General features: G+C 66.5%; 54 protein-coding genes (1 of these 54 cut by a window edge). 20 read left to right on the plus strand and 34 right to left on the minus strand.

Translation table 11 applies throughout. The annotated features are described in order from the left end of the window. Window positions 1-50 precede the first annotated feature (50 nt). From AC1RDS_RS12735 to AC1RDS_RS12775, 9 genes are all read right to left on the minus strand, one after another. Window positions 51-605, minus strand: coding sequence for a restriction endonuclease subunit S domain-containing protein (locus AC1RDS_RS12735; RefSeq protein ID WP_492227070.1), 555 nt, complete (start codon window positions 603-605; stop codon window positions 51-53). An 11-nt stretch (window positions 606-616) separates the two neighbouring features. Then, entirely contained in the window at window positions 617-1,075 is a 459-nt protein-coding gene (locus tag AC1RDS_RS12740) for a hypothetical protein (protein ID WP_287877531.1), read from the minus strand. Beyond that, window positions 1,068-1,655 (minus strand): nucleotidyltransferase domain-containing protein, encoded by a 588-nt coding sequence (locus tag AC1RDS_RS12745; RefSeq protein ID WP_287877533.1) that lies wholly within the window; start codon window positions 1,653-1,655, stop codon window positions 1,068-1,070. The genes AC1RDS_RS12740 and AC1RDS_RS12745 overlap by 8 nt, the downstream gene beginning before the upstream one ends. 129 nt (window positions 1,656-1,784) lie before the next feature. Then, window positions 1,785-3,269: a type I restriction-modification system subunit M gene (locus tag AC1RDS_RS12750; protein WP_492227071.1), complete on the minus strand. Its 1,485-nt coding sequence runs from the start codon at window positions 3,267-3,269 to the stop codon at window positions 1,785-1,787. 6 nt (window positions 3,270-3,275) lie between these two features. Next, the gene (locus AC1RDS_RS12755; RefSeq protein ID WP_492227072.1) at window positions 3,276-3,761 is read right to left on the minus strand and encodes an SHOCT domain-containing protein; all 486 of its coding nucleotides are present in this window, start codon (window positions 3,759-3,761) and stop codon (window positions 3,276-3,278) included. A gap of 17 nt (window positions 3,762-3,778) precedes the next feature. Beyond that, a complete protein-coding gene (hsdR, locus tag AC1RDS_RS12760; RefSeq protein WP_492227073.1) occupies window positions 3,779-6,247 on the minus strand; it encodes an EcoAI/FtnUII family type I restriction enzme subunit R in 2,469 nt (822 codons plus the stop codon). Between the two features lie 110 nt (window positions 6,248-6,357). Further along, window positions 6,358-6,963, minus strand: coding sequence for a glutathione transferase GstA (gstA, locus tag AC1RDS_RS12765; protein WP_092698583.1), 606 nt, complete (start codon window positions 6,961-6,963; stop codon window positions 6,358-6,360). Window positions 6,964-7,229: 266 nt separating this feature from the next. Next, window positions 7,230-7,448, minus strand: a complete 219-nt coding sequence (locus tag AC1RDS_RS12770; protein WP_026434562.1) for a hypothetical protein — start codon at window positions 7,446-7,448, stop codon at window positions 7,230-7,232. A gap of 141 nt (window positions 7,449-7,589) precedes the next feature. Then, complete coding sequence (locus tag AC1RDS_RS12775) at window positions 7,590-8,540, minus strand: LysR substrate-binding domain-containing protein (RefSeq protein ID WP_092698698.1); 951 nt, start codon at window positions 8,538-8,540, stop codon at window positions 7,590-7,592. Window positions 8,541-8,727: 187 nt separating this feature from the next. On the opposite strand from AC1RDS_RS12775, the gene AC1RDS_RS12780 reads away from it, so the two are divergent. The 3 genes from AC1RDS_RS12780 (at window position 8,728) to AC1RDS_RS12790 (ending at window position 12,325) form a co-directional block, all read left to right on the plus strand. Further along, window positions 8,728-9,924: an acyl-CoA dehydrogenase gene (locus AC1RDS_RS12780; protein ID WP_092698581.1), complete on the plus strand. Its 1,197-nt coding sequence runs from the start codon at window positions 8,728-8,730 to the stop codon at window positions 9,922-9,924. 104 nt (window positions 9,925-10,028) lie between these two features. Beyond that, window positions 10,029-11,288 carry a CaiB/BaiF CoA transferase family protein gene (locus AC1RDS_RS12785; RefSeq protein ID WP_492227074.1) on the plus strand — a complete coding sequence of 420 codons (1,260 nt, stop codon included), beginning with the start codon at window positions 10,029-10,031 and terminating at the stop codon, window positions 11,286-11,288. Between the two features lie 71 nt (window positions 11,289-11,359). Continuing rightward, window positions 11,360-12,325: a tripartite tricarboxylate transporter substrate binding protein BugE gene (locus tag AC1RDS_RS12790; RefSeq protein ID WP_092698577.1), complete on the plus strand. Its 966-nt coding sequence runs from the start codon at window positions 11,360-11,362 to the stop codon at window positions 12,323-12,325. 194 nt (window positions 12,326-12,519) lie between these two features. Here the strand turns inward: AC1RDS_RS12790 and AC1RDS_RS12795 are convergent, their stop codons facing one another. Then, window positions 12,520-13,002 carry a hypothetical protein gene (locus tag AC1RDS_RS12795; RefSeq protein WP_492227075.1) on the minus strand — a complete coding sequence of 161 codons (483 nt, stop codon included), beginning with the start codon at window positions 13,000-13,002 and terminating at the stop codon, window positions 12,520-12,522. Window positions 13,003-13,514: 512 nt separating this feature from the next. Between AC1RDS_RS12795 and AC1RDS_RS12800 the strand changes: the two genes are divergently transcribed. Beyond that, entirely contained in the window at window positions 13,515-14,042 is a 528-nt protein-coding gene (locus tag AC1RDS_RS12800; protein ID WP_092698573.1) for a hypothetical protein, read from the plus strand. Window positions 14,043-14,055: 13 nt separating this feature from the next. After that, a complete protein-coding gene (locus tag AC1RDS_RS12805; RefSeq protein ID WP_342029667.1) occupies window positions 14,056-14,721 on the plus strand; it encodes a DUF4124 domain-containing protein in 666 nt (221 codons plus the stop codon). A gap of 18 nt (window positions 14,722-14,739) precedes the next feature. On the opposite strand, the gene AC1RDS_RS12810 is transcribed toward AC1RDS_RS12805, so the two are convergent. Then, a complete protein-coding gene (locus AC1RDS_RS12810) occupies window positions 14,740-15,690 on the minus strand; it encodes an NAD-dependent epimerase/dehydratase family protein (RefSeq protein WP_348682488.1) in 951 nt (316 codons plus the stop codon). Between the two features lie 172 nt (window positions 15,691-15,862). Here AC1RDS_RS12810 and AC1RDS_RS12815 point away from each other — a divergent pair, with 172 nt between their 5' ends. Beyond that, a complete protein-coding gene (locus AC1RDS_RS12815; protein WP_092698566.1) occupies window positions 15,863-16,921 on the plus strand; it encodes a CDP-6-deoxy-delta-3,4-glucoseen reductase in 1,059 nt (352 codons plus the stop codon). 105 nt (window positions 16,922-17,026) lie between these two features. Continuing rightward, window positions 17,027-18,004: a tripartite tricarboxylate transporter substrate binding protein gene (locus AC1RDS_RS12820; protein ID WP_492227076.1), complete on the plus strand. Its 978-nt coding sequence runs from the start codon at window positions 17,027-17,029 to the stop codon at window positions 18,002-18,004. A gap of 111 nt (window positions 18,005-18,115) precedes the next feature. On the opposite strand, the gene AC1RDS_RS12825 is transcribed toward AC1RDS_RS12820, so the two are convergent. Further along, the gene (locus AC1RDS_RS12825) at window positions 18,116-18,916 is read right to left on the minus strand and encodes a ChbG/HpnK family deacetylase (protein WP_244273676.1); all 801 of its coding nucleotides are present in this window, start codon (window positions 18,914-18,916) and stop codon (window positions 18,116-18,118) included. Between the two features lie 42 nt (window positions 18,917-18,958). Between AC1RDS_RS12825 and AC1RDS_RS12830 the strand changes: the two genes are divergently transcribed. Beyond that, a complete protein-coding gene (locus AC1RDS_RS12830; protein WP_092698561.1) occupies window positions 18,959-19,393 on the plus strand; it encodes a GtrA family protein in 435 nt (144 codons plus the stop codon). On the opposite strand, the gene AC1RDS_RS12835 is transcribed toward AC1RDS_RS12830, so the two are convergent. The 6 genes from AC1RDS_RS12835 to hda all read right to left on the minus strand — a co-directional run bounded on the left by AC1RDS_RS12835 (window position 19,353) and on the right by hda (window position 25,717). Beyond that, a complete protein-coding gene (locus AC1RDS_RS12835; RefSeq protein WP_492227077.1) occupies window positions 19,353-20,918 on the minus strand; it encodes an ArnT family glycosyltransferase in 1,566 nt (521 codons plus the stop codon). The genes AC1RDS_RS12830 and AC1RDS_RS12835 overlap by 41 nt on opposite strands. Next, a complete protein-coding gene (locus tag AC1RDS_RS12840) occupies window positions 20,915-21,949 on the minus strand; it encodes a glycosyltransferase family 2 protein (RefSeq protein ID WP_492227078.1) in 1,035 nt (344 codons plus the stop codon). Before AC1RDS_RS12840 ends, AC1RDS_RS12835 begins: the two co-directional genes overlap by 4 nt. A gap of 147 nt (window positions 21,950-22,096) precedes the next feature. After that, window positions 22,097-22,624 (minus strand): 2-amino-4-hydroxy-6-hydroxymethyldihydropteridine diphosphokinase, encoded by a 528-nt coding sequence (gene folK, locus AC1RDS_RS12845; protein WP_092698555.1) that lies wholly within the window; start codon window positions 22,622-22,624, stop codon window positions 22,097-22,099. Between the two features lie 9 nt (window positions 22,625-22,633). After that, complete coding sequence (gene pcnB, locus AC1RDS_RS12850) at window positions 22,634-24,223, minus strand: polynucleotide adenylyltransferase PcnB (protein WP_092698553.1); 1,590 nt, start codon at window positions 24,221-24,223, stop codon at window positions 22,634-22,636. Between the two features lie 37 nt (window positions 24,224-24,260). Beyond that, complete coding sequence (locus AC1RDS_RS12855) at window positions 24,261-24,971, minus strand: histidinol-phosphatase (protein WP_492227079.1); 711 nt, start codon at window positions 24,969-24,971, stop codon at window positions 24,261-24,263. A gap of 47 nt (window positions 24,972-25,018) precedes the next feature. Continuing rightward, complete coding sequence (gene hda / locus AC1RDS_RS12860; protein ID WP_092698549.1) at window positions 25,019-25,717, minus strand: DnaA regulatory inactivator Hda; 699 nt, start codon at window positions 25,715-25,717, stop codon at window positions 25,019-25,021. 175 nt (window positions 25,718-25,892) lie between these two features. Here hda and purM point away from each other — a divergent pair, with 175 nt between their 5' ends. Both purM and AC1RDS_RS12870 read left to right on the plus strand, forming a co-directional pair. Continuing rightward, the gene (gene purM / locus AC1RDS_RS12865) at window positions 25,893-26,939 is read left to right on the plus strand and encodes a phosphoribosylformylglycinamidine cyclo-ligase (RefSeq protein WP_092698547.1); all 1,047 of its coding nucleotides are present in this window, start codon (window positions 25,893-25,895) and stop codon (window positions 26,937-26,939) included. Window positions 26,940-26,973: 34 nt separating this feature from the next. Beyond that, on the plus strand, window positions 26,974-28,080 hold the full coding sequence (locus AC1RDS_RS12870) for an AI-2E family transporter (protein WP_287878173.1): 1,107 nt from the start codon (window positions 26,974-26,976) through the stop codon (window positions 28,078-28,080). Window positions 28,081-28,178: 98 nt separating this feature from the next. Here AC1RDS_RS12870 and AC1RDS_RS12875 read toward each other — a convergent pair whose 3' ends face one another. The 3 genes from AC1RDS_RS12875 to AC1RDS_RS12885 all read right to left on the minus strand — a co-directional run bounded on the left by AC1RDS_RS12875 (window position 28,179) and on the right by AC1RDS_RS12885 (window position 30,848). Beyond that, window positions 28,179-29,234: an extracellular catalytic domain type 1 short-chain-length polyhydroxyalkanoate depolymerase gene (locus AC1RDS_RS12875; RefSeq protein ID WP_492227095.1), complete on the minus strand. Its 1,056-nt coding sequence runs from the start codon at window positions 29,232-29,234 to the stop codon at window positions 28,179-28,181. Between the two features lie 274 nt (window positions 29,235-29,508). Then, window positions 29,509-30,459, minus strand: a complete 951-nt coding sequence (locus AC1RDS_RS12880) for a PA2778 family cysteine peptidase (protein ID WP_287878171.1) — start codon at window positions 30,457-30,459, stop codon at window positions 29,509-29,511. Further along, window positions 30,459-30,848 carry a PA2779 family protein gene (locus AC1RDS_RS12885; RefSeq protein ID WP_287878168.1) on the minus strand — a complete coding sequence of 130 codons (390 nt, stop codon included), beginning with the start codon at window positions 30,846-30,848 and terminating at the stop codon, window positions 30,459-30,461. The genes AC1RDS_RS12880 and AC1RDS_RS12885 overlap by 1 nt, the downstream gene beginning before the upstream one ends. Window positions 30,849-31,207: 359 nt before the next feature. Between AC1RDS_RS12885 and AC1RDS_RS12890 the strand changes: the two genes are divergently transcribed. Continuing rightward, the gene (locus tag AC1RDS_RS12890; RefSeq protein WP_287878166.1) at window positions 31,208-31,606 is read left to right on the plus strand and encodes a universal stress protein; all 399 of its coding nucleotides are present in this window, start codon (window positions 31,208-31,210) and stop codon (window positions 31,604-31,606) included. Window positions 31,607-31,781: 175 nt separating this feature from the next. On the opposite strand, the gene AC1RDS_RS12895 is transcribed toward AC1RDS_RS12890, so the two are convergent. Further along, entirely contained in the window at window positions 31,782-32,633 is an 852-nt protein-coding gene (locus AC1RDS_RS12895; protein ID WP_287878163.1) for a SirB1 family protein, read from the minus strand. Window positions 32,634-32,723: 90 nt separating this feature from the next. Then, window positions 32,724-34,289: a murein biosynthesis integral membrane protein MurJ gene (murJ, locus tag AC1RDS_RS12900; RefSeq protein WP_092698538.1), complete on the minus strand. Its 1,566-nt coding sequence runs from the start codon at window positions 34,287-34,289 to the stop codon at window positions 32,724-32,726. Between the two features lie 199 nt (window positions 34,290-34,488). Here murJ and rpsT point away from each other — a divergent pair, with 199 nt between their 5' ends. Next, window positions 34,489-34,791: a 30S ribosomal protein S20 gene (gene rpsT / locus AC1RDS_RS12905; RefSeq protein ID WP_015015385.1), complete on the plus strand. Its 303-nt coding sequence runs from the start codon at window positions 34,489-34,491 to the stop codon at window positions 34,789-34,791. Between the two features lie 234 nt (window positions 34,792-35,025). On the opposite strand, the gene AC1RDS_RS12910 is transcribed toward rpsT, so the two are convergent. The 3 genes from AC1RDS_RS12910 to AC1RDS_RS12920 all read right to left on the minus strand — a co-directional run bounded on the left by AC1RDS_RS12910 (window position 35,026) and on the right by AC1RDS_RS12920 (window position 37,971). Beyond that, the gene (locus AC1RDS_RS12910; RefSeq protein ID WP_026434589.1) at window positions 35,026-35,355 is read right to left on the minus strand and encodes a DUF3579 domain-containing protein; all 330 of its coding nucleotides are present in this window, start codon (window positions 35,353-35,355) and stop codon (window positions 35,026-35,028) included. 209 nt (window positions 35,356-35,564) lie between these two features. Continuing rightward, entirely contained in the window at window positions 35,565-36,839 is a 1,275-nt protein-coding gene (locus AC1RDS_RS12915; protein WP_492227080.1) for a glucarate dehydratase family protein, read from the minus strand. 145 nt (window positions 36,840-36,984) lie between these two features. Then, window positions 36,985-37,971, minus strand: a complete 987-nt coding sequence (locus AC1RDS_RS12920) for a Bug family tripartite tricarboxylate transporter substrate binding protein (RefSeq protein WP_092696750.1) — start codon at window positions 37,969-37,971, stop codon at window positions 36,985-36,987. A 105-nt stretch (window positions 37,972-38,076) separates the two neighbouring features. Here AC1RDS_RS12920 and AC1RDS_RS12925 point away from each other — a divergent pair, with 105 nt between their 5' ends. The 4 genes from AC1RDS_RS12925 (at window position 38,077) to AC1RDS_RS12940 (ending at window position 41,471) form a co-directional block, all read left to right on the plus strand. Further along, window positions 38,077-38,757, plus strand: coding sequence for a GntR family transcriptional regulator (locus AC1RDS_RS12925; protein WP_092696751.1), 681 nt, complete (start codon window positions 38,077-38,079; stop codon window positions 38,755-38,757). 234 nt (window positions 38,758-38,991) lie between these two features. After that, complete coding sequence (locus AC1RDS_RS12930) at window positions 38,992-40,188, plus strand: aspartate aminotransferase family protein (RefSeq protein WP_092696752.1); 1,197 nt, start codon at window positions 38,992-38,994, stop codon at window positions 40,186-40,188. A 22-nt stretch (window positions 40,189-40,210) separates the two neighbouring features. Then, complete coding sequence (gene argF, locus AC1RDS_RS12935; RefSeq protein ID WP_092696753.1) at window positions 40,211-41,131, plus strand: ornithine carbamoyltransferase; 921 nt, start codon at window positions 40,211-40,213, stop codon at window positions 41,129-41,131. Between the two features lie 13 nt (window positions 41,132-41,144). Beyond that, window positions 41,145-41,471 carry a YkgJ family cysteine cluster protein gene (locus AC1RDS_RS12940; RefSeq protein WP_092696754.1) on the plus strand — a complete coding sequence of 109 codons (327 nt, stop codon included), beginning with the start codon at window positions 41,145-41,147 and terminating at the stop codon, window positions 41,469-41,471. Between the two features lie 21 nt (window positions 41,472-41,492). Here AC1RDS_RS12940 and AC1RDS_RS12945 read toward each other — a convergent pair whose 3' ends face one another. From AC1RDS_RS12945 to AC1RDS_RS12965, 5 genes are all read right to left on the minus strand, one after another. Further along, window positions 41,493-42,653, minus strand: a complete 1,161-nt coding sequence (locus tag AC1RDS_RS12945) for a diguanylate cyclase (RefSeq protein WP_092696982.1) — start codon at window positions 42,651-42,653, stop codon at window positions 41,493-41,495. A gap of 149 nt (window positions 42,654-42,802) precedes the next feature. Continuing rightward, window positions 42,803-43,039, minus strand: a complete 237-nt coding sequence (locus tag AC1RDS_RS12950) for a hypothetical protein (protein ID WP_287878155.1) — start codon at window positions 43,037-43,039, stop codon at window positions 42,803-42,805. Window positions 43,040-43,041: 2 nt separating this feature from the next. Beyond that, window positions 43,042-44,913, minus strand: coding sequence for a ferrous iron transport protein B (gene feoB, locus AC1RDS_RS12955; RefSeq protein WP_092696756.1), 1,872 nt, complete (start codon window positions 44,911-44,913; stop codon window positions 43,042-43,044). Next, entirely contained in the window at window positions 44,910-45,227 is a 318-nt protein-coding gene (locus tag AC1RDS_RS12960; RefSeq protein ID WP_287878153.1) for a FeoA family protein, read from the minus strand. The genes feoB and AC1RDS_RS12960 overlap by 4 nt, the downstream gene beginning before the upstream one ends. 37 nt (window positions 45,228-45,264) lie before the next feature. Next, window positions 45,265-45,423 (minus strand): hypothetical protein, encoded by a 159-nt coding sequence (locus tag AC1RDS_RS12965; protein ID WP_159433760.1) that lies wholly within the window; start codon window positions 45,421-45,423, stop codon window positions 45,265-45,267. On the opposite strand from AC1RDS_RS12965, the gene kynB reads away from it, so the two are divergent. The 4 genes from kynB to AC1RDS_RS12985 all read left to right on the plus strand — a co-directional run bounded on the left by kynB (window position 45,422) and on the right by AC1RDS_RS12985 (window position 49,847). Further along, a complete protein-coding gene (gene kynB / locus AC1RDS_RS12970; RefSeq protein WP_287878150.1) occupies window positions 45,422-46,048 on the plus strand; it encodes an arylformamidase in 627 nt (208 codons plus the stop codon). The two genes, AC1RDS_RS12965 and kynB, sit on opposite strands and share 2 nt — an antisense overlap. Before the next feature lie 86 nt (window positions 46,049-46,134). After that, on the plus strand, window positions 46,135-47,472 hold the full coding sequence (gene kynU / locus AC1RDS_RS12975; RefSeq protein WP_492227081.1) for a kynureninase: 1,338 nt from the start codon (window positions 46,135-46,137) through the stop codon (window positions 47,470-47,472). Between the two features lie 14 nt (window positions 47,473-47,486). Then, complete coding sequence (kynA, locus tag AC1RDS_RS12980; RefSeq protein WP_492227082.1) at window positions 47,487-48,383, plus strand: tryptophan 2,3-dioxygenase; 897 nt, start codon at window positions 47,487-47,489, stop codon at window positions 48,381-48,383. Window positions 48,384-48,635: 252 nt separating this feature from the next. Beyond that, window positions 48,636-49,847, plus strand: coding sequence for an MFS transporter (locus AC1RDS_RS12985; protein ID WP_208859677.1), 1,212 nt, complete (start codon window positions 48,636-48,638; stop codon window positions 49,845-49,847). Between the two features lie 57 nt (window positions 49,848-49,904). On the opposite strand, the gene AC1RDS_RS12990 is transcribed toward AC1RDS_RS12985, so the two are convergent. From AC1RDS_RS12990 to AC1RDS_RS13000, 3 genes are all read right to left on the minus strand, one after another. Next, window positions 49,905-51,113, minus strand: a complete 1,209-nt coding sequence (locus AC1RDS_RS12990; RefSeq protein ID WP_092696760.1) for an FAD-dependent monooxygenase — start codon at window positions 51,111-51,113, stop codon at window positions 49,905-49,907. Between the two features lie 63 nt (window positions 51,114-51,176). Further along, window positions 51,177-54,113, minus strand: coding sequence for an aconitate hydratase (locus AC1RDS_RS12995; RefSeq protein ID WP_287878141.1), 2,937 nt, complete (start codon window positions 54,111-54,113; stop codon window positions 51,177-51,179). 589 nt (window positions 54,114-54,702) lie between these two features. Continuing rightward, a protein-coding gene (locus tag AC1RDS_RS13000) for an H-NS histone family protein (RefSeq protein WP_026434602.1) crosses the window boundary here: on the minus strand, window positions 54,703-54,913 show its 3' portion. Its footprint extends 77 nt past the window's final position; the window shows 211 of its 288 coding nt (coding positions 78-288); its start codon lies off the right edge, out of view; its stop codon occupies window positions 54,703-54,705.

The following is a 54,913-nucleotide window of genomic DNA, read 5'->3' on the forward strand; positions in this document are numbered from 1 at the left end:
GTGGTCTTCGTCTTGCGTGGCATTCATGCTCCTTGTTGACATGCTATGCCTCACACACAAACTTTCTGACAGGCTCCGTTTGCCTCATCAAAATCACTTGGAACCACGGCACAACGCCCAATGGATGCTCCAGTTATGTTGAATAGCAAGTCATCTGCGACGACCACTGTGCCAGCCATCTTTGCATGTGTTTCTGGCTTGATGAAAGCTACACCGTCAAGGCGCAAACCGTCATCCCACACGTTCTGTGATCGAAGGAACTTCACGCCGGATGAGACATATACCTCGCGCCCCCCGAGGGGCGTACTTCCTGCACCGATCTTCTTCAGCAAAGCGCCCAGTCGCACCCACTCCCACCCCGACGGCAACTCAAACGGCTTTTCCTCCTCCCCAATCTCCGCCAGCGGCTTATCCCGCTTGATCTTGCCCTCGGCAATCAACCGGTCCTTCTCCGCCCGAATCTTCTGCAGCAGCACGCTCGCAGGTTCATCCGCCGGGTCTTGCGGCACCAGCTTGCCTTGCACGGCCAGGGTCAGAATCAGCTCGCGCAGGCGGGCGACGCCACCGGGTGCGGTGGCCAGTAGGTCCAAATTGGATAGCAGCATGCGCTTGCTCCTCAAGCGCCAGGGGCGGTTTTATTCATCAATGGGGCCAGTTGTTGCTCTGCCCGTTGCAGTAGGGTTTGGGCCTGTTGCAGGCACTCGTGCAGGGCCTGTTCGGTGACCAGTTCGCCGTCGTAGTCGCTCAGGTTGCGCTGCTTGCGCAGGGCGTCGAGCACGCGCACGGTGGCGGGGCTGACGCCCAGGGTGTGCGTGAGGCACTGCAGGGTGGTCTGGTGGTGGCCGGGCTTGCTGGTGGAGGTGCGCCAGCCCTGGGCGTGCAAGGCGGCATCGGCCACGGCGCGGATGGCGGTGTAGGCGCAGTCGAAGCGCGTCTCGGGGCTGTTGCCCACGCGCTGCGCGTCTTGCAGGCGGGTGCGGGCGGTGGCCAGCATTTTGTGCAGCAGGGCGGCGGAAAACGGCACTTTGTCGAGCATGCCGATGCGCGCCAGGTTGTTCAGTTCTTCTTCAGGCATCGAGGGTTCCGATCAGCATCACTTTCGGCTTGGCCAGCAGCTCTTGCACAAAGGGCTGGCCTTCGGCGCGTTGGCGGGCCCATTCGGCAGCGGTCATGACCTTGGGGTTGATCTCGCGCCCCAGCGGGGCCTGGGCGGCGTAGGTGGCCTCGACCACCTGGCCAAAGCTGGCGCGGCCCACCACCAGCAAATCGACATCGCTGCCCGCGTGGGCGCTGCCGCTGGCCATGGAGCCGAACACAAAGGCCAGCTCTACCTGCTCGCCCAGCGGCTGCAGGGCCTGGCGCAGCACATCGGCCAGGCCGGTGGTTTTGCGGATGAGGGCCTGCAGCTCGGCAAACACGGGGTGGCCCTGGTTGGCCTGAAACTGCACCTGGTTGCCCACGCGCTCGCTGGTGAGCAGGCCGACATGGCACAGCGCGTCCAGCTCTTTTTTCAGGGTGCCGGGGGCGGCCTGCGTCTGGCGGGCCAGCTCGCGCAGGTGCATTTTCTGTTCGGGCTGCATCAAGAGCAGCGCTAGCACCTTGCGCCGGTACTGGTTGGGGAACAGCAGTTCTGCAAGGGTGGAATGTGTTTTCAAAGAAGAAACGATTGTTTTCTATTGGAAAACGTATTGTGCACTTCAACAGATGAATGTCCAGTGCTCCACGTTGCCAACCGTGCCCTGAGGTGCCGCGAAAATTGCTCTATTTTTTATAGCTATTAGCGCTTAGTCGGCAGCGCCATCGGCCGTTTTGGTCAAAGACTGGGCGAGGATGGCCTTGAGCTCGTCGCGCAGGGCCTGGGCTTCGGCCTGCAGGCGGGCGTAGTCGACCAGCAGCACCTCGGGGTCGTGGCTGGTTTGCTCGCCGACATGGGGGTTCTTCTGGTCGAGGTTCCAGTTGGCGGCGCGGATGGTGTCGATGCTGACCTTCCAGGCGCGCTCGTTTTCCACGCGGGCGGCAAAGCCGTCGACCTCGGTGCCCCACCAGGCCTTCTCGGCGTCGAACTCTTCGATGCGGATGGGCTTGGTCTTGTTGTAGTTCTTCACGCCCGGCGGATAGGGGTGCTCGTAGTACCAGACATGCTGCGTGGGCTGGCCCTTGGTGAAGAACAGCAGGTTGGTCTTGATGCCGGTGTAGGGCGCGAACACGCCGTTGGGCAGACGCACGATGGTGTGCAGGTTGCACTCGGTGAGCAGCTGTTCTTTGATGCGGCTTTTGACGCCTTCGCCAAACAGCGTGCCGTCGGGCAGCACCAGGGCAGCACGGCCATTCGTCTTGAGGATGTGCTTGATGAGCACGAGGAAAAGGTCGGCCGTTTCCTTGGTGCGCACGTCGGCGGGGTAGCCTTGTTCGATGCCGGGCTCTTCCACGCCGCCAAATGGCGGGTTGGTGAGCACCACGTCCACGCGGTCGGCCTGGGTGTAATCGCGCAGAGGGCGCACCAGGGTGTTGTCGTGTCGGATGTTGCTGGGCACCTCGATGCCATGCAGCAGCAGGTTGGTGACGCACAGCATGTGCGGCATCTGCTTTTTCTCGACGCCACGAATGCTGTTTTGCAGCACGGCCTCTTGATCGGCGTTGTGGACCTGTTTGCGCAGGTGCTCGATGGCGCAGACGAGGAAGCCGCCGGTGCCAGTGGCGGGGTCGAGCACCACCTCGCCCAGCTGCGGGTTGACCATGTCCACCATGAACTGGGTGACGGCGCGGGGGGTGTAGAACTCGCCCGCGTTGCCTGCGCTTTGCAGATCCTTGAGGATTTTTTCGTAGAGGTCGTTGAACTGGTGGCGCTCGGCCTGGCGGTTGAAGTCGATGCCATTGAGCTTGTTGACCACCTGGCGCAGCAGGTGGCCGCTTTTCATGTAGTTGTAGGCGTCTTCAAACACGCCACGCACCACGTAGCCGCGCGGGTTGCGTACAGGGTCGGCGCTGAGGCTTTTGAGGGTGGCAAAGAGCTGGTTGTCCACAAAGTCGAGCAGCGCGTCGCCGGTCATGCCCTCGGGGTCTGCCGCCCAGTGGCGCCAGCGCATGGCCTCGGGGATGGGGCTCTGGTAATGGTCGCGGGTGAGTTCGAGCTCTTCTTCGAGCGCATCAAACACCTTGAGGAACAGCAGCCAGGTGAGCTGGCTGATGCGCTGGGCGTCGCCATCGACGCCGCTGTCCTGGCGCATGATGTCTTGGATGGATTTGATGACGGGGGTGAGGTTGGACATGTCTAGTTATCGATCCAGGATCTTTTTCTTTTCGGCGGCGAATTCTTCGTCGGTCAAGGCACCCTTGACTTTGAGCTCATGGAGCTTGTTGATCTCTTCAAATTTGTCGGACCCGGTTTTTTCAGTGGCAGTCACCTCGATGACGGGAAGCGGCTGACGGACGGGCAGTGCCTCTGGCTCGGCAGACTTGGCGCCGCCTGGGCGCGTGATGTTCTTGTAAACACCCAGACCTGCACCAATGACTGCGCCCGCCATCGGTCCGATGACCGGCACCGGCACGGCGATCACGGCGCCAATGGCTGCGCCAGCGGCGGCATCTTTAGCCATGTCTGACTTCAGTACATCCTTGCCCAGACGCCCCACTTCCCCAGCCACTTTGCTTGCGGCGTCTATCGCGTAATCCGCTGAACGCTTGATATCGGCGGCATCTGGGCGCAGATCGCGCGAGAGCTGCCCTGCTTTCTCCTTGGCCTTGTTCAGTATTTCTTTCATGGTCACCTTATGTTGTTTTATGCGGCACTGCTGGCCGTGGAATACAGCTCGCGCTCCAGGGTTTGCAGGGCGGTAAGGTACTGCGGGCGGCCGCCAAAGCTGCGCACCAGTTCCACTGGGCTGCCCAGGTCGGTGAAGGGCTGGAGCTTGAAGACTTCGTTGCTCTCGATGGTGGCGATGCCTTCGTCGGCGTATTTGTCGAGCAATGCCTCCAGCACCTTGCGGGCCACGGGGCCGTATTGGGTGAAGACATTGCGCTTTTGCACACGGCGGGCGCGCTCGCTGCGCGTAAGGGGCGGCTGGTCGTAGGCCACATGCAGCAGTAAATCGAACGGGTCGAGGTCTTTGCCTACCTCATCGGCCAGGGCCTCCAGCAGAACGCCCTGCCCTTCCAACTCTTGCAGCAACGCGGCCTTGCGGTCGGCCTGTTGCCAGGCCTGCAGGAACTGATCGAGCGAGTCAAAGCGTTTGCGCAGGTTGATGCGGGTGTAGTCGCGCAGGCTTTCGGTGATGAGCTTGCCCTCGGCATTGAGGTACTGCACGCGCTCGCGGGCCACAGTCACGGTGACGTTGCTGCCGAGGATGTATTTCTTGGGGCCGTCCCCTGCACCACCACCGCCTGCGAACGGGCCTAGAGGGTCAAGGGGGTCTGACGCACCACCAAGCTGACCTGTGTCACCCGGAATGCCGCCGGGCACTGCCGGTTCGGGCGGCGTCACGGGCTCGCCGCTGCCGGGTTCGTAGATCTGCACTGGCTCGCCGTCAAAGTCTTTGTCGGCGAAGAGTTCGGTGGCGCGCTTGAAGTCGAGGATGGTGAACCAGGTTTTACCCAGGTCTTCGCGCAGGCGGGTGCCACGGCCGATGATCTGTTTGAACAGGGTCATCGACTTGATTCCCTGGTCCAGCACGATGAGCTTGCAGGTTTGCGCATCGACCCCCGTGCTCATGAGCTTGGAGGTGGTGGCAATTACCGGGTAGGCTTTTTCGGGGTCGATGAAGTTGTCAAGCTCCAGCTTGCCCTCGGTGTTGTCGCCGGTGATCTGCACCACATATTTGGGCTGGGTGGCGCACAGGTCGGCGTTGGCGTTGGCGAGCGCCTGACACATACGGGCTGCGTGGTCGATGTCTTCGCAAAAGACGATGGTCTTAGCGTAGCGGTCGGTGGCCTTGAGGTATTCGGTGATCTTGGCGGCCACAGCCACATCGCGCTGCTCCAGCACGAGCTTGCGGTTCATGTCGGCGCCGGTGTAGATGCGGTCTTCGATGGCGTGGCCGTGCTTGTCGGTCATGCCTGCTGTAGGGCGCCAGCCGAAGGTGTCTTTGTCGAGATCGACGCGGATGACCTTGTACGGGGCCAGGTAACCGTCTTCAATGCCTTGCTTGAGGCTGTAGGTATAGACGGGTTCGCCGAAGTAGTCGGTGTTGGAAACGTCTTTGGTTTCCTTGGGCGTGGCCGTCAGGCCGATCTGCGTGGCGCTGGCAAAGTAGGTGAGGATGTCGCGCCACGCAGAGTCTTCGGCCGCGCTGCCCCGGTGGCATTCGTCCACCACGATGAGGTCGAAGAAGTCAGGGCTGAACTGCTTGTAGATGTTGCGCTCTTCCTCGGTGCCGGTGACGGCTTGGTAGAGCGACAGGTAAATCTCGTAGCTCTTGTCCACCAGCTTGGTGGTTTTGTGGACGGCCAGAGCCACGTCTTCGACCGAAACGGTGCCTTGTGCATCGACGCGCTCCACGCCTTTGGCGTTGGGGCTGAGCTTGGCCATGGCGCCCTTGAAGGGGCGGAAGTCGTTGACCATTGTCTGGTCGATGAGGATGTTGCGGTCGGCCAGGAACAGGATGCGTTTTTTGGCACCGCTCTTCCACAGGCGCCAGATGATCTGGAAGGCGGTGTAGGTCTTGCCAGTGCCAGTGGCCATGACCAGCAGCACGCGGTCTTGCCCGGCAGCGATGGCCTCGACCGCGCGGTTCACGGCGTTGAGCTGGTAGTAGCGCGGGGTTTTGTTGGGGGCGTAATCAAACCCCGCGACGCGGCTTTCTTCGGCGGACCAGCCCTTCCAGGCGCAGTAGCGGCTCCACAGCTCTTGTGGCGAGGGGAATTCTTCGAGGGTGAGATTCTTCTCCAGCACGCCGGTGGCCAGGGTCGCATCGCGGAACACAAAGCCGTCGCCATTGCTGGCAAAGCTGAACGGCACATCCAGCAGCTGGGCGTAGTTCAGCGCCTGGCCCATGCCCGCGCCGACGGCGTGCTGGTTGTCCTTGGCCTCGACCACCGCCAGGGGAATGTTGGCCTTGTAGAACAGGGCGTAGTCGGCGCGCAGCACCGAGCTTTTGTCGCGGTAGGCCTTGCTGCCGCGCACCACCACACGCCCAGCCCGCAACGGGTACTCCCGAAAGATCTGGTCCAGACCGTTCCACCCGGCGCGCTCCATGGCCGGGCGGATGAACTTGTCGCAGATGTCGCTTTCGGAGAGGTTTTTCTTGTCCATTCGGCAGGTTGCACCCACCTTGGGCATGCAGGGGTGGCGTGTAGTTGTTACCGGATACTACCGCCGCCCCGTGTCACCCCGACAAAGCCTTGCCGGTGGCGGCATATCCGTCAGGCCAGGCCTTCGTCCTTCAGCACGGCCTGCACCGCTGGACGCGCTGCCACCCGCGCGCGAAAAGCGACCAGGTTGGGCCAGGGCGCCAGGTCGAGGCCGATGTGGCCGGTCCAACCGAGAACGGTGAAGAGGTAGGCGTCGGCCACGCTGAAGTCGGCGCCCATCAGGTGGTCGCGGCCCGCGAGCTGGTCGTTGACATAGGCAAAACGCCGCTGCAGGTTGCTGCGCGAGACCTCTTTCCATTCGGGCGTGCCGGCGGGGTTGAAGAAGGCGCCGAAGTTGCGGTGCAGCTCGGTGCCGATGAACGTGAGCCAGCCCTGCAGCTGGTAGCGGGCCAGCGTGCCGTTGGCCGGGGCCAGGGGTTTGGCGGGCACCTGGTCGGCCAGGTACTGGACGATGGCCGGGCCTTCGGTGAGCAGGGTACCGTCGTCCAGCTGCAGTGCGGGCACGTAACCCTTGGGGTTGATGGCCCAGAAGTCCTGACCGCTGGCGGTCTGCTTGGTCTGGAGGTTAACCACCTCGGTCGTGTACGGCAGGCCGGTTTCTTCGAGCACGATGTGCGATGCCAGGGAACAGGCGCCGGGCTTGATGAACAGTTTCATGAAGGATTTTCCTTGGTGGACGGGTTGGAAAGAACGGAGCGATTGTGCAGCGCACAGCCATCGCATGCCGCCCGTGCTCCTGACCGCTTCGGCGATCCGCAAGTCGATGCGCGGAAAGATCCGCCCACCAAACTGTGCGCACCCCACCGCTGTACCGCAGGGCCGCACACACCACATCCCACCTGGCCGACAACCCGACACCGCGGGCGCTGGTGCTGCGCCGCACACCCGGCATCTGCGCCGCGCCGGCGCAACGGCTCCTGGCGCTAATTGTCCTGGCGCCGGATCAATTGCCGCCCCGAGGGGGTGATGGCCATTTCACCGCCCGCGTTCTTGCTGATGAGACCCCACTCCAGCAGCCGCCCCGACAGGTGCTCCCTGAGCGCGCCGTCCTGGGTGATGAGTTCACCCATCTCCAGCCGCTTGAGTACATCGATTTCGTCCACGGTGGGGTCGAAATGCGCTGCGTGGTAAGTGTTCGTCATGGTCGTTCTCCAACTGGCAGTTCCACATGCCACTGACGCCGCCAGATTAGACCGATGGCCAGCGCAGCGCAAGCGCCCCCGCTGAAAACCTGGTGTGCAGCACCGGGGCGCCTGCCAGCAAGCGCAGCGGCGCTGCACACATCATGGCGCGGGCCCATCACCCGGCGCAATCCCCTGCGCCATGCCCAGCAACCACTGCGCAAACGCCGCCAGTACCGGTGGCTGGGCCTGCGCGGGGCTGATGAGGTAGTAGCCGCGCTCGCCGCGCAGCGGACGCGCGCAGGCCACCACCAGTTCGCCGCTGGCCAGCTCGGCCTCGATCAGCAGGGGCGGTATCAGCGCCACGCCCATGCCATGCGTGGCGGCCACGGCAAGCATGGAGAACAGCTCGTAGCGCGGGCCGTCCAGCGCATGGGGCGCGTCCACCCCCATGGCGTCGAACCACTGCCGCCAGCCATAGGGCCGGGTGCTTTGCTGCAGCAGCGGCAGCCCGGCCAGCGCCTCGGCCGACACGGGCTGGTGCGCGCGGCCGCGGCCGCGCGGCGCGGCGGATTCCAGCAGGCGCGGGCAGCACACCGGAACCACATCCTCGTGCATGAGCAGCAGCGCCTGCACGCCAGGCCAGTTGGCCACCTGCTCGGGTGTGCCGGCATACAGCGCGGCATCGAACGTGGTGTCGGCAAACAGGAAGGGCCGCGTTTGGGTTTCGATGTGCACCACGATGTCGGGGTGCTGCCGGGCCAGTTGCGGCAGGCGCGGGATGAGCCAGCGCGTGGCAAACGTGGGCACGGCTGCCAGCGTGATCGTGCCGCCCTCGCCCTGGTGCGCCATCACGTCGAGGGTGTCGCGCTCCAGCCCCTGCAGCCAGCGCGCGACCTGGCGGCCATAGTGCGCACCCGCAGGCGTCAGCACCACGCCGTGGCGTGTGCGGCGGAACAGCTGCACGCCCAGGAACTCTTCAAGCGCCTGGATCTGGCGCGAGACAGCGCTTTGCGTGAGCGACAGCTCCTGCGCGGCGCGCGTGTAGCTCTCGTGGCGGGCTGCGACTTCGAAACAGGCCAGTGCCTGGGTGGAGGGGATGTTGCGGCGCATGATGAACAGGAACTTTTCAAGGGCCATTCCGGTGCGGCGGTCGTTTAGTGGAGTATTCCATATATTCAAAAAACGCATTTCTGGATGAAAAGAACTCGCTTGCCGCACACCGGGCCGCACCCTACGATGCGTTCCCATCAATTCTGCTTTTCCTCTCTTCTTTCTTGTTTGATCTGGAGACACGCACATGGCACGCACCGCTTTCCAATGGGATGACCCTTTCCTGCTCGACCAGCAGCTCACCGACGACGAGCGCGCCATCCGTGACGCCGCCCGCGCCTACTGCCAGGACAAGCTGGCCCCGCGCGTGCTGGACATGTTCCGCCACGAAAAGACCGACGTAACCATCTTCCGCGAGATGGGCGAGCTGGGCCTGCTGGGCCCCACCATTCCCACGCAGTACGGCGGCGCCGGCCTGAACTACGTGAGCTACGGCCTGGTGGCGCGCGAGATCGAGCGCGTGGACTCGGGCTACCGCTCCATGGCCAGCGTGCAAAGCTCGCTGGTGATGGTGCCCATCAACGAATTCGGCACCGAAGCGCAAAAGCAGAAATACCTGCCCAAGCTGGCCAGCGGCGAGTGGATTGGCTGCTTCGGCCTGACCGAGCCCGACCACGGCTCCGACCCCGGCAGCATGGCCACGCGCGCCTACAAGACGGCCGGCGGCTACAAGCTCAAGGGCAGCAAGATGTGGATCACCAACAGCCCCGTGGCCGACGTGTTCGTGGTCTGGGCCAAGGAAGTGTCCGAAGGCGGCACCGTGGGCCCCATCCGCGGCTTTGTGCTCGAAAAGGGCATGAAGGGCCTGACGGCCCCCGCCATCCACGGCAAGGTGGGCCTGCGCGCCTCGATCACCGGCGAAATCGTGATGGACGACGTGTTCGTGCCCGAAGAAAACGCCTTCCCCGAAGTGCAAGGCCTCAAGGGCCCCTTCACCTGCCTGAACAGCGCACGCTTCGGCATCGCCTGGGGCGCGCTGGGTGCCGCCGAGTTCTGCTGGCACACGGCCCGCCAGTACACGCTGGACCGCAAGCAGTTTGGCCGGCCTCTCGCCGCCAACCAGCTCATCCAGAAAAAGCTGGCCGACATGCAGACCGAAATCACCCTGGGCCTGCAGGCCGCACTGCGCGTGGGCCGCATGAAGGATGAGCACCAGAACGTGGTGGAGATCACCTCGCTGATCAAGCGCAACAACTGCGGCAAGGCGCTGGACATTGCCCGCCTGGCACGCGACATGATGGGCGGCAACGGCATCAGCGACGAGTTCGGCGTGGCACGCCACCTGGTGAACCTCGAGGTGGTGAACACCTATGAAGGCACGCACGATGTGCACGCGCTCATCCTGGGCCGCGCGCAGACGGGCATCGCAGCGTTCGCCAACTGAGCGTTTGCAGTCCGGCACAAAAACACCGCACTTGCGGTGTTTTTGCCTTTTGGCGATTGGTCAGCAAGCGCTGACAGCTATTCATTTCATAGTAACTGACACCCATGACCACCATCCCCTCCCCTCAAGGCGCCCTGGCAGGCATCCAGGTGCTCGACCTTTCCCGCGTGCTCGCCGGCCCCTGGTGCACCCAGATGCTGGCCGACCTGGGTGCGGACGTGGTCAAGGTGGAGCGCCCCGGCCTGGGCGATGACACACGCCAGTGGGGTCCGCCCTTCCTGAAGGACGAAGCCGGCAACGACACCAACCAGGCCAGCTATTTCACCGCCTGCAACCGCAACAAGCGCTCGGTGACCATCGACATGGCCACGCCTGAAGGCCAGGCACTCATCAAGCAGATGGCACTGCAGGCCGACATCGTGGTCGAGAACTTCAAGGTCGGCGGTTTGAAGCAGTACGGCCTGGACCATGAGAGCCTGCGCGCGCTGAACCCGCGCCTCATCTACTGCTCGGTCACCGGCTTCGGGCAGGACGGGCCGTATGCCGAACGCGCCGGCTACGACCTCATGGTGCAGGCCATGACGGGCCTCATGAGCATCACCGGACAGGCCGACGACCAGCCCGGCGGCGGCCCCATGCGCGTGGGCGTGGCGGTGATCGACCTGTTCACCGGCCTGTATGCGAGCAACGCCATCCTGGCAGCGCTGCATGTGCGCGACAACGCCACCAACGGCACCGGCCAGGGCCAGCACATCGACATGGCGCTGCTCGACGTGGGCATGGCCGTGCTGGCCAACCAGGCCTCGGGCTTCCTGGCCACCGGCAGGGCGCCCGGCCGCATGGGCAACAGCCACCCCAGCCTCGCGCCCTACCAGGACTTCCCCACCGCCGACGGCAACATGTTGCTGGCCATCGGCAACGACGGCCAGTTCCAGCGCTTTTGCGCGGCGGCCGAGCAGCCCCAGTGGGCCGCCGACCCGCGCTTTGCCACCAACACGCTGCGCGTGCAGCACCGCGCCCACCTCATCCCCGCCATGGAGGCCGTGACCCGCACACGCACCACGGCCGCGTGGATCACACTGCTCGAAGACAAGGCCGTGCCCTGCGGCCCCATCAACACCATTGCCCAGGCGTTTGACGATGCGCAGGTGAAGGCACGCGGCCTGCGCGTGAGCCTGCCGCGCGACGCGGGCGACGGCATCGCGCAGGTGGCCACGGTGGCCAGCCCGCTGCGCCTCTCGCGCAACCCGCCCGTGCTGCGCAACGCCCCACCGGCCCTGGGCCAGCACACCGATGAGGTGCTGGCCGAACTCGGTCTGGGCGCGCAGGCCATTGCCGTCCTGCGCGAGAAAAAGGTTCTCTGAATACGGCGCAGCCGCGCCCCTCTTCGCCACCCCTGCTTCACCATTTCATTTCAACAACAGGAGATAAAAGCATGATCCGTCGCAGCGCCCTGGTCCTGGGCATCCTCGCCATTTTCGGCACTACCGCCCACGCACAGGGCTACCCGCAAAAGCCCATCCGCCTGCTCGTGCCCTTTGCCGCAGGCGGCACCACCGACCTGATCGCGCGCATCGTGGCCGAACCGCTGGGCCGCGAGCTGGGCCAGCCCGTGGTGGTGGAGAACAAGGGCGGCGGCGGCGGCAGCATTGGCGCAGCCGAAACCGCACGCGCCAACCCCGACGGCTACAACCTGGGCATGGCCACCGTGTCCACCACGGCCACCAATCCGGCCATCAACCCCAAGATCCCGTACAACGTCGCCACCGACTTCGCGCCCATCATCAACATTGCCGCCACGCCCAATGTGATCGCCGCCCACCCCAACCTGCCCTTCCGCGACTACAAGGGCATGCTGGCCGCCGTGAAGAAGGAGCCCGGCAAGTACGCCTACGCCTCGCCGGGCAACGGCAGCATCACGCACCTGATGATGGAGATGTTCAAGCTGAGCACCCAGACCTTCATGGTGCATGTGCCCTACCGCGGCTCGGGCCCCGCCCTCAACGACGCCGTGGCCGGCCAGGTGCCGCTGATTTTCGACAACCTGCCCTCGGCCCTGCCCTTCATCAAGGAAAAGCGCCTCACGGCCCTGGTAGTGGCCGCACCGCAGCGCGTGCCTGCGCTGCCCGACGTGCCCACCTTCAAGGAAGTGGGCCTGGAGAGCGTGAATCGCATGGCCTACTACGGCCTCATCGGCCCCAAGGGCCTGCCCAGGGACATCGTGGACAAGGTCAATGCCGCCACCCGCAAGGTGCTGCAGGACCCCGCGATCCGCAAGCGCATCGAGGAAACCGGCTCCATCATCATGGCCGACACCCCCGAAGCCTTCGCCCGCCAGATGCGCGAGGAACTGGCGGTGTACAAGGATGTGGTGGCCAAGCAAAAGCTCAGCCTGGACTGAGGATGTGAAAGAACCGGCCATGCCCTCCGTTGCCTGCATGGCCCGGCCAAGCACACATTCGCAAGGAAACAATCTGTAGCGCCATCAGATTTTTCATGCAACCAAGGCGCCGCCACGCGCTGCAAAACAGCGTGGATGGATGCGGCACCAAGCTGCCGCGAACACCCCTAGTTGACCGGCAACAAAAACAATTTTCAGCGCGGCCGCTCAAACCCGCTCTCGGCCCAGGCCGTGGCGCGGGCGGCGGTGAGCTGGAAACTGGGCGGCACCGGCACCCGTGCCAGTTCTTCGCCCAAGGCGTTCTGCGCGCTCAGGGTGGCGGTGGCGCCCTCCTCGTCGGGCACGATGGCCAGGGCCACTCGCAGGCGCTCGCCCTGCACGGTGATGATGACGCTCTTGTTGAGCTGTGCATGCAGCTGCTGCTCGTGGCGGCGCAGCACCTCGCTGGCCGTTTTCACCAGGGTGTTGAAGGCCGATACATCCAGCGGCTTGGGATTCGTCTTGTCGCGCCCCATTGTCCACGGCCCCACCAGCGCGGGCTCGGCCTCGCCGTGCAGCGTCATGGCCACGGCCCAGCCATCGTCGTCCTCGTTCTTGATGACGCGCGCCGTCCAGCGGCCGTCGCTCCACAGACGGGGTTCTTGAACGGGGGTGGGCGTGTCGGAGGTGTCGGTCATGGGCGCTGCGGCGGATCGGTGAAAAGGCGCAGAGCATAAGGCCGGTGGGTCCGGCCCAGACCACCCGGGGGCAACCAGCCGATCATCCCGCCCGCTATCGGGCTCGGCCAACGAAGACCATGCGCGCGGCCTCGGCACGGACGGCCATGTAGCCCGGTTCATGGTGGAAGACCTGGCGGATGCCATCCGGCGGGTGTTGCCCGCAGAGTTGGGGAATCGAGCCGATGCGCCATAAAATCGACTCCAGCGCTTATCGCAAAAGCGCTGACAGCTATATAAAACAGAGCTTTTTCCAGGCTGTTTCTGGCTCCCCGACCGGGATCGCCCGGGTTTCACCACGCCATGCAGGCGGGCGGTACCGGCGGGACCGCGGTGCCAGGTCAACCAAATGGCGTCCTCGGGCGTCTAATGGAGAGTACCGGCCCGCCAATTTGTAACGTTCCGCCGGGGCGCTTTTCAAGGGCTTTACGCAGCGCACGGAACGCGTTGCGCACCGCCAGAGTCTGATCACCATGACACACCTACCTGCCCGCCTTGTTTCCGCCCTGGCGCTCACCGCGCTGGCCACGGGCTGCGCCGTGGTTCCTGGCGACCCCTACTACACGCCGCAGCCCATCGGCTACGGCGTGTACGAACAGTCCACCTACATCTATGGCAGTCCTGCTGCCGTGTACGGCTACCCGGTGGCCCCGCCGCCCGGCTACTACGGACGCAGGTACGACGACCGCAATGACTGGCGCGAACGCGAGCGGGCCCAGCGCGAGCGCGAAGCCCTGCGCGACCGGGATGCCCGTCGCGAACAGGACGCCCGCCGGGACCGCGAACGCGACCAGGCACGCCGTGAACAAGCCCAGCGCGACCAGGCCCAGCGCGACCAGTACCAACGTGGTGTGCAGGCCCAGCGCGATGAGCCCCGCCGTGACCAGGCTCAGCGCCAGCGCCGCAATGACGAGCGCCAACCACCGGATGGCAACCCGCGGCAAAATCGCCCGGACCACCCCCGCGGGAGAAGCGACGCCCCGCGCGGACAGGACAACTGAAAACGGAGAACCTGTGAAAGAACCTGCCATGCCGCTGGTGCGCAACTGCCTGGTCGCCGGTGTGGCGCTGCTGTGTCTCGCCGCGCAGGCCCAGGTGCTGCGCTGCACCGATGCGCGCACCGGGCAGGTCACCTACACCGACGGTGCCTGCGCGGGCGCCGCCACGGTGCGCGAGGTCGAGCCGCGCAAGACCGCACAGGAAATCCAGCTGGAGCGCGACCAGGCGGCCGAGGCCCTGGCACGCAAACAGCAGCAACGGCAGGCCGAAGCGGCCGCCCTGCAGATCGATGCCGACCGCGACGCGCGGCGTGAACGCGATCTGGCCGAGCGCGCAAATCGCCGGGCCACACGCCCGCAGGACTACGCACGGTCGGCCGACTGCGCCCGCTCGCGCCGCAACCTCGATGTGGTCGTCAGCAGCGCCAGCGGCAGCTATGACCAGAACCTGCGCGTCGAAACCGCGCAGCGCCAGGTGGACCTGGACTGCCTGGGCCCCGAGGCCTATGCCGAGCTGGAAAAGGCCCGCGCGGCCCGGGTGGAGACATCCCCTGCGGTGGTGCTGGTGCCGCCGCGCCATCCGGTCTACACCCGGCCCGCACCACCGCCGCCACCGCGCAGAATCACGCAGTGCAACGTGTTCCGCTGCTACGACAGCCAGGGCAACAGCTACCCGCGCTGAACGCCACCCCGGCGCAGGTCAGGCGCGCAGCCCCGCTGCCACGGTGGGATAGCGCAGCCGCAGGCCCAGTTCGCCCAGCAGGCGCTGGTTGTCGAGCCTGCGTGATTCGCTCATGAAGCTCAGCAGCATCACCGGCAGCGCATCCTGCGCGGTGCTGCGCGGCACCCTGGGCGGGCGCGGCAGGCCATACAGGTCGGCCGCCAGGTCGAAATAGTCGCCCATCTTCAAGTCGCTGGCATCGCTGGCGTTGTAGACCCGCTGCGGCCGGCCCCGCCACAGCGCCGCCAGGCAGGCGCGCGCCAGGTCGTCCGCGTGGATGTGGTTGGTGTACACGTCGTCCTGCGCCACCAGCACGGGCGTGCCCTTGCGCAGCCGCGCCTCGGGCGTCCCGCCCTCGCGGTCGGGCGCATAGATGCCGGGGATGCGCAGGATGCTGGTACGCACCCCGGCGCGCCCCAGGTGGCGCACGGCACGTTCGGCATCCACGCGGCGCTGGGCCCGGGGCGTGCCGGGTGCCACGGTGCGGGTTTCGGGCACGCGGGCGCCCGCACAGTCGCCATACACGCCGCTGGTCGAGGCATACACCAGCGACATGGGCAGGCTTCGCAACCGCAAGGCCCGGGCCAGGGCCAGGGTGCGCGGATCGCGCCACCAGGCTGCGCCCCCACCGCCCTCGCCCGGTGGCGGAGCCAGGTGCAGCACCCGCGTGGCCAGGCCCGACAGCCGGCGCAGCGTGGCAGCGTGGTCCAGATTGCCCACCAGCGGCATCACCCCCTGCGCGCGCAGACTGCCCACGCGTTCGGGCTGGGAGGTGAGCGCCAGCACACGCAGGCGCTGCGCCCCCGGGCCGGTGAGCAGATTGCACGCCACGCGCTGGCCCACATCGCCATAGCCCACGATCAGCAGGCGCTCGCGGCGAAACCGGGACGGCAGCGCGCCCAGGCCGCTGGTCAGGGCAACGGTGCTCATGCAACCCCCTGCCAGGAAAGGGGGTTGCGCACACCGTGGCGCGGGCACGCAGCAGGCATGCACGGCAGCCACACGGGGCGGCAGGCCTTAAGGGGACGATCAGGTACTGAAGGCAAAATCGGGGCCATTCGCTTGAAGACAATTGCAAGAATAGCCCAAGGATACCCACCCCATGACCAGCACCGAGACTGCCAACGCAGCATTCCAGATCACCGTACAACCCAGTGGCCGCGCTTTCAGCACCCATGCCGGCGAAGCCATCCTGGCGGCGGCCATCCGCAGCGGCGTGGGCCTGCCCTACGGCTGCAAGGACGGTGCCTGTGGCTCGTGCAAGTGCAAGAAGATCAGCGGCGCCGTGCACCATGGCGGGCACCAGTCCAAGGCCCTGACGGCCGACGAGGAAGCCGCGGGCTTCGTGCTGACCTGCTGTGCCCATCCGCTGACCGACGTGGTGCTCGAATCGCGCCAGGTCACCGACGAAAGCGCCTACCCCGTCAAGAAGTTGCCCGTGCGCGTGACCAGCTTCGAGAAAAAATCGCACGATGTCATGCAGCTGCGCCTGCAGCTGCCCGCCGCCGACACCTTCCGCTACCACGCGGGGCAATACATCGAGTTCATCCTGCGTGATGGCGCGCGCCGGGCCTACTCCATGGCCAATGCCCCGCACACCCAGGCCGAGGCACCGGGGCTGGAGCTGCACATCCGCCACATGCCGGGCGGCAAATTCACCGACCATGTGTTCGGCGCCCTGAAGGAAAAGGAAATCCTGCGCGTCGAAGGCCCGTTCGGCAGCTTCTTCCTGCGCGAGGATGTGGACAAGCCCATCGTGCTGCTGGCATCGGGCACCGGCTTTGCCCCCATCAAGGCTCTGGTGGAGCACATGCAGTTCAAGGGCATCACGCGCCCCACCACGCTGTACTGGGGTGGCCGTCGGCCGGGCGATCTGTACCTGCACGACTGGATGCTGGCGCGCGCCGCGCAAATGCCCCACCTCACCTACGTGCCCGTGGTGTCCGATGCCCTGCCCGAGGACGGCTGGACGGGCCGCACCGGCTTTGTGCACCAGGCCGTGCTGCAGGACTTTGCCGACCTCTCGGGCCACCAGGTCTATGCTTGCGGCGCGCCCATCGTGGTGGACTCGGCGCGCGCCGCCTACAGCGCAGAGCGCGGCCTGCCGCCCGAGGAATTCTTTGCCGATTCGTTCACCTCCGAGGCCGACAAGCACGGCTGAACACCCCCCGGTGCGCGCCAATGCAGGCCGCTGGCAGGGTGCACACCGCACCGGCCTGCGGCCATTTTTGCGCAATGGCGGTTCCATTTTTTGCACAATGGAGCCATGAACCGCCGAAACATCCTCCTCGCAAGTGCCGCTGCCGCAGCGGTTTTCTCTTCTTCCCTGGCCCTGGCGCAGGACACGGGCGCGCCCATCCGCCTGATCGTTCCCTACGCCCCTGGCGGACCGCTGGACATCACGGCGCGCGCGCTGGCCGAGCGGGTGCGCGAGTCGCTGGGCACGGTGATCATCGACAACAAGGGCGGCGCCGGGGGCAACATCGGCGCCGACGCCATCGCCAAGGCGGCTCCCGATGGCCTGACCATCGGCATCGCCGCTACCGCCACGCACGCCGTGAACCCCTGGCTGTATGCCCGCATGCCTTACGACGCTGGCAAGGACTTTGCCGGCATCACCCAGATGGTGCGTGTACCCAATGTGCTGGTGATGAATGCCGAGAAGGCAGCGCAACTGAAGATCAACAGCGTGGCCGACCTGATCGCCTACGCCAAGGCCAATCCGGCCAAGCTCAACTACGGCAGTGGCGGCAACGGCAGCGCGGGCCACCTGGCGGGCGAGATGTTCAAGCAGCGTGCCGGCATCTTTGCCCTGCACATCCCCTACCGGGGCGGCAACCCGGCCCAGCTGGCCCTGCTGAGCGGCGAGGTGGACTTCAACATCGACAACCTCGCCACCGCCGCGCCCAACATCCGCGCCGGCAAGCTCAAGGCCCTGGCCGTGACCAGCCTGCAGGCCAGCCCCGCCCTGCCTGGCGTGCCGCCGCTGTCCAGCAGCTTCAAGGGCTTTGCTATCGACACCTGGTGGGGCCTGGTGGCCCCCGCCGGCACGCCCAAACCGGTGATCGCCAAGCTGAACAAGGCCTTCGTGGCCGCCCTCAATGCGCCCGAAACCAAGACCCGCTTTGGCGCCCTGCTGGCCGAACCCGTGCCCACCACGCCCGAGCAGTTCGACGCCTTCATGGCCAGCGAGCGCGCCAAGTACCAGCAACTGGTGAAGGCCTCGGGCGCCAAGGTGGATTGACCGCGATTCGTTCAGCCCGGAGCCGCCAACGGCAATACCCCGAAAACTCTGGGCCAAATATGCCGCCAGCGCTTAGCAGCGAAGCGGCACAAGCTGTTTATTGAATAGCAGTCACCCCAAAATCTGGCCCATGGGCTGCAGGCGCACGCCTGCGGCGGCCAATGCGTCCGCCCATCCCGGGGCGCTGAGCACGGCCCACTCATCCTGCCGCGCGGCCGCCAGCACATCGGGGGCCTGTGTTGGCAGGCCTGGGTGGCACATGAGCAGGTCGCCATCGCGCGCGGCATGCAGCCAGCGCTCCAGCCGCGCCCGGTATGCCGGCGCTCCCCCGGTGAAGTCGTACACCCCCAGCAAGCGTGCGTTTTGCCGCAGCCCCTGGCGCCGGGCCAGCGCAGACAACGCCCGCCCTCCCAGAGACGCAATCACATGGCTTTTGAAGCCCGTGCGGGCATCGGCATGCGCCACGCCCTGCGGGCTGCGGGTGGCGCGCAGCCACAGCCCGCCCGCCGGGTAGCGACGCCCCAGCTCTTGCAGCAGCAGGGTGCGCACCATGGGCAACTGGTGCACATGCTGGTGGCCGTCCACATACGCGGGCGCACGGCCCATGGCCTGCTCAAAGGCATCCAGCTGGGCACGGATTTCGGTGCGCAGCGCCGGAACATCCAGCCGGTGCAAATAGGCCCGCACAATCAGGCGCCCCAGGGGCTGGCGCAACGCGGGCTGCAGCGGGCATTCGGTCAGATCCAGATGCAGGCCCGCCTCCACGCGGCAGCGGTCCAGGGCACGCAGTGCCTGTGCGCCCTCGGCCCAGGCAGGCCCGCCCACCATGCAGGACACCGCCTGTACGCGCCCCTGGTGTGCGAGCGCCAGCACCGCCTGGTTGATGCCCTGATTCAGGCCAAAATCGTCCACGCACACACTGATGCGGCGCCAGCTGCTATGCTGCTGCGCCCCATGCATCGCCTGACCCACTCCCGCCCCATCCTGCACCGCCGCCATCGACAACGGGGCCACGTCGGCTGGTTCGTCGTGGTCGGTTGCGCCGCCGCCGCCGTGCATTGGAGCGTGGCCACCGCTTTGGTGGCCCTGGGTGGCTGGGCACCGCTGCTGGCCAACGTGGTCGGCTGGCTTGTGGCCCTGGGCGTGTCGTTCACCGGCCACCACCGGCTCAGCTTTCGCGGGCATGGCAACTCCGTGGGCCGCGCAGGCTTGCGCTTTTTCAGCATTTCGGCGGGCGGCTTCCTGATCAACGAAACCCTCTACGCCTTGTTGCTGCACTGGACCAGCGCCCGCTACGACGTTCTGCTGGCCGGCGTGCTGATCGGCGTGGCCGGGGCGACTTACCTGCTCAGCCGCCATTGGGCGTTCCTGCACAGTTCAGGGCCGTGAATTGCGCGCCTTGGCGCGAATCGACGCGCCAGAGCGTTTCGCCGCTTGCCGTGTACACCGCCTCGGCCTGCGCCAGAAAAGGGTAGCGCCCGCGCTGATCCTGCGCCGCTATCACCCAGCTCACGGATTGGCGACACAGGGCCTGGGGTAAAGCCTCGGGTGTCAACAGCAGCCGCGCCGCCACATCGGGGGCGAACTTGCCCGCGTCGGCAATCTCTTTGCGCCAGTTGTCGCGCCGTGCGATCTCGGGGTTGCTCCAGTCATCCACCACGTGCACAGGCTCCTGCAGGCGCGCGTAGAACGGCACGTCATAAAGGTAGGTATTGAGCATGAAGACCGGCACCCCGGGCTGATGCTGCGCGCGCAGCGCAAGGCCCAGGCTGCGCCTGGAATGGTGCTGGTCCAGCGCGAGCCCGACCACCACCGCCAGCCCCAGCAGGGCGCTGAGCACCAGCGTGGCCCACCACCAGCGCCGGCGCACGCTGGAATCGCCAGAGACCACGCTGGCATCGGCGATCAGCCACGCCAGCGGTGGCACAGCGGGCAGGATGTAGCCCACCAGCTTGGACTGCGGTAGCGAGAAGAACAGCAGCACACAGCCCACCGCCAGCACCATGAGCCATCGCACTTCACTGCGCGGCGCACTGGCCGTGAAATAGCCACGCGCCAACAGCGGGCGCGCCCACAAGATGCCCGGCAGGCTGCACACCACCACCACCACGGGGTAGAACCAGAACGGTTGCACGTTGTTGAATCCGTCCGCGGCGAAGCGCTGGAAATGCTGCACCACAAAAAAGTAATGCACGAAGCCGTCAAAACGCTGCTGCATGGCCACGAACCAGGGTGCGGCCACCAGCAGGAACACCACCAGACCCGGCAGGGACAGCAACGCCACCACCGTGCGCCAGCGCCAGCGCAGGACGAGCCAGAGGCCCACGACCATGGACGGGATCACAAAGCCGATCAGCCCCTTGGCCAGCACACCCAGCGCCGCCAGGCCATAGGCCAGCAGCAGCACACGGCGGTGCGGCTGCCCCTGTTCGAAACACAATGCCGCGTGCGCCAGCGCCAGGATGGTGGCCGTGATGCAGCCCGCCACAAGCATGTCGAGGTTGGCAAACTGGCCGCCGACATAGAACAGCGGTTGCACCAGCAGCACCCACAAAGCCCGGCGCGCGGCCTGCGGGCCGCACCAGCGGCGCGTGAAGAGATACAGCGACAACGCCCCCAGCGTGGCCCCCGCCAGTGACGCAGCACGCGCAGCCATCTCGGAGGGTCCCAGCACGGACAGCGCTGCGCCCGTGATCCAGTAAAAAAGCGGCGGCTTGTGAAAGAACGGCAGCCCATCGAGCGTGGGCGTCAACCAGTCGCCCGAACGCAGCATTTCCCAGGCCACGGTGGCATAGCGGCCCTCGTCGGGCAGCATCAATGGGCGCATCCAGGCCGTGGCAGCCAGCCAGGCCAGGATGAGCGCCAGCACGGCCAGGCCGTCGCGCCAGGCCGGGCGTCGGGCCTGCACGGTCATGCGTCCTCCCGCAGGCCCTGTCCAAGTTCGCGCTGGACCACGTACAGCGGCCGCCGCTTGACCTCTTCGTAGATGCGGCCCACGTACTCGCCCACCACGCCCAGCGACACCAGCTGGATGCCCGCGAACAGCATCAGGCTCACGACGATGGTGGTCCAGCCACTCACGTCGTGGCCGTACAGCAGATAGTCCAAGCTGAGGTAAGCGCCATAGCCAAACGCCGCCAGTGCCAGCACAAAGCCCAATCCGCTCACCGCGCGCAGCGGCCAGACCGTGAAGGCCGTGAGGCCATCCAGCGCCAGGCTCACCATCCGCAGCGGGTTGAAATGGCTCTGGCCATGGGCGCGCTCGTCCGGCACATAGGGCACGGCCACCGCCTCGAAGCCCACCCAGGCGTACAGCCCCTTCATGAAACGGTTGCGCTCGGGCAGTGCGAGCAGCGCATTGACCACCTTGCGGTCCATGAGCCGGAAATCGCCAGCGCCGGGCGGCACTTCGAAGCGATCAGCCCCGTTGAGGAGGCGGTAGAACCAGTACACGCCCAGGCGCTTGAAGCCGCTCTCATCTTCGCGGTGCTCGCGCACGGCGTACACCACATCGGCCCCCGCGCGCCAGTGCCGCACAAAGGTATCGAGCAAGGCGGGCGAATGCTGCAGATCGGAATCCATCATCACGACGACCTGACCGGCCGCCGCCTGCAGGCCCGCCGTGAGTGCAGCCTCCTTGCCGAAATTGCGCGACAGCTGCAATCCACGCACGCCCGGCTGGCGTGTCCATTGGGTCATGCGCGCGCTGGTGGCGTCGGTGCTGCCGTCGTCCACCAGCACGATTTCCCATTGCGGCGCGAGCATGGCCAAGGCAGCGCTCAATCGCGGCAGCAGGCGCTCCAGGTTGTCGGCTTCGTTGTAGCAAGGCACGACGCAGGAGATCGACGTCAGCGTGCGCGGCCCCTCCCCCCTGTCAGCAGCCGCGACCTCGGCAGAACTGCCCGGCGGTGCGGCCGACTCCTGGGCGAGAAAAAAATGATTCACAAGACATTCCTGGCCCATGGAAATTGGGCAACCCGAAAGTTTGCCGCACCATCACTTAAGCCGACCTTAACGCTGCAAGCCAGGCGCGCAAAAATGCATCAACACCCCATGGATTTCGCCTGGATGCGTCAACGCGCCCACAGCACGTCACGCCTGGGCATTCACCCAGGCGGACTCCGCGATGCGTTCGATGCGCTGCGCTGCCACGGCCGCCAGCAGGTGCGCCGGCACCCGCTCGGGCGCCAGTTCGGCCAGGGGGCGCAGCACAAAGGCACGCTCGGGCATGCGCGGGTGCGGCACCGTGAGCGTGGGGGTGTCGATCACCTGATCGCCATAGAGCAGGATGTCCAGGTCCAGCGTGCGCGGGGCGTTGCGGTAGGGACGCTCGCGCCCGGCCGCCTGCTCGATCGCCTGCAGCTGCGCCAGCAAGGCATGGGGCGCCAGGGTGGTCTCCACCTGCACCACGGCGTTCAGATAGTCGGGCCCGCCCGCATCCACGGGCGCGCTGCGGTAAAGGGACGAGGTGCGCTGCAGGCGCGTGCCCGGCAAGCCTGCCATGGCCGCCAGCGCGGCGCGCAAGGTGGCCTGCCGATCGCCCAGGTTGGCCCCGAGTCCGATCCAGGCAGACACGGCCGCAGGAATCGCAGGGGCCACAGGCGGGCCAGCAGCCTGCATCAGCAACGCTTATTCGCCAGCGGCTGCGGAGGCAGCGCCCTCGCCATTGCCGCCACCCGGCTTGCGACGGCGGCGGCGGCGCTTCTTGGGCGCATCGCCATCGGCCAGCGGCGCAGCATCGTCGGGCAACGGTGCAGCGCCAGCCGTCGCAGCACGGGGCGCCGCCCCGGCTGCCGGTGCAGCGCGCGGCACCCGCTTGACCACGGGCTGGGCCTTCTGGCGCGCCTTCTGCTCTTCGCGGGCCTGGTCCATCAGGTCGTCGCGGCGGTCATCGCTGGCGTTCTGGAAGTCCTGCCACCATTCGGCCAGGGCTTCCTCGACTTCGCCCACGTCGGCACGCAGGCGCAAGAAGTCGAATCCGGCGCGAAAGCGCAGCTGGGCGACCATGCCAAAGGGGCCGTTGCCCACACGCTTTTCAAAGCGCGGCTGCATGACCCAGATCTCGCGCATGTCGGCGGCCAGCTTGCCGCGACCCGACACGTCGCCGATGCGCTTGTCGAACACGTCGTCGATCGCATCCTGCAAGGCCGGCAGCGGGTGCTGGCGCTGGTTCTGGCGCTCCGTCCAGCCCTTGTGCACGTCGTCCCACAGCACGCAGGCCAGCAGGAAGCTGGGGGCCACGGGCTTGCCCTCGCCCACGCGGCGGTCGGTGTCGGTGAGGGCTGCCCTCACGAAAGGCGTGTCGGCGCGCTCCACCACCACGTCCAGCAGCGGGTAGATGCCTGTGGCCATGCCCAGCTTCTTGAGCTGCTCGATGGTGGCAATGGCATGGCCGGTTTGCAGCAGCTTGAGCATTTCATCGAACATGCGGCTTTGCGGCACCTCGGCCAGCAAGGCCTGCGACTGCACCAGGGGCGCTGCGGTCTTGGCGTCGATGGTGAAGCCCAGCGGGCTGAGCTTGGCCGCGAAGCGCACGGCGCGGATGATGCGCACGGGGTCTTCGCGGTAGCGCGTGGCCGGGTCGCCAATCATGCGCAGCGTCTTCTTCTTGGCGTCCTGCAGGCCCTTGTGGTAGTCCACCACCACCTGGCTGACCGGGTCGTAGTACATGGCGTTCACGGTGAAGTCGCGGCGCGTGGCGTCTTCGTCCTGCGGGCCCCAGACGTTGTCGCGCAACACGCGGCCGCTGGCGTCCACGGCATGCTGCATGCCCGACAGCTGGGCCTTGCTGGTCTTCTCGTTGCCACTGACCTGGCCTGCCGCAGCGTTGTCGAGGTAGGCGCGGAAGGTGGACACCTCGATCACCTCGTGCTCGCGCCCCCGGCCATGCACCACGTGCACGATGCGAAAGCGCTTGCCGATGATGAAGGCGCGCCGGAACAGCCCCTTGACCTGCTCGGGCGTGGCGTTGGTGGCCACGTCAAAGTCCTTGGGGCGCAGGCCCAGCAGCAGGTCGCGCACGGCGCCGCCCACGATGTAGGCCTCAAAACCCGCCTGCTTGAGCGTGGCCACCACGTCGGCGGCGCGGCGGTCCACCAGCTCGGGGTTGATGCCGTGGACCGATGCCGGAACCTCTTCGCGCTTGCCGAAATGGGGCTTGCCGCCCGAGGTGCCGGGCGTGGACTTGCCGAGCAGTTTGTCGATGAACTTCTTGATCATGGGTAATGGGTAATCAGGGGGTGCCGGAGCACAGGTGTCAGGAGGCAGCCTGGCTGGCAGAGGCCGTGAACAGGTCCAGTATGCGCCAGCCGCGCTCCTGGGCCAGCGCACGCAGGCGCGGGTCGGGGTTGGTGGCGACGGGGTGGTTCACCTTCTCCAGCAGCGGCACGTCATTCATGGAGTCGCTGTAGAAAGTGCTCTCGACATCGCTCCAGGAAAGCCGCCGCTCGGCCAGCCATTGTTCCATGCGCCGCACCTTGCCTTCGCGCATGGTGGGAATACCGTCGATTTCGCCCGTGTACCAGCCCTGCGCATCGCGGGCCAGCCGCATGGCCAGCAATTCTTGCACGCCCAGGGCCTGCGCGATGGGCCACGTCACGAACTCGTTGGTGGCGGTGATGATGAGCACGTCATCGCCGGCCGCCTGGTGCTGGCGCAGCAGCTCGCGTGCCTGCGGGTGGATGGCCGGCTCGATCACCTCGCGCATGAACTGTGCATGGGCGGCGGCGGCGGCCTCGGGGCCGCGCTGGCGCACGGCCTCGGTGGCAAACCGCACATAGTCGTGCACATCGAGCGTGCCTGCCTGGTAGTGGGCATAGAACTCGTCGTTGCGGCGCGCGAACTCCACGGGATCGTTCCAGCCGATGCGGATGGTGAACTCGCCCCACTCGTAGTCGGAGTCAATGGGCAGCAGCGTATGGTCCAGGTCGAACAGCGCAAGCCGCGGGCGGCGGGGATCAGAGGTCATTCAGATTCACAAAAAGGGCAAAAGGGGAGGCACACCGGGTGGCGGCATCATTCCGATTCGAGCATGGCCTTGAGCAAGGGGATGGTGATGGCGCGCTGGGTGCGCAACGCATAGGCATCGAGCTGGTCCAGCAACTGCATGAGACTGCCCAGGTCGCGCGAAAAACGGTTGAGCATGAAATCCATCACCTCGTCGCCCAGGAACACGCCCCGGGCATCGGCTTCCTGGCGCAGCACCGCGCGGCGGGCGGTTTCATCGAGCAGCTGCAGCTGGAACACATGGCCCCAGCCCAAACGGGTGCGCAGGTCGTCGCGCAGTGGCAGGTCGGCCGGCGGCAGGTTGCCCGCAGCAAGCACCCCGCGTGGCATGCCGCTGGCGGGGCTGATGGCGTTCACAAACCAGTTGAAGGCCATGGCCTGCTGGGCGGTGCTGTACAGGTGCACATCGTCCATGACCACGGCGGTCCAGCGCTCGTCAAACTCCGCGGGCGCGGCCACCGACGCATCGAGCCAGCCGACGCTGGCCCCCTGGTCGCCCAAGGCCTGGTGCACCGCCCGGAGCAGGTGGGTCTTGCCGCTGCCGGCCTCGCCCCACAAGTAAGTGGGGACCGGCGAACGGGTGCCCGGCTGGTGGCCCTCCCCCACCCACAGCCGCAGATGCTGCAGCGCGGCCTCGTTGGGGCCGGCAAAGAAACGCGCCAGGGTCGGGCCCGTCGCCAGGCCAATGTCCAGGGCCAGCTGCTTCATGGCTGCAGCCCGCGGGCACGCAGGCCGGCGCGGGGGAGAATGACAGGAAACGGCATGGGCTGGAAAAGCAAAACAGGGCGGGAAGAAAGGGTGAACGGACGGCGTGCGGTGCACAACCCGTAAAATCTGCGCAAATTTTAGTCTGCCGCGCACGCTGGTCCGTGCCATCCCTGCCATGAGCTCCTCTGCATCCACCCCCACCCCCCTGTCCTACAAAGACGCTGGCGTTGACATTGACGCGGGCGACGCCCTGGTCGAGCGCATCAAGCCGCTGGCCAAAAAGACCATGCGCGAGGGCGTTCTGGCCGGCATCGGCGGCTTTGGCGCACTGTTCGAGGTGCCCAAGCGCTACCAGGAACCCGTGCTGGTCTCCGGCACCGACGGCGTGGGCACCAAGCTCAAGCTGGCGTTTGAATGGAACATGCACGACACGGTGGGCATCGACCTGGTGGCCATGAGCGTCAACGACGTGCTGGTGCAGGGCGCCGAGCCGCTGTTTTTCCTGGACTACTTCGCCTGCGGCAAGCTCGATGTGGACACCGCCGCTGCCGTGGTGGGCGGCATCGCCAAGGGCTGCGAGCTCTCGGGCTGTGCGCTGATCGGCGGCGAAACCGCCGAGATGCCCGGCATGTACCCGGCGGGCGAATACGACCTGGCCGGTTTTGCCGTGGGCGCCGTCGAAAAATCCAGGATCCTCACCGGCAAGGATGTGAAGCCCGGCGACGTGGTGCTGGGTCTGGCGTCCAGCGGCGTGCATTCCAACGGCTTCTCGCTGGTGCGCAAGTGCATCGAGCGCGCGGGCGCCAATCTGCCCGCCACGCTGGACGGCAAACCCTTCAGGCAGGCGGTCATGGAGCCCACGCGCCTGTATGTGAAGAACGTGCTGGCCGCGCTGGCGCAACATCCCATCAAGGCCCTGGCCCACATCACCGGCGGTGGCCTGCTGGAGAACATCCCCCGCGTGCTGCCCGAGGGTGCTGCCGCCCACCTGCAAAAAGGCAGCTGGCCCCAGACCGAGCTGTTTGCCTGGCTGCAGAAGACGGCCGGCATCGACGACATCGAGATGAACCGCACCTTCAACAACGGCATCGGCATGGTGGTGGTGGTGGACGCCGCAGCCGCAGAAGCCACGGCCGCCACGCTGCGCGCTGCGGGCGAGCAGGTGTACGCCATTGGCACGATTGCTGCGCGCGGTGAAGGTGCCGCCGTGGTGGTGGCCTGATCGACACTGGCCCCGCTCCGTTCCGTCGCCCTGCATGGCGCAGCGCCCCTCCCCGGCTCCCATCGCCTCCACCTCGGCTGAGGCCACACCCACCCAATTGCCAGCACGACCCTTGAGCCAGGGCGTCGTGGTGGCCAGCTACCTGCTGGTGGCGGCCACATTGCTGCTGGTGATGTGGCGCGGCCTGCTGCCGGGTCTTTTGTGCGTGTGCCTGGGTTTTCTGCTGACGCGGGCGTTGACCCGCTGGTTTGCACAAGGTCTGGGCCGCATGCGGCGCCCGTCCCATCCGTCCGTCTCTGGCCTGCGGGCTGCGCAGATGACCGCTGCCGCCCTGGTGATGCTGCTGCCGCTGGCGCTGCTGGCAGTGGGCCTCACGCACTCGCGCGGCTACCTGGTGAACGCCCCGCAGCAATACCAGGAACTGCTGAACTACATGGCCCGCACGGTGCTGGAGCTGCGCCTGAAATTGCCGGCGGACATGGCCGCCCACCTGCCGGAAGGGGCGGCGGAGATCCAGCGCACCATTGCCAGCTACCTGGGCGCCAAGGCCGGTGCACTGGCCATGGCCGGGCGCGCCTGGCTGGCTGGCGTGCTGTTTGCGTATGTGGGCCTGCTGATTGGCGCGCTGGCCGCCGTGCGCCCTGCGGTGCTGGCGCGTGGCCCGCTGGCGCAGCAGCTCAGGCTGCGCATCGCCCTGTTTGGCGAGGCCTTCCGCCAGATCGTGGCGGCGCAGTTCTGGATTGCGGCGTTCAACACGCTGCTCACCGCGCTGTTCCTGCTTTTTGTGTTGCCGCTGTGGGGCCTGGAGCTGCCCTACACGCCGGTGCTGATCACGTTCACCTTTGTCGCGGGGCTGGTGCCCATCGTGGGCAATCTGGTGTGCAACGTGGTCATCACCATCGTGGGGCTGTCGGTGTCGCCGCTGGCAGCAGCGGCCTGCCTGGGGTTTCTGATCCTCATCCACAAGGCCGAATACGTGATCAATGCCAAGGTGGTGGGCCGGCGCACGCAGATGGGGGTGTGGGAACTGCTGAGCGTGATGTTCGTGGCCGAGGCCGTTTTCGGTCCGGCGGGGCTGGTGGCAGCGCCGCTGTTTTACGCCTACCTCAAGAAAGAGCTGGTGGCGGCGCGGCTGGTTTAGCCGCCACCGGGCGGCCCGGCGCGCACTGCGAGGTCACTCAGACGCTTGGATCACAATAGCTTTCTGCCCTAAAAACAAGGGGCAACGGCTATTTCCCTTCATTGCTTGAACTGCCGCGCGACAAACGCCCACACCAGTGCGGATGCATCGGGCCCGGCCGGATCGCTGTAGGGCATGCCGGACGCACCGCCGCTCCAGGCGTGGCCCAGGCCCACGATTTCGCGCAGGGTGACCTGCGCGCGGCCGCGTGCCTTGTACTCGGTCACCCGCATCGCATGGCGTTTGCCGCGCTGCAGGGTGCGCACCGTGCCGGCGCGCGCGCCCAATGCCGCGGCCCACAGCTCGGCCGTGGCCACCGCATTGCGCGCCGAGACCACGTTGTCGCCATCACCATGCAGGATCAGCAGCGGGGGCAGCGGCGCAGGCACCGGTCCTTCAGCAGCCAGCGCCGATGGTGGATCGGGCAGATGCGCCGCGCGCCGCCCACGCATGGCCGCCATGGCGGTGGCGGCGGAGTCGGCCGAACCGGGTGCCACACCCGAATGCATGGCCACGGCACAGAACCGGCCGGGGTAGCGCGCCGCCAGCAGCGCGGCCATGCTGGCGCCGGCCGACAGCCCTGCCACGCCCACGCGGGCGGTGTCCACCGGGTGGCGCCGCGCCACCCGGTCGATCGCCGCCAGCAGCGTCGCCGCCTCGGCATCGGCCTTGCCGCTTCGGCGGTCAAACCAGTTCCAGCAGCCATGGGCATTGGCCAGGCGCTCCTGCTCGGGATAGAGCACCAGAAAGCGATGACGCACCGCCAGGCGGTTCATGCGCGAACTGGCCGCCAGTTCGCGCCCGGTCTGGCCGCAGCCATGCAGCATCACCAGGAGGGGCCGCTTCTCGCCCGGACGCAGCGCCAGCCCCGGCGGCACATACAGGTGAAACCGCCGCGCACCCGCAGGGCCGGGAGCCATGCCGGCAATCCACTCCCCGCTGGCGGGCAGCGGCTTGCGCGGCGTGCGGGTGACGGCTGCGGCTGGGGACCGCGCGCGCGGCACGGCCGCCGCCTTGGCGCGCACGGGTTGGGTGGCGCGCGCAAAGGCCTTGAGATTGCGCCGGTAAGCGCGCGTCAGAGCGGACAGGGAAAACAGGGGTGAGCGGCGGGGCATGGATGCGGTGGCCATTCATCTGGAACTACCCTGTTCAAGATAACAGCTTACGGGCTAGCGCGTCATTTGCTCTTTATTTGATAGCTATTTGCGTTTTAGCCATAAGTACAAATTCTCTATGCTTCCGAAATTTCTCTCCAGTTGCAGTGCAACCATGGTGCGGCGGAGCGCACACCCTGTTCGCGAGCAGACGCAAGCTGCGCGGTACGTTGCCTGGCGATGCGTTCCGGCGCATGGTGGCGACACCATTCCGGAGGGTCGCCTTCAGCACGCTTTATGGTGCCCTGATTTTTTGCTGCAGCTCCTGGTACTGCGCCAGGCGTGGTCCGCCCAGCGCCACGGCACGGTCGATGGCAGCGCGGGCCGCACGTCGCTGCCCTTGTTCCAGCCGCACCTGCGCCAGGTTATTCCACGCATCGGCAAAGTCGGGATGCGCCCGCGTGGCCGCCGCATAAGCCTGCCCGGCGCGCGCCAGCTGGCGCTGCGCGTACGCTGCATTGCCTGCCCCCAGCAGGCTGGCCCGATGGTCCGGCCAGCGTGCCAGCGCCGTGGCGTAGGCCGTCTGGGCGGCGCGTGGGTTCACGCGCTCCAGCGCTGCCACGGCCGTTGCCCAGCCATCCGCCTCGGCCGTCACTGGCAAACGCTCCGGCGCCACCGCGCGCATCGCCCAGTACCCGGAACGCGCCCAGGTGTGCTCGAAGGTCGACAGCGCCATCACCATGCGCTCGGTGACACCGGAATGCAGCACCACCTCGTTGCGGGCGCGATCGTAACCAATCACCACCGCGTAATGCCACAGGGGTGATATCGGCAGCGACAGGTTTTGCAGGATCAGCACCGGCTGCCCGCCCGCCACTTCCTGCAGCAGATCCTGCAGGCGCGGCGCCAGGGGATAGGCCACCAGCCCCTGCCGGCGTGTGGCTGCCAGCATTTCCAGCTGCAGCGCCCCCTGACGCCCTGGCACATAGACCTGCTCGGTGAGTTCGCCCGGCGTCACCTGGATGCCTGCAGCCTGCGCCACCATGGCCAGCGAGGCGGGGCCACACAGGTGGTCATCCTGCGCAAAGAACGGCACATGCTCCAGCAACGCTGCGGGCGGCAAGGCCTGCGGCCAGCGCTGGTCCAGGGCAGTGAGTTGCGGCGATGCACATCCCGACAGCAGCAGGGCGCAAAGAAGAACCCCCGCCGCAGCGGGGGTTCTCCAGCCAGCGCGGCGAGGGCTCATCAGCGAACCGAGCGGGTGAACGGAAACACCTTGGTCAGCCCCAGGATGTCCGTGACCAGCAGGACGATGAAGACCGTGAATACCACCCCCAAGATATCACCGCCGGCCGGCGCCTGGTCCACGCGGGAGGCCAGCTGGGCCACTTCCGCGTCGGACATGGCCTGCACGCGCGCGATGGCGGCATTGGCATCCACCCCCTGACCCTGCAGGGCGTTGCGCACATCCTCACGGGCCAGGAAAATGCTGACCCGATCACGGTCGGTACTCGATGCGGAAGTTGCCAGTACCTGGTCGGTGCCCACGATGCCCGCCTGGGCTGTGAGCGGCAGGCCCGCCAGCGTCAATCCGGCCACCAGGCAGGAAGCAACCACACGTTTGAATGCAGACATCGAAAACTCCAATCGGTATATTTTGTGAAGCATTGCACCACGATGGCGCAATGCCCTGGCGGCGAATCTACCGGATGCCCTGAAGCACCGTCAACGCGATTTACAAGCCCACACGCCAACCAGCAGATCGTCACATTTCTTCGGCGCGCGCGGCCACGCAAATCGGCTACGCGCCGCGCAATGCCGCCGATACCCTTCTCTGCCCGGCATGGGCCAGCCCGTGATCGCGCCATTGCGCCATTCAGATACGCCGGGGCGCCAGGCGTTACCATTTGCGAGCGCAGACTGCCCCGGTCACGCACGGCCAGCCCAAGCCTTGGGCGAGCCGCCATTCCGACAATAACCAGGAGATACAAGACATGACCATCCTCGTCGCATACGTACCCCGCCCCGAAGGCCGGGCCGCACTGGACAAGGGCATCGAAATCGCCAAGCGCCGCCAGGAACCCCTGATGGTGGTGAACGCCGGCCCCGGTGGCCAGCAGGAAGACACTTCGCTGGCCGCCGGCTTCGAGGTCGAGCAGGTGGAAGAATTGCTGGCCGCGCAAGGCATCACCGCCGAGTTCAAGCAGTTTGTGCGCGGCAAGAGCGCCGTGGACGAGATCAACGACCTGGTGGCGTCGCGTGACATCTCCGTGCTGGTGATCGGCCTGCGCCGGCGCACCGCCGTGGGCAAGCTGATTCTGGGCAGCGTGGCCCAGGAACTGCTGATGACGGTGTCCTGCCCCGTCCTTTGCGTCAAGGCTGCGGGCGCCTGACAATTCGCCATTCAAGCAATAGCAAAAAGCGCTTGCCTGGCAAGCGCTTTTTTCGTTTCAGACACCCATTCACAGGGGTTTGCATTCAGCGGGAGAGCCGGGCGGGCAGCCGCAGGCAGTGCGGCAGCACGGCAAGGCGACCCCACCACGCCGTACGGTGAAAGGCCCATCCGTATCAGCGGCCCGCGCTGCGCAGGGTGCTGATGCGCTCGGCGATGGCATCCACATCCAGCGCGTCTTCGACATGCGCCAGATAGGCCTGCAGATCCGCCACGGCCTGCGCCGTGTTGCCGCGCTCGGCATGCGCCAGGCCCCGGTCACGCCATTCACTCCAGGCCTGGGGCAGCAGCACGATCAGGCGGTCCTGCACGGCGATCAGGCGCTGCCAGTCCTCCTGCGTGCGGTGCACTTCCTTGAGGTTGCGCAGCATGCGCGCAATGATGTCGCGCGGCGTGGCCGCCTGCAGGTACAGGCCCAGCGGCACGTCGTAGTCGTCCACCAGGCCGCTCTGGCGCTTGTAGGGCTCCAGCCGCTCGGACAGTTCTTCCCGGCTGAGCGACTGTCCCGATACGGGGTCCATCACCACCTGCCCCTTGGGCAGCAGCACCTTGACCATGAAATGCCCCGGAAAGGCGATGCCCCGCGCGTGCAGGCCCAGGCCCTGGGCCAGCTCCATCCACAGCACGGCCAGCGATATCGGGATGCCGCGGCGCGTGCGCAGCACGGCGTTGAGATAGCTGTTTTCGGGGTCGTAGTAATTGTTGACGTTGCCGGCAAAATCCAGGTCGGCAAAGAAAAACTGGTTGAGCATGCGCAGGCGCTGCAGCGCGGGTGCGTCGGCCGGCATGCGGCGCTGCAGGCGCGCCGCCAGCTGGTCCACGTCGCCCAGCAGCTGCTGCACATCCAGGTCGATGTATTCGTCCTGCGCCAGGCTGGCGGCGGCTTCGAGCAGCGGGAAATGCTCGTCGCTTTGCACCAGCGCGGCAAAGTACTCCAGCGCAGTGGGGACGGAATAGCTCAGGGACATGGAAGCGTTGTACGGTGGGCGCCCTGTGGCGTCAAGCCACACCAGGCGCGGATTGCAGGGTCATTTCGGCGCGCTCGCGGCGCAGCGGCATCAGCGCCGCAGCATCTGCCGCAGCTGGAGTCCGGCGGCCCACAGCGCGCCAAAATACAGCGCCACCGACGCGCCCAGCACCAGGGCCAGCAAACCCGCACGCTGGCCGCTGTGCGCGCGCATCTGCACCCACGGAAAATACTGCGCGGCCCACACCAGCAGCACCGCCAGCAAGGCGCTGGCAGCCACCACCTGCAGGGCAAAGCGTGCCCAGCCAGGCTGCGGCTGGTAACTGCCGCGGCGCAGCAGGCCTACCAGCAGCCACAGCGCATTGACCAGTGCACCCAGCCCGATCGACAGCGCCAGCCCCGCATGGGCCATGAACGGCACCAGGGCCACATTGAGCAGCTGCGTGATGACCAGCACCGCCACGGCGATCTTCACGGGCGTGCGGATGTCCTGGCTGGCGTAATAGCCTGGCGCCAGCACCTTGATGGCCACCAGCCCCAGCAGGCCGGCCCCATAGCCGGCCAGGGCGATGGCAATGTTCCCTACGTCGCTGTCCAGCAGCGCGCCGTGGTGGAACAGCGTGGCCACCAGGGGCGTGGCAAAGGTCAGCAGCGCCACGGCACAGGGCACGGCCAGCAGCACCACGATGCGCAGGCCCCAGTCGAGCATGGCCGAATAGCGCAGTGCGTCGCCAGCGGCCTTGGCAGCGGCCAGCTGGGGCGTGAGCACCACCCCCAGCGCCACGCCGAGCAAGGCGGTGGGAAATTCCATCAACCGATCGGCGTAAAACAGCCAGGTGACGCTGCCCGGCGCCAGATACGAGGCGATCTGGGTGTTGACCATGAGCGACACCTGCGCCACGCCCACCCCCAGCAGCGCCGGCGCCATGAGGGTGAGGATGCGGCGCACGCCAGGCTCGGCCCAGGCGGCGCGCACGGTGCCCCAGGTCACGCCGATGCGCGGCAACAGGCCCAGGCGGTACAGCACGGGCACCTGCACCGCCAGCTGCAGCATGCCGCCCAGCATCACACCGCCGGCCATGGCGTAGATGGGCTCGATCCCCCGTGCCGCCAGTTGCGGCGCGCCTAGCCAGGCGGCAGCGATCATGCACAGATTCAGCAGCACCGGCGTGGCGGCCGGCACGGCAAAGCGCTTCCAGGTGTTGAGCACACCCGCCGACAGCGCCACCATCGACATGAAGCCGATGTAGGGAAACATCCAGCGCGTCATCAGCACGGCGGCATCGAAGCTGGCCGGGCTCTGGCGCAGGCCGCTGGCCAGCAGCCACACCAGCAGCGGGGCCCCCAGCACACCCAGCACACAGGTGAGCAGCAGCACCCAGGCCAGCGCCGTCGCCACGCTGGCGATCAGCACGCGCGTGGCAGCCTCGCCATGCTGGGCCTTGGAGGCGGCCAGCACCGGCACGAACGCCTGGCTGAAGGCGCCCTCGGCAAAAAGGCGCCGGAACAGGTTGGGAATGCGGAAGGCAACGTTGAAGGCATCGGTCAGCGCGTTGGCGCCAAACATCGAGGCCATCAGGAGGTCGCGCACCAGGCCCGTCACGCGGGAGGCCAGGGTCAGCAGGGAGACGGTGGAGGCGGCTTTGAACAATGACACCGCAGGGAGTGTATTCGCCCTGCGCCGCTTCGCGTCTTCCCCCAAGGGAGGAAACACCCGGCGGCCCGGCAAAGCCCGTTCCACCGGTGCGCTGGCGATGGCGCAGCGCCGGTTTCTGGCGAGGCAGCGGTGAGGAAACCGCTCTGGGCTATAATCGCGGGCTTTGCTGGCATCATCCTCAGACTCAAGGAACTAAACCATGGCATCCGCTAAACCCAAGAAGAAGAACCCGCGCCTGGCGTCGGGCCGCAAGCGCGTCCGTCAGGACGTCAAGATCAACGCCGCGAACACCTCGCTGCGCTCCAAATACCGTACCGCTGTCAAGAACGTCGAAAAGGCTGTTCTGGCCGGCGACAAGACCAAGGCGACCGAACTGTTCGCCAAGATGCAAGCCGTGGTGGACACCGTGGCCGACAAGGGCATCTTCCACAAGAACAAGGCAGCTCGCGACAAGAGCCGTCTGTCTGCCAAGGTGAAAGCCCTGGCACCCGCAGCCGCTTAAATCCACCGCCTGCCCCGGCAGGCAAACAGCCCGAACGGGTCATACCGTTCGCCGTTTGTAACGGGTGCGCTGCCAGCAAAGCAAAAAACCGCCTTCGGGCGGTTTTTTGCTTTGCTGGCACCCTGCTGAATCGGGGACAGACCGGGGTCGGCTCCAGCCGAAGCCGCTCTGTCCCCGACACTTCAAAAGATGAGTGGGCCAAGCCCAAGCGGCCCCGCCAGCAGCGGGCTGCGGTCAGCGCTGCAGGGGCGCCGCAGGCGGGTCGGGCAGCAGGCAGGCCTCGGCCACCTGCAGGTTGTTGTCGCGCGCGAAATTGATGACGAAATCCCAGGCCATGGGCTCGTGGTCGCGCAGGTCACTGTTCACCACCACGCATTTCACCCCGTTGAGCGTGGTGGGAATGCACCAGGGCGAGTAGCTCAGATGGCTGCCGGGCTTGGCTCCGCCCGGGCGAAAGCCGCTCATCACCCCGGCCAGCCGCTCGGCCCAGTCGCTGGGACGAAAGGTTTTTCCTTCGTGGGTGATGCCCTGGATGAAGACTTCTTTGGAGGAGGGGGAAACCATCGGGGGTCTGAGTGGTAGAAGGCGATTACCGCAGGATCACTGCTTGCTGCGCCGTGCCTTGGATTCTAACTCTTATATAAGAGCTGACCTGCATCCTGTCCCGCCGATGCATTGGTGCGGCGTTTGATTACCCGGATAGCCGCCACGGCCATCACTCCCCCACACAACCGACCCCAGCATTCACCCGGGTGCGCCCGGGGCGCCGGCGCTCAGAACCGCGGCGTTTTGCCGGTGAACGACGGGTCGTACTTGCGCATCTGCGTCAGATCGTCGCGATTGCGCACACCGCAAGTTTTGTACTGCTCGTGCAAGGTAGCCAGTACGTCGTAGTCCAGTTCCACGCCCAGGCCGGGGGTGGTGGGCACCGCTACCGAACCCTTGTCAAAGCGGATGCGGCCGCCCTTCACCACTTCCTCTTCCTGCCAGGGATAGTGGGTATCGCAGGCGTAAGTCAGGTTGGGCACGCTGGCGGCCACATGGGTCATGGCCATCAGGCTGATGCCCAGGTGCGAGTTGGAATGCATCGACATGCCAAAGCCCCACAGCCGGCACATGCGCGCGAGTGTCTGGGTGATGCGCAGACCACCCCAGTAATGATGGTCGGACAGCAGCACTTGGATGGAGCCCATCTCGCAGCCCTTGCGGAAGTCCTCCATTGTGGTGATGACCATGTTGGTGGCCAGCGGCAGCTTGGTGTGTTTGGCCAGCTCGGCCATACCGGCCAGACCTGGCGTGGGGTCTTCGTAGTACTCCAGGATCTCGTCCAGCGCGGGTGCGGCGGCGATGCTGGCAGTCAGCGACCAGTTGGCGTTGGGATCCAGCCGCAGCGGCAGGCCGGGGAAGGCCTTGGCCAGTGCCTGCATGCAGGCTACCTCATGGGCAGGCTCGAACACACCTCCCTTGAGCTTGATGCTCTGGAAGCCGTAGAGGTCGATCATGCGCTGCGCTTGCGCCACAATCTGCGCGGGGCTGACGCCCTCCCCCCAGGCGTCGGGTGCGTAGGGCTTGTCGATGTGCTCGGCGTATTTGAAGAACAGGTAGGCACTGTAGGGAACGGCGTCGCGCACCTTGCCACCCAACAGGTCCACCACCGGCGCACCAGTGATCTGGCCCTGCAGGTCGAGCATGCCGGTCTCCAGCGCACTAATCACCTTGGGCACGTTCTTGATGGCGTGGGAGCCTGGTGCCAGCTCGAACTCCACCGCGCCGGACACGGCCGTGATGGTGGCGCGCACGCGTTCTTCCATCACGTTGAGCGCGAAAGGCGACAGGCCGATCAACAGCGGCCTGGCCTGCTCCAGGATCTTGAGCATGGGCTCGTCGCCATAGGTCTCGGAAATGCCGACCCTGCCGTCACTGGTTTCGATCTCGACGATGGAGCGCAGCGCCCAGGGTTCATGAATGCCGGCGGCGTTGAGCAGCGGGCCGTCGCGGAACGCGATGGGCGTGACCCGGACGTGGGTGATGGTGATGTCGCGTGCCATGACGAGTGTTCTTTCAAGTAGTCGGTATGTTTCGATCAGAAGGCCGTGGAACGAGCCACGCTAGGCACCCATGGAACCGGCCAGGTGCGCCCTCTTGAGAGGATTGGCGTAGCGGAACGCAGTCCGCGCAGCCTGGGGTGACCCATTAATCTGCAGTTGCGCCGGTCTTTTTGACCAATTCGCCCAGGCGGGCGACGTCCTTCTGCGTAATGGCCGCCAGCTCGGCGGGAGTGCTGCCCACCACCTGCATGCCGAACTGGAGCTCCAGCTTGTTCCTCAACTCAGGGGTGTTCAGCGCCTTGACGATTTCGGTGTTGAGCCGGTTCACGAATTCCTTGGGCGTACCCCTGGGGGCGTACACCGCCTGCCAAGACACCAGATCCAGGCCGGGGAATCCAGCTTCGGCGGTAGTGGGCACGTCGGGTGCCAGCGGCGAGCGGGTCTTGGTGGTGACAGCCAGGAACTTCAGTTTGCCGGCCTTCACCAGCGGCATGCCGGCGGTGAGCTGGTCGAATAGGAAGGGCACATTGCCGCCGGCCACGTCCTGCAAAGCCTGCGGGCTGCCCTTGTAAGCGATGTGCTGCATCGGCACCTTGATCAGCTCGGACATCTGCGCGCCGGTCAGGTGGGTGGACGTGCCGGCACCGGACGAGGCGTAGGAGGCTTTTTCGGGGTTCTTCTTGATCCACGCGACCAGTTCCTGCACCGAGTTCACACCCAAAGCACTGTTCACCATCAGCACGTTGGGAACGTAGGCGATCAAGGTGATGGGCTCGAAGTCCTTAACCGGGTCATAAGGTAGTTTTTTGTAAAGCCCGGCGTTGATGGCGTGGGTGCTGATGGTGCCGCCGACGAGGGTGTAACCGTCGGCCGGTGCGCGAGCCACGGCCTGCACACCGATCACGCCGCCTGCGCCAGGGCGGTTGTCCACCACCACCGACTGTCTCAGCGCCTGCGACAGTTCTTGACCCACGGCGCGGGCCACCACATCGGTGGAGCCGCCAGCGGCGAAGGGCACCACCCAGGTGATGGGTTTAGCGGTAGGCCAGTCGGCCGCGTGGGCGCTGATGGAACTCAGGCTGACGGCGCAGCAGGCAGCGAGCAGGGCAAGGCGGCGATTCGAACAGCGCATGGGTTGTCTCCATTTTCAGATGATTGATATTGGTACATTAAAGCACTAATGTATTAGTGCGTCAATTAAATCAAGCCATAGAATCCAGTGACCGCAGGCCCACTGATGAAAACACCCCACAAGCTCGACCGCACCCGCCAGGCCGCCCCGCAAGTCTTCGAATGGCTGCGCGAGTCCATACTCTCGCTGGAGCTTGCGCCGGGAACGCCGCTGTCGCGCGCCGAGCTGGCCGAACGGTTCGATCTGAGCCAGACTCCCGTTCGTGACGCCCTGCTGCAGCTGAGCCAGGAGGGCCTGGTGGACATCTTCCCGCAGCACGCCACGCTGGTGAGCCGTATCGACATAGTCTCAGCCACGCAGGCGCACTTTTTGCGCTGCGCCATCGAGCTGGAAGTGGCACGCACCCTGGCGCTGGTCGACGATGCAGTGCTGCGTGCCAAACTGACGGCCCAGGTGGACCTGCAGGCCGCGCTGGCCATCGCCGACACCGAGGAGTTCATCGCCTCCGACCAGGCTTTCCACCGCATGATGTACGAAGCCGCCGGTGTGCCCGACCTGTACGAGTTGGTGCGTCGGCGCAGCGGCCACCTCGACCGGCTGCGCCGCCTGGACCTGCCTTCACCCGGCAAGGCCGAGCGGGTGGTACGCGAGCACCGCGCCATAGTGGCCGCTCTGGCCGCGCAAGACCCCGGCGCTGCCCAGTCAGCGCTGCGCACGCACCTCTCGGGCACCTTGGGCCGCATTGCGGACATCCGGGCCCGGCACCCGGACTATGTGACCGCGTAACGACCGGAGGTAAGCGGGTATGACAGCCTGCACAGCCGCTCCAGGTGCTGCAGATAGGTAGGGTTGCTGCTGCGTGTCGTGGCGGCCGTCGTAAACACTGCTCAACGTCCACGTGATCACAGTGATGCGCAATCGTCATCTCCTGGCGCCAGCGCTCGCCCTAGAATCGTGCTTCGCTTTTTCGGGTGCGGCCACCACGGCCGCCCCTTCACCCTGTCGCCTGGAGTCCACCGCATGACCGCTTTCATTGAGGCCGCCTCGCCCCACGTGATGAACACCTATGGCCGCGTGCCGATTGCGCTATCGCACGGGCAAGGCTGCCGCGTGTGGGACGTGAACGGCAAGGAGTACCTCGATGCCCTCGGCGGCATCGCGGTGAACACGCTGGGCCACAACCACGCCAAGCTGGTGCCCGCGCTGCAGGACCAGATCGGCAAGATCATCCACTCGTCCAACTACTACCATGTGCCCGGCCAGGAGCAGCTGGCCGCCAGGCTGGTGGAGCGCTCGGGCATGGCCAACGTGTTCTTCTGCAACTCGGGACTGGAGGCCAACGAGGCCGCCATCAAGATTGCGCGCAAATACGGCGTGGACAAAGGCATCGCCAAGCCCGAGATCGTGGTGTATGAAAAGGCCTTCCACGGCCGCTCGATCGCCACCATGTCGGCCACCGGCAATCCCAAGATCTACAGCGGCTTTGGCCCGCTGGTCGAAGGCTTTGTGCGCGTGCCCGTGAACGACATCGACGCCATCAAGAAGGCCACCGAAGGCAACCCCAACGTGGTGGCCGTGTTCTTCGAGACCATCCAGGGCGAAGGCGGCATCAACCCCATGCGCATTGAATACCTGCAGCAATTGCGCAAGCTGTGCGACGAGCGCGACTGGCTGATGATGATCGATGAGGTGCAGTGCGGCATGGGCCGCACCGGCAAGTGGTTTGCCCACCAGTGGGCCGGCATCGTGCCCGACGTAATGCCCCTGGCCAAGGGCCTGGGCTCGGGCGTGCCGATCGGCGCCGTGGTGGCAGGCCCCAAGGCCGCCAACGTGCTGCAGCCCGGCAACCATGGCACCACGTTTGGCGGCAACCCGCTGGCCATGCGCGCGGGCAATGAAACCATCCGCATCATGGAAGAAGACGGCCTGCTGCACAACGCCACCACGGTGGGCCTGCACCTCAAGACTGCGCTGCAGCACGCGCTGGGCAGCCTGCCCGGCGTGAAAGAAGTGCGCGGCCAGGGCCTGATGCTGGGCGTGGAACTGGCCCAACCCTGCGGCGTTCTGGTAGGCCAGGCGGCCGATGCCGGCCTGCTGATCAGCGTCACGGCCGACAGCGTGATCCGCCTGGTGCCGCCGCTGATCCTCACCATCGCCGAGGCCGACGAGATCGTCGCCAAGCTCACCCCCCTGGTCAAAGCCCTGCTGGCGCAATGAGCCAGCCCGCAACGAGAGCGCCATGAAACATTACCTGCAGTTCAACGACCTCAGCGCCGACGAATACACCTACCTGTTCGAGCGCGCCGCGCTCATCAAGAAGAAGTTCAAGGCCTACGAAAAGCACCACCCGCTGGCCGACCGCACGCTGGCCATGATCTTCGAGAAAGCCAGCACGCGCACGCGCGTGAGCTTCGAGGCCGGCATGTACCAGCTGGGCGGCTCCGTGGTGCACCTGACCACGGGCGACAGCCAGCTCGGCCGCGCCGAGCCGATCGAAGACAGTGCCAAGGTCATCAGCCGCATGGTGGACCTGGTGATGATCCGCACCTTCGAGCAGACAAAGATCGAGCGCTTTGCGGCCGACTCGCGTGTGCCCGTCATCAACGGCCTGACCAACGAGTATCACCCCTGCCAGATCCTGGCGGACATCTTCACCTTCATCGAGCACCGCGGCTCGATCCAGGGCAAGACCGTGGCCTGGGTGGGCGACGGCAACAACATGGCCAACACCTGGCTGCAGGCCGCCGCGCTGCTGGGCTTCAAGGTGCATGTGAGCACCCCCCGTGGCTACGAGGTTGATGAGAAATTGGCCGCTGGCGCAGGTGGAATAAGCGCCAGCAGCTATCAGTTTTTCAGCAACCCGCTCGAAGCCTGCCGGGGCGCCGACCTGGTCACCACCGACGTGTGGACCAGCATGGGCTACGAAGCCGAGAACGAAGAACGCAAAAAAGCCTTTGCCGACTGGTGCGTGGATGCCGAGATGATGGCGGCCGCCAGGCCCGACGCCCTGTTCATGCACTGCCTGCCCGCGCACCGCGGCGAAGAGGTGCAGGCCGAGGTCATCGACGGGCCGCAATCCGTCGTCTGGGACGAGGCAGAAAACAGGATGCACGTGCAGAAGGCGCTCATGGAGTACCTTCTGCTCGGCCGCATTGCATGAGGATGAGGGCGGCATGACCCACCCCTGCCTCACCTGCGGTGCCTGCTGCGCGAGCTTTCGCGTGGATTTTTCGGTGCATGAAACGCAGGAGTTGGGCGGCGACGTTCCCGATGGTCTGGCAGTGCAGGTAACGGGCGCAACCCGCCGCATGCGCGGCACCGACCACAGCCCGCCACGCTGCGCAGCACTCACGGGCCAGGTGGGCACGCGGGCAGCCTGCGGCATCTACGAATGGCGCCCATCGCCTTGCCGCGAATTTGCGGCGGGCAGCGAAGCCTGTGACCGGGCACGCATGCGCCAGGGGCTGCCGCCCTATCCCGCCGAAGCAACTTGGACCTGACGGCCCGGCGAGCTCCCGGCGCTACGCGGCTGGATGCACGGGCATGGCAACACCATCGACCAGTGCCTGCGGTACCGCAGGCGCTGCGCACACCCGGTTGCGCCCCTCGGCCTTGGCCCGGTAGAGCGCCTGATCGGCCAGGTCGATCAGCGCCGCCGGCTTCAGGCCTGCGTCTTGCGCGCAAGCCACCCCGATCGACAGCGTGACCTGCATCGATTGGCCATCGGCCAGCCAACGCCGCTCGGCCACCTGCTGGCGCAGGGCCTGTGCGCGCTCCACGGCGGTTTGCAGGCCCATGCCGGGCAGCAGCAGCAAGAACTCTTCCCCGCCATAGCGGCAACAGCTGTCGCTCGGTCGCATGGACTGCAGCAGCAGGGCCGCGACCTGGCACAGCACATCATCCCCGGCAGCATGGCCATGGCGGTCGTTGATCTGCTTGAAGTGATCGAGATCGAGGAGCAACAGGGCCAGCGTGGCACCTTCGCGCGCGCAAGCGTCGATTTCGCGCGGCAGGGCCGTGTTCAGGTAGCGGCGGTTGTGCAGGCCGGTCAGGGGATCGCGATGGGCCTGCTCGGTGAGCTGCTCCTGCAAGGACTCAACGGCCTGCAACTGGCTTTGCAGCGCGGCTTCGCTTTTGCGCAGCCGGGCCCGCGTGGCGCTGAGCGCGACGGTGCGGGTATGGGCGTCGCGGGCAAACAAGACCAGGTAGATCGACAGGCACAGCATGCTCATGGCGCTGACGCGCAGCGAGGTATCGGGGGTAAAGCGCCACCCGGCCACGGCCACCATCAGCGCCGCGCCCGCCGCCACGGCAACCAGGGCCTGCAGCAGGCCCTTGAGCGCACGGAACGCGGTCAGGTTGATGCCGCCGCAAATGACCAGGGTGTAGGCGATCCAGAGCGGAAACCCGAGCGCTGCGGCCCAGAGGCCAAAACAGAAATTGTCGAGCAACAGATTCTGGATTTCCGCCGCCAGCGGATCCTCGGCATGGCGGGCCCGCAGATACACCACATGCGGATAGACCAGAAACTGCAGCACCATGAGCCACCATGTCCAGGCGCCATGCCCATGCTCCAGAAAATGGGCGGCAAGGACGACCGCGAAGATCAGCCAGGACGCGCTGCGATTGCGGTGGTTCATTCGAACCACCCAGTGGGTGGGCGCGGCAGGGACGGCGATCATGAAGTGGGCGATGGCAGCGGAAAAAATCTCCCGAGAACGGATGCAGGAAGAACCGCACCATCTGTCATCGCATCACGATCGCGGGCAGGAAATGTTTCTCACTGTAACAAAATCGCCAGGCGCGGGCCCATCGGTCCGCCCCTCTCCCGTCACCGTTTGGGATGCATCCACACCGCCTGGCGCTCCGGTTCCGGTGCCTGCGCATCGGTGGAGCGCGCGGGTGTGGCGCAGCCCCCGCAATCGCTGCAGGCTCCGCAGGACGGCGCCTTGCCCAGGCCGGGCCGCAAAGCGTCCAGGCGCCTGCGCAGCGCGGCGGGCATCCAGTACCAGGCCGCATAGCCCCCGGCCAGCGCCACGATGGCGCCCACCGCAATGTCTTGCCACATGCTCAACCCCCTCCCCACGCCAGCGCCAGCCGGTAGGTCATCCAGCTGGCCGCATAGGCCAGCGCAAACAGGTAGGTGGCCATCAGCAGCGCCAGGCCCCAGGAATCCGTCTCGCGCCGCACCGTGGCCAGGGTGGAGAGGCACTGCGGCGCAAACACGAACCATACCAGCAGTGACAGCGCCGTGGCCAGCGACCATTGCTGCGCAATCAGCGGTCCCAGTTGCGCCGCCACATCGTCACCCGAGGCGGACAGCGCATACACGGTGCCCAGCGCGCCCACCACCACCTCGCGGGCGGCCATGCCGGGCACCAGGGCAATGGAGATCTGCCAGTTGAAGCCCAGCGGCGCAAACACATGTTCCAGCGCCCGGCCCAGCTGCCCGGCCAGGCTGTACTCGATGGCAGGCCCCGTGGCGCCCTCTGGGGGCGCGGGGAAGGTGGACAGGAACCACAGCAGCACCGTGAGCGCCAGGATGATGCCGCCCACGCGTTTGAGGAAGATGGTGGCACGCTCATACAACCCCAGCACCAGGTTGCGCGCGCTGGGCACGCGGTACGGCGGCAGCTCCATCAGCAGCGGGGTGGGCCGCACCTTGCCGCGCCAGAGCTTGAGCACGGCGGCCACGGCCATGGCGCCGAGGATGCCGCCCAGGTAGAGCGCGAACATCACCAGCCCCTGCAGGTTGAACCAGCCCGCCACGGTGCGCTCGGGGATGAAGGCGGCGATCAGCAAGGCATACACCGGCAGGCGTGCCGAGCAGGTCATGAGCGGCGCGATCATGATGGTGACCAGCCGCTCGCGCCAGTGCGTGATGGTGCGCGTGGCCATGATGCCGGGGATGGCGCAGGCAAAGCTCGACAGCAGCGGGATGAACGAGCGCCCCGACAGCCCCACCGTGCCCATGAGCCGGTCGAGCAGAAAGGCCGCGCGCGGCAGGTAGCCGGAGTCTTCCAGCGCCAGGATGAAGAAGAACAGGATCAGGATCTGCGGCAGGAACACCAGCACGCCGCCCACCCCCGCCACGATGCCATCGACCAGCAGGCTGCGCAGCACGCCCTCGGGCAGGCGCGCCTGCAGCCAGTGGCCCAGCGCCTCGACCGTGCCGGTGATGGCGTCCATGGGCGCAGCCGCCCAGCTGAACACCGCCTGGAACATCAGGAACATGGTGCAGGCCAGCAGCAGCGTGCCCCACAGCGGATGCAGCACCACGCGGTCCAGGGTGTCGTCCACCTGCGCCAGGCCCTCGGGCTCGCGCACCGCCAGGCCCAGGATGCGGCGCGCCTCCTGCTGCGTGCGCAGTACCTGCTCCACGCCCTGGGGCTGCCAGGGCCGGGCCTGCACCGCGCCCTGGGCGCGCCAGCCATCGAGCCACTGCAGCAGCTCGGCCGCGCCGCCCTTGCGGATGCCCACGGTTTCCACCACGGGCATGCCCAGTTCGTGCTCCAGCACGGCACGGTCGATGGTGATGCCCGCGCGGCGGGCGGCATCGCTCATGTTGAGCGCCAGCACCATGGGGATGCCCATGGCCTGCGTCTCCAGCACCATGCGCAGGCCCAGCCGCAGGTTGGTGGCATCGACCACGCACACCAGCAGGCCGGGCGCGGCCTCGCCGGCGCGCTGGCCGGTGACCACGTCGCGCGTGACGGCTTCGTCCGCGCTCAGTGCATTGAGGCTGTAGGCGCCAGGCAGATCGAGCACGCGCACGCGCTGGCCCGAGGGGGTGACGAGCTGACCCTCCTTGCGCTCGACCGTCACACCCGCATAGTTGGCGACCTTCTGGCGGCTGCCGGTGAGCAGGTTGAACAGCGCCGTCTTGCCGCTGTTGGGGTGGCCCAGCAGCGCCAGGCTCAGGGGGGTGGCCTGCGCATTCATGCCGCCACCTCACCGACGGGCGCCGTGGTGCTGACGCGTACCAGCGCCGCCTCGCGCCGGCGCAGGGCAAAGGTGGTGCGCCCCACGCGCACGGCCAGCGGATCGCCTGCCGGAAAGGCCCGCGCCACCACGCGCACGGGTTCGCCCGGCAAGAAACCGATTTCGAGCAGCCGCAGCAGCACATCACCATCCTGCGGCGCGGCATCCATGTGCAACGCACTCACCCAGGCGTCCACCCGCAGCGGCAGATCGGCCAAGCCCAGAGAATGTTCACGGGACGGAACGGATGCATCGCTGCGGGACAGATCGGTCAATGGCTTCACCAGATTTCAAATGAAAACAATTCTCATTCTAGCGCTTGCGGCGTAAAAATGACAGCAGCACCGGGTCAACCAGCGCCCTCTTGATGCGGCGCAAATCAGTCGGGCTGCTTTGCCGGGTCGGCTTTTTGCCCAGGCGTTGCCATAAAGCGACACCACGAATTTGCCAGCGCGCTACCTTGTCGCCCATGCAAAAGCTCTGGGACATTTCCCCCGCGATCCATGCCGGCGCACCGGTGTTTCCCGGTGACACGCCCTACCAGCAACAGTGGTGCGCCACGATCGCACCCGGCTGCCCGGTGAACGTGAGTGCCATCACGATGTCGCCCCATGTGGGCGCCCACGCCGATGCGCCACTGCATTACGACGCGCAGGGCGCTGCAGTGGGTGAACTGCCGCTGGCGCCTTTTCTGGGCCCCTGCCGTGTGGTCCACGCCATCGGCTGCGGCGCACTGATCACCTGGGAACACATTGCCCACGCGGTGGACGCCAACTTGCCTCCACGCGTGCTGGTGCGCACTTACGCCCAGGCCCCCGTGCAATGGGATGGCCAGCTCACCGCCTACGCCCCCGACACCATCGCGCGCCTGTCCGACCGGGGCGTGTTGCTGATCGGCATCGACACCGCCAGCATCGACCCGGCCGACAGCAAGACGCTCGACAGCCACCAGGTCATCCGCCGCCGGGGCCTGCGCGTGCTGGAAAACCTGGTGCTCGACGACGTGCCCGAGGGCGACTACGAACTGATCGCCCTGCCGCTCAAGCTGACCAGCGCCGATGCCTCGCCCGTGCGCGCCGTGCTGCGCGCGCTGTGATGCACTGATTTCAAGCCTTGTTGGCCTCTAGCGCTCATCCCAGCAGCGCCAGCGGCTATCAAAAGAATTCACCGACCTGGATCGCCATGACCATCACCCGCCAAACCTGCCACGCCCTCGATGCGCAAGACCCGCTCGCCCCCCTGCGCGCGCACTTCACGCTGCCGCCCGGCGTGATCTACCTCGACGGCAATTCGCTGGGCGTGGCGCCGAAGGCCACCGCCGCCCGCGTGGCCGATGTGGTCACGCGCGAATGGGGCACGGACCTCATCCAGTCCTGGAACACCGCGCGCTGGTTCGACCTGCCCCAGCGCCTGGGCAACCAGCTGGCCCCGCTGATCGGCGCAGGCCCGGATGAAGTGGTATGCACCGACAGCACCTCGATCAACCTCTACAAGGTGCTGAGCGCGGCGCTGAACATTGCCCGCGAAGACAGCCCCACCCGCCGCCGCATCGTGAGCGAGCGCAGCAACTTCCCCACCGACCTCTACATTGCCGAAGGCCTGTGCCAGGAGCGCGGCCTCGAACTCGTGCTGGTGGAGCCCGAAGACATGGCTGCCGCCCTCACCAGCGAGGTGGCCGTGCTCATGCTCACGCATGTGAACTACCGCACCGGCACCATGCACGACATGGCGGCCATCACCGCCGCCGCGCATGCCCAGGGCATCCTGTGCGTGTGGGACCTGGCGCACAGTGCGGGCGCGGTACCCATCGATCTGAACGGAGCAGACGCCGATTTCTCGATTGGCTGCGGCTACAAATACCTGAACGGTGGCCCCGGCGCGCCCGCGTTCGTCTGGGCGCACCCGCGCCACGCCAGCCGTTGCTGGCAACCGCTGTCCGGCTGGTGGGGCCACGCCGCGCCGTTTGCCTTCACCCCCGACTACCAGCCCGCGCCCGGCATCACGCGCTACCTGTGCGGTACGCAGCCCATCATCAGCCTGTCGGCACTGCAGTGCGGGCTGGACGTGTTCACCGCCGCCCAAAGCCTGGGCGGCATGGCCGCGCTGCGCACCAAATCGCTGGCGCTCACCGACCTGTTCATCCAGCTGGTGGAAGAGCGCTGCGCAGGCCACGGCCTGGGCCTTGCCACGCCGCGTGACCATGCCCAGCGCGGCTCGCAGGTGTGCCTGACCCGCGACGAAGGAGCGGGCGTGAACGGCCAGGGCAGCGGCGCCTACGCCATCGTGCAGGCGCTGATCGCGCGCGGCGTGATCGGCGACTACCGCGCCGGGTCCGGCGCGGCTCCTGCTGCAGGCAAGGGCGACGGCGGCACCGCGCACAAGGACATCCTGCGCTTTGGCTTCACGCCGCTGTACCTGGGCTTTGAAGACGTGTGGAATGCCGTGGAGCACCTGCGCCAGGTGCTCGACACTGCCGAATGGCAGCGCCCCGAATTCAACAAAACCCACGCCGTGACCTGAGAAGAAAACCCGCCATGTGCCCCTTTTCGCCAACACCCGGCAGCACCGGCGCCACCAGCGGCGCCCCGGCATCCGCCCTGCCCGAATCCATCGTCCACGCCGAGCGCGCCCAGCTCGACTTCAGCCAGAGCATGAGCTATGGCGACTACCTGCAGCTCGATGCCGTGCTCAGCGCACAGAAGCCGCTGTCGCCCGCGCACGACGAGATGCTGTTCATCGTGCAGCACCAGACCAGCGAGCTGTGGATGAAGCTCATGCTGCACGAGCTGCGCGCCGCCATCGGCCATATCGCGCACGACGAACTGCAGCCCGCGTTCAAGATGCTGGCGCGCGTGAGCAAGATCATGGAGCAGCTGGTGCACGCCTGGGACGTGCTGGCCACCATGACGCCGCCCGAATACAGCGCCATGCGCCCCTACCTGGGCAGCTCCAGCGGGTTCCAGAGCTACCAGTACCGCTGCATCGAATTCGCCCTGGGAAACAAGAACCGCGCCATGCTGCAGCCCCACGCCCACCGCCCCGACCTGCTGGCCCAGGTGCAGGCAGCCTACCAGGCGCCCTCGCTGTACGACGAAGCCCTGCGCCTGCTGGCCCGGCGCGGCCTGCCCGTGCCCGCCAGCCACACCGACCGCGACTGGACCCTGCCCTATGCCGAAAACGATGCGGTGGAACATGCCTGGCTCACCGTGTACCGCCATCCCGCGCAGCACTGGGATCTGTACCAGCTGGGGGAGGAGTTGACCGACCTCGAAGACGCGTTTCGCCTCTGGCGCTTTCGCCATGTGACCACGGTGGAGCGCATCATCGGCTTCAAGCGCGGCACCGGGGGCACGGGCGGCGTGAGTTACCTGCGCAAGATGCTGGACGTGGTGCTGTTTCCCGAAATCTGGAAGCTGCGCACCGATCTGTAAATTTCAGGCAAAAAATGGCTCCAGCGCTTGTGCAGCAAGCGCTGGCAGCTATCCAATGCGAGGTGCCACCTCAGCGATGGCGACAGCGCCCGCACGCCCTAGCTGGTAGGCTGCAGGCTCCCGGCAACACCCGCCTTGCACCTCGCCACTCCCGCTTCATCGCCCGTGCCCCATACCGACGCCGCCCCGCCCCACCAGCCACCCTTGCCACCCTCCCCGCCCGTGGCGCCTGCGCAGGCCACGCTGTGGTTCATGCTGCTGGCCCTGCTGTCGGCCTTTGCGCTGAGCCAGGCCTACCGCACCGTCACCGCCATCATGGCCACGGGGCTGCAGGCCGACTTTGCGCTCTCGCCGGCATCGCTGGGCGCGTTTGCGGGACTGTTTGGCCTGTCGTTTGGCGTGACGCAGTTCTTCATGGGCATCGGCATGGACCTGTATGGCCTGCGCCGCACCGTGCTCAGCGCCTTTCCGCTGGCCATTGCCGGGGCTGCCCTGTCGGCCTGGGCGCCCGGTTATGGCTGGCTGATGTGGGGCCAGCTGCTGATTGGCGTGGGCTGCGCGCCGGCCTTTCTGGCCTGCACGGTGTTCATTGCGCGGCATTTTCCGGCGTCGCGTTTTGCCTTTCTGTCGGGCGTGGGCATGGGTGTGGGCGGGCTGGGCCTGCTGCTCACCGGCACACCGCTGGCCTGGCTGGTGCAGCGCTCGGGCTGGCGCAGCGGCTTCATGCTGCTGGCCGTGCTGTCGGCGCTGGCCTGGCTGCTGATCTGGCGCTGCGTGCACGAGCCGGCCCTGGCCGGCCCGGCGCCCGCGCGCGAGCGCTGGGGCACGGCCGTGCGCCGCTTTGGCGCGCTGTTCATGCTGCCGCACACGCTGGGCATCCTGCTGCTGGGCATGGTGGGCTACGCCTCGTTTCTGGCGCTGCGCGGCCTGTGGATAGCGCCGATGCTGATCGACCGCTATGCGTTCACGCTGGTCGAGAGCGGCAACATGGCCGTGGCCATGTCGCTGGTTTCGCTGTTCTCCCCGGCCTTTTTTGGCCGCCTCGACCCCGGCCCGGCGCGCCGGCGTGCCTGGATCGCCAACTTTTCACTGCTGGTGGCGGCGCTCTACCTGGGCCTGGGGCTGGTGCACCACGCCACGCTGAACCTGGTGCTGGTGATGTGCATTGCGGTGCTGTCGGGGTACTCGGTGCTGCAGTATTCAGATGTGCGCTCGTCCTACCCGCCCGATCTGACCGGGCGCGCACTGTCGGTGTTCACCATGGCCATGTTCCTGGGTGTGGGCCTGGTGCAGTGGCTCACCGGCTGGGTCGCCGACTGGGCGCAGGGCCAGGGGCGGGAGCCCTACAGCGCGGTGATGGCCACGATTGCCACCCTGCTGGCGCTCGGATCGGTCGCGTTTCGCTGGCTGCCGGTATCGCCGCTGCTGCAGCAAGCCGGCGGGCCTGGCAAAGAATCTGCCTGAACGACACGTTGGCGCTTATGGGTAAAGCGCCAGCAGCTATTTTTGCGAGCGCAATCTCTATAACGAACTGGCGCTGGAACCGTCGCCCCGGTAAAGCCAGGGCACGTCCAGCAAGCGCTCGCCCAGCAGGCGCAGCGACACATCGCGCGCCCAGCGCACGGGGCCCGTGGCGTGGAAAATGCGGCCGTTGCGCGTGGAGCGGGCCTGCACGCGCGCGTTGCGCTGCCAGCGGTTGAGCGCATAGCGGGTCAGGCGCAGGGGCACATCCAGGTCGTGCATGGACAGCGCGCGCTGCAGCTCCGCCGCATCCTCGATGGCCATGCCGGCGCCCTGCGCCAGGTAAGGGCGCATGGGATGGGCGGCGTCGCCCAGCAAGGCCACCACGCCCCGGGCCATCTCGGCCGGCCCGCGCACGGGGGGGCGGTCGCACAGCGGCCACAGGCGCCAGCCACCGCCGGCATCGACCACGCCGCGCACCGCCTGCTGCAGCGCGGTGCAGGTGCCCAGCAGGGCGGCTTCGAGATCGGCACCGTTGGCCGAGTGGTCCCAGTTTTCCAGGTCCTGCGGCGCGGGGCCCTGCACGATGACCACCAGATTCTGCAACTCGCCCCGGCGCACCGGGTACTGCACCACATGCAGGCGCGGCCCCAGCCACGCGGTGACCTGGCGGGTGCGCAGCCCCTTGGGCAGCGCGTGCTGCGGCACCAGCGCGCGGTAGGCCAGGTGGCCCGATACGCGCGGGCGCTGCTCGCCCAGCAGCTGCGTGCGGGTGCGGCTCCACAGGCCGTCTGCCCCCAGCAGGGCATCCCCCTCCACGTCCTTGCCCCGGCTGGTGCGCACCGTCACCACACCGTCGGCATCGGTGAAACGGTCGATGGCCTGGTCCAGATGAAGTTGCGTGTCGGTGTATTTTTCGACGGCCGCCAGCAGCAGGCCATGCAGGTCGGCGCGGTGGATGGTGGCGTAGGCAGCGCCGTAGCGCTCCACCGCCGTGCTGCCCAGGGGCAGCACAGCCAGTTCCTGGCCCGTGAGCGCGCTGCGCACCTGCAGCCGCCCGGGGAAGGCCGCTACCTCCTGCAGCGGGCGCTGCAGGCCCCAGGCCTGCAGGCGGCGCACCACGTTGGGCCCCAGCTGCACGCCGGCGCCCACCTCGCTGAATGCGGCAGCACGTTCATACAGCCGCGCCTCCCACCCCGCGCGCGAAGCCCCCAGGGCCGCTGCCAGCCCGCCAATGCCGCCTCCCGCGATCAACACCTGTTTTCTCATGACCGCATTGTGCCGCGCACAACCAGCGATCTGCCTGGGGTTGCCCGCGCGTGCGCGTTCCGGTCACGCACCCGTGAGCAGCTGGCGCAGCACGAACGGCAGGATGCCGCCCGCGCGGTAGTAGTCCACTTCGATCGGTGTGTCGATGCGCAGGGTGACCACCACTTCCTGGCGCACCCCGCCCTCGCGGTGGATGACCAGCGTGGCATCGCTTTGCGGCGTGAGTGCGGCATCGGGCAGCACATCGATCACCTCGCGGCCCGTGAGGCCCAGCGACTGCCACGAATCGGCGCCCTTGAACTGCAGCGGCAGCACGCCCATGCCCACCAGGTTGGAGCGGTGGATGCGCTCGAAGCTGCGCGCCACCACCGCCTTGATGCCCAGCAGCTGCGTGCCCTTGGCGGCCCAGTCGCGGCTGGAGCCGGTGCCGTATTCCTCGCCGGCAAACACCACCGTGGGCGTCTTCTGCGCCATGTACTGCATGGCTGCGTTGAAAATGAACATCTTCTGGCCCTGCAGCGGCCCTTCGTTCTGGAACACCGTCACGCCACCTTCTTCGCGCGAGCCGTCGGCGGTGGGTGCAATCATCAGGTTCTTGATGCGCACGTTGGCAAAGGTGCCGCGCATCATCACGTCGTGGTTGCCGCGGCGCGCGCCGTAGCTGTTGAAGTCGGCTTTTTGCACGCCATGCTGCAGCAGCCACTGGCCGGCAGGCGAACTCTCCTTGATGGAGCCGGCAGGGGAGATGTGGTCCGTGGTGATGGAGTCGCCAAACAGCGCCATGATGCGGGCACCCTGTACGGATTCCAAGCCTTTTTGGCCTGCAGCGCTTTCACCGTTTTCGCTGGCAGCTACAGATTCCAGAGCAAAGTCGGCAAAGAACGGCGGCTCGGCGATATAGGTGCTGGCGGGCCACACGTAGGTGTTGCCGGTCACGCCCTTGATCTTGCCCCACAGCTTGCCCGGGTCGCTGGCCACCTTGGCGTAGTTCTCGCGGAAGGCCTTGCCCTTCATGGCGAACTTCATGAGGCGGTGGATTTCGTCGCTGCTGGGCCAGATGTCGCCCAGATAAATGTCTTTGCCGCCCTTGCCCTGGCCGACCGGCTCGGTCATCAGGTCCTTGAGCACCGTGCCCGCAATGGCGTAGGCCACCACCAGCGGCGGACTGGCCAGGAAGTTGGCCTTGAGATTGGGATGGATCCGTGCCTCGAAGTTGCGGTTGCCCGACAGCACGGCGGCGCACACCAGGTCGTTGCGGGTGATGGCCTCGTTGAGCTCGGGCGTGAGGTCGCCGGCATTGCCGATGCAGGTGGTGCAGCCGTAGCCCGCCAGCGCAAAACCCAGCTTTTCCAGGTACGGCAGCAGCCCGGTTTCGCTCAGGTATTCGGTGACGATGCGCGAGCCGGGTGCCAGCGATGTCTTGATGTGCGGTTGCACTTTGAGCCCCGCCTCCACCGCCTTCTTGGCCAGCAGGCCGGCGGCCAGCAGCACGCTGGGGTTGCTGGTGTTGGTGCAGCTGGTGATGGCGGCAATCAGCACGTCGCCGTTGCCGATCCTGAGGGCCTTGTCGCCATCGCTGGGCAGGTCGCACACGGTGACGGTGCTGGCTTGGCTGGCATTTTGCGCGGTGGCCAGCGTCGGCCGGTTGCCCACCATTTCCACCACCGAGCGGGCGGCACCAAGCTGCGGCGCAGGCGCATCCTCGGCCGGCCCCCCTTCACCACAGCCAACCCGGTGACGCTGCAGCAGGCGCTCGGCCGGTTGGTTGAAACCGTTTTCTGCATTGGGTTTGCTGAACAGGTCGGCAAACTGGCCCGCCACCTTACCCAATTCGATACGGTCCTGTGGTCGCTTGGGGCCGGCCAGGCTGGGGGTGACGCTGCCGAGGTCGAGCTTCACGACCTGCGAGTAATCCACCTCGCCCGCCAGCGGCACACCAAACAGGCCCTGGGCCTTGAAGTAGGCCTCGAAGGCTTCGATCTCGCCCTTGGTGCGGCCGGTGCCACGGAAGTATTCAATGGTCCGCTCATCCACCGGGAAGAAGCCCATGGTGGCGCCATATTCAGGCGCCATGTTGCCGATGGTGGCGCGGTCGGGCAGCGCCAGGGTGCGCGTGCCTTCGCCAAAGAATTCGACAAACTTGCCCACCACCTTGTGCTGGCGCAGCAATTCGGTGACGGTGAGCACCAGGTCGGTGGCGGTGACGCCTTCGCGCAGCTGGCCACTCAGCTCCATGCCCACCACGTCGGGCGTGAGAAAGTACACCGGCTGACCCAGCATGGCGGCCTCGGCCTCGATGCCGCCCACGCCCCAGCCGACCACGCCAATGCCATTGATCATGGTGGTGTGGCTGTCGGTGCCGACCAGGGTGTCGGGGTAGAAAACGCCGTCCTTGCGCTTGTGCACGCCGCGCGCCAGGTATTCGAGGTTGACCTGGTGCACGATGCCAAAGCCCGGGGGCACGACGCCAAAGGTGTCAAAGGCCTGCATGCCCCATTTCATGAACTCGTAGCGCTCGCGGTTGCGCTCGAATTCGAGCTTCATGTTCAGGTCGAGCGAGTTCTTCTTGCCGTAGTGATCGACCATGATGGAGTGGTCCACCACCAGGTCCACCGGCACCAGCGGTTCGATCTTCTTGGGATTCTTTCCCAGCTTGGCGGCCACGCTGCGCATGGCGGCCAGGTCGGCCAGCAACGGCACGCCGGTGAAGTCCTGCAGCACCACGCGCGAGACGACAAACGGGATTTCGTCCTTGCGCGCAGCCTGCGGCACCCAATGGGCCAGCTGCTGCACATGCTCGGCGGTCACCTTGCGGCCATCGCAGTTGCGCAGTACCGATTCGAGCACGATGCGGATCGACACGGGCAAGCGGCTGACCTGCGGAAACTGCTTGGCCAGAGCGGGCAACGAATAGAACTGCCCCGACTTGCCGGACGCGGTCTTGAACTTCTTCAGCGTGGACGCAAAAGCGTGGCGGGCGGGCTTGGACGACGATGCCATGGCGAACTCCTGTGAGGGACAACAAGAGGCCATTCTGGCAGCGCCGTATGGCGGCGCAATGCCTGGGGTCATGCAGACGGGCGCGTTACCGGCCAACCCATGCGGGGGCTGCCTTCGATTCAGCCCCGGAGCGGATCGGGCATCCTGCATGAATACCCCATTGCCGCCATTGCGCGCAAGGTGTAACACCTGGTTTCACAGGCAATGCGCGCACTGAATAGAAAACCCGATCCATTGCAGGCCCATTCCATTGCAGGCCCATTCCATTCAAGCCTGTGCAGACCCCAAGACTGCCGTTCGCGGCGATATATGTGGCGAGGGTAATGCCCCATTGCTTTCCAACACACCGTGGCGCGGGCGATTCATCCCCACACCCGCGGTATGGGGTGCACCCACCGATGCCACACCGTGCAGGAGCTGGCCGTGGAATCCATCCAGGAAGCCACGATTTACACGGCCGATACAGGGGAAATTCGCCCCTGTGCTTGCCCCCGGAGAAGGCGCCGCGCCCCTTCATTCTGGCGCGGCGAATGGCCCATAAAAAAAGCCCGCATCGGCGGACTTTTTATGGACGAATACGCAGCCTGGATTAAATCGCAAACTGCTCGCGGTTCTCGTTCTGAATCCACTTGGGTGGTTTGCCGCGTCCGGTCCAGGTTTGACCCGTGGCGGGATTGCGGTATTTGGGGGCCACCTTGGAACCCGCGCTGGCGCTGCGTGCCCGGCCAGCGGGAAATACATCCTGCGCCGTCAGGCCAAACTCCGCAACCAGGGCGCGAACCTGCGCAACAGCTTCAGAC

It is taken from the genome of Acidovorax sp. GW823-FHT02H02 (assembly GCF_058797075.1).

What these genes read in the sequence shown, in the direction of transcription:
- AC1RDS_RS12945 (WP_092696982.1), bottom strand. Translation starts at nt 42,653, where the DNA reads ATGATCGCCGTCCCTGCCGCGCCCACCCACTGGGTGGTTCGAATGAAC.
- AC1RDS_RS12875 (WP_492227095.1), bottom strand. Translation starts at nt 29,234, where the DNA reads ATGCCCCGCCGCTCACCCCTGTTTTCCCTGTCCGCTCTGACGCGCGCT.
- kynB (WP_287878150.1), top strand. Translation starts at nt 45,422, where the DNA reads ATGCAAAAGCTCTGGGACATTTCCCCCGCGATCCATGCCGGCGCACCG.
- AC1RDS_RS12910 (WP_026434589.1), bottom strand. Translation starts at nt 35,355, where the DNA reads ATGGTTTCCCCCTCCTCCAAAGAAGTCTTCATCCAGGGCATCACCCAC.
- pcnB (WP_092698553.1), bottom strand. Translation starts at nt 24,223, where the DNA reads ATGATCAAGAAGTTCATCGACAAACTGCTCGGCAAGTCCACGCCCGGC.
- AC1RDS_RS12870 (WP_287878173.1), top strand. Translation starts at nt 26,974, where the DNA reads ATGGCGCAGCGCCCCTCCCCGGCTCCCATCGCCTCCACCTCGGCTGAG.
- AC1RDS_RS12790 (WP_092698577.1), top strand. Translation starts at nt 11,360, where the DNA reads ATGATCCGTCGCAGCGCCCTGGTCCTGGGCATCCTCGCCATTTTCGGC.
- AC1RDS_RS12930 (WP_092696752.1), top strand. Translation starts at nt 38,992, where the DNA reads ATGACCGCTTTCATTGAGGCCGCCTCGCCCCACGTGATGAACACCTAT.
- AC1RDS_RS12880 (WP_287878171.1), bottom strand. Translation starts at nt 30,459, where the DNA reads ATGAGCCCTCGCCGCGCTGGCTGGAGAACCCCCGCTGCGGCGGGGGTT.
- AC1RDS_RS12925 (WP_092696751.1), top strand. Translation starts at nt 38,077, where the DNA reads ATGAAAACACCCCACAAGCTCGACCGCACCCGCCAGGCCGCCCCGCAA.
- argF (WP_092696753.1), top strand. Translation starts at nt 40,211, where the DNA reads ATGAAACATTACCTGCAGTTCAACGACCTCAGCGCCGACGAATACACC.
- gstA (WP_092698583.1), bottom strand. Translation starts at nt 6,963, where the DNA reads ATGAAACTGTTCATCAAGCCCGGCGCCTGTTCCCTGGCATCGCACATC.
- AC1RDS_RS12785 (WP_492227074.1), top strand. Translation starts at nt 10,029, where the DNA reads ATGACCACCATCCCCTCCCCTCAAGGCGCCCTGGCAGGCATCCAGGTG.
- AC1RDS_RS12735 (WP_492227070.1), bottom strand. Translation starts at nt 605, where the DNA reads ATGCTGCTATCCAATTTGGACCTACTGGCCACCGCACCCGGTGGCGTC.
- AC1RDS_RS12810 (WP_348682488.1), bottom strand. Translation starts at nt 15,690, where the DNA reads ATGAGCACCGTTGCCCTGACCAGCGGCCTGGGCGCGCTGCCGTCCCGG.
- AC1RDS_RS12740 (WP_287877531.1), bottom strand. Translation starts at nt 1,075, where the DNA reads ATGCCTGAAGAAGAACTGAACAACCTGGCGCGCATCGGCATGCTCGAC.
- folK (WP_092698555.1), bottom strand. Translation starts at nt 22,624, where the DNA reads ATGCAGGCTGCTGGCCCGCCTGTGGCCCCTGCGATTCCTGCGGCCGTG.
- AC1RDS_RS12990 (WP_092696760.1), bottom strand. Translation starts at nt 51,113, where the DNA reads ATGAGAAAACAGGTGTTGATCGCGGGAGGCGGCATTGGCGGGCTGGCA.
- hda (WP_092698549.1), bottom strand. Translation starts at nt 25,717, where the DNA reads ATGAAGCAGCTGGCCCTGGACATTGGCCTGGCGACGGGCCCGACCCTG.
- AC1RDS_RS12835 (WP_492227077.1), bottom strand. Translation starts at nt 20,918, where the DNA reads ATGACCGTGCAGGCCCGACGCCCGGCCTGGCGCGACGGCCTGGCCGTG.
- AC1RDS_RS12770 (WP_026434562.1), bottom strand. Translation starts at nt 7,448, where the DNA reads ATGACGAACACTTACCACGCAGCGCATTTCGACCCCACCGTGGACGAA.
- kynA (WP_492227082.1), top strand. Translation starts at nt 47,487, where the DNA reads ATGTGCCCCTTTTCGCCAACACCCGGCAGCACCGGCGCCACCAGCGGC.
- AC1RDS_RS12815 (WP_092698566.1), top strand. Translation starts at nt 15,863, where the DNA reads ATGACCAGCACCGAGACTGCCAACGCAGCATTCCAGATCACCGTACAA.
- AC1RDS_RS12890 (WP_287878166.1), top strand. Translation starts at nt 31,208, where the DNA reads ATGACCATCCTCGTCGCATACGTACCCCGCCCCGAAGGCCGGGCCGCA.
- hsdR (WP_492227073.1), bottom strand. Translation starts at nt 6,247, where the DNA reads ATGGACAAGAAAAACCTCTCCGAAAGCGACATCTGCGACAAGTTCATC.
- purM (WP_092698547.1), top strand. Translation starts at nt 25,893, where the DNA reads ATGAGCTCCTCTGCATCCACCCCCACCCCCCTGTCCTACAAAGACGCT.
- AC1RDS_RS12915 (WP_492227080.1), bottom strand. Translation starts at nt 36,839, where the DNA reads ATGGCACGCGACATCACCATCACCCACGTCCGGGTCACGCCCATCGCG.
- AC1RDS_RS12820 (WP_492227076.1), top strand. Translation starts at nt 17,027, where the DNA reads ATGAACCGCCGAAACATCCTCCTCGCAAGTGCCGCTGCCGCAGCGGTT.
- AC1RDS_RS12940 (WP_092696754.1), top strand. Translation starts at nt 41,145, where the DNA reads ATGACCCACCCCTGCCTCACCTGCGGTGCCTGCTGCGCGAGCTTTCGC.
- AC1RDS_RS12755 (WP_492227072.1), bottom strand. Translation starts at nt 3,761, where the DNA reads ATGAAAGAAATACTGAACAAGGCCAAGGAGAAAGCAGGGCAGCTCTCG.
- rpsT (WP_015015385.1), top strand. Translation starts at nt 34,489, where the DNA reads ATGGCATCCGCTAAACCCAAGAAGAAGAACCCGCGCCTGGCGTCGGGC.
- AC1RDS_RS12995 (WP_287878141.1), bottom strand. Translation starts at nt 54,113, where the DNA reads ATGGCATCGTCGTCCAAGCCCGCCCGCCACGCTTTTGCGTCCACGCTG.
- AC1RDS_RS12750 (WP_492227071.1), bottom strand. Translation starts at nt 3,269, where the DNA reads ATGTCCAACCTCACCCCCGTCATCAAATCCATCCAAGACATCATGCGC.
- AC1RDS_RS12775 (WP_092698698.1), bottom strand. Translation starts at nt 8,540, where the DNA reads ATGCGCCGCAACATCCCCTCCACCCAGGCACTGGCCTGTTTCGAAGTC.
- AC1RDS_RS12780 (WP_092698581.1), top strand. Translation starts at nt 8,728, where the DNA reads ATGGCACGCACCGCTTTCCAATGGGATGACCCTTTCCTGCTCGACCAG.
- AC1RDS_RS12985 (WP_208859677.1), top strand. Translation starts at nt 48,636, where the DNA reads ATGCTGCTGGCCCTGCTGTCGGCCTTTGCGCTGAGCCAGGCCTACCGC.
- AC1RDS_RS12965 (WP_159433760.1), bottom strand. Translation starts at nt 45,423, where the DNA reads ATGGGCGACAAGGTAGCGCGCTGGCAAATTCGTGGTGTCGCTTTATGG.
- AC1RDS_RS12795 (WP_492227075.1), bottom strand. Translation starts at nt 13,002, where the DNA reads ATGACCGACACCTCCGACACGCCCACCCCCGTTCAAGAACCCCGTCTG.
- AC1RDS_RS12855 (WP_492227079.1), bottom strand. Translation starts at nt 24,971, where the DNA reads ATGACCTCTGATCCCCGCCGCCCGCGGCTTGCGCTGTTCGACCTGGAC.
- AC1RDS_RS12950 (WP_287878155.1), bottom strand. Translation starts at nt 43,039, where the DNA reads ATGTGGCAAGACATTGCGGTGGGCGCCATCGTGGCGCTGGCCGGGGGC.
- feoB (WP_092696756.1), bottom strand. Translation starts at nt 44,913, where the DNA reads ATGAATGCGCAGGCCACCCCCCTGAGCCTGGCGCTGCTGGGCCACCCC.
- AC1RDS_RS12895 (WP_287878163.1), bottom strand. Translation starts at nt 32,633, where the DNA reads ATGTCCCTGAGCTATTCCGTCCCCACTGCGCTGGAGTACTTTGCCGCG.
- AC1RDS_RS12830 (WP_092698561.1), top strand. Translation starts at nt 18,959, where the DNA reads ATGCATCGCCTGACCCACTCCCGCCCCATCCTGCACCGCCGCCATCGA.
- AC1RDS_RS12920 (WP_092696750.1), bottom strand. Translation starts at nt 37,971, where the DNA reads ATGCGCTGTTCGAATCGCCGCCTTGCCCTGCTCGCTGCCTGCTGCGCC.
- kynU (WP_492227081.1), top strand. Translation starts at nt 46,135, where the DNA reads ATGACCATCACCCGCCAAACCTGCCACGCCCTCGATGCGCAAGACCCG.
- AC1RDS_RS12885 (WP_287878168.1), bottom strand. Translation starts at nt 30,848, where the DNA reads ATGTCTGCATTCAAACGTGTGGTTGCTTCCTGCCTGGTGGCCGGATTG.
- AC1RDS_RS12800 (WP_092698573.1), top strand. Translation starts at nt 13,515, where the DNA reads ATGACACACCTACCTGCCCGCCTTGTTTCCGCCCTGGCGCTCACCGCG.